Genomic DNA, 53,922 nt, shown 5'->3' on the forward strand with positions numbered 1-53,922 from the left:
GTCGCCGACTCCTTGGTGGCGGTGGACGCGGTTGCAGCCGCGGGCACCTTCTCGGGTTCGGGCTCCGGCTCGACCGCGGTCGGACGCGGTCCCAGGAACCGGCCGCCGAGCTTCACCTCGGTGGGACCGCCGCGCTTGACCGAGTCCAGCAGCAGCTGCGCGACGTCGACGACCTCGACCTTGCCTTCGGACTCGGTGCCGCTGGTCCGTGCGGTCACACCGTCGGTGAGCATGACGCGGCAGAACGGGCAACCCGTCGCCACCTTCTTGACCTTGTCGCCGGTCGTGTCGCCGAGAGTGTCGAGTGCCTCGTCGACCCGGTCGATGTTGATGCGCTTGCCGATCTGCTCTTCCATCCACATGCGGGCACCACCGGCACCACAGCACATGGACCGTTCGCCGTGACGCGGCATCTCGGTGAGGGTCGAGCCGGCCGCGCCCATCAGCTCACGCGGAGCGTCGTAGACCTTGTTGTGACGGCCCAGGTAGCACGGGTCGTGATAGGTGACATCCTCGCTGATCGGAGCGACCGGGACGAGGCGCTTCTCGCGCACGAGGCGGTTCAGCAGCTGCGTGTGATGGACGACCTCGTACTTCGCGCCCAGCTGCGGGTACTCGTTGCCCAGTGCGTTGAAGCAGTGCGCACAGGTCACGACGACCTTCTTGCGCTGCTCCGGCGCGGTCGCGAAGACCTCGCCCAGCATCTCGATGTTTTGCTGCGCGAGCATCTGGAAGAGGAACTCGTTGCCCGCGCGGCGAGCGGAGTCGCCGGTACACGTCTCGCCCTCGCCGAGGACCATGAAGTTGACCGCGGCCATGTCGAGGAGTTCGGCGACGGCCTTCGTGGTCTTCTTCGCGCGATCCTCGTAAGCGCCGGCACAGCCGACCCAGAACAGGTACTCGAAGCCCTCGAACGACTCGACGTCCTTGCCGAAGACCGGGATCTCGATGTCCATCTCGTCGATCCAGGCGGTGCGCGCGGAGGCGTTCTGGCCCCACGGATTGCCCTTGTTCTCGAGGTTCTTGAACATGCCGGCCAGCTCGGTCGGGAAGTCCGACTCGATCAGGACCTGGTAGCGACGCATGTCGAGGATGTGGTCGACGTGCTCGATGTCGACGGGGCACTGCTCGACGCAGGCGCCACAGGTCGTGCAGCTCCACAGGGTCTCGGTGTCGATGACCGCACCCAGCGCCTCGGGATCGAACTCACCGTCCACCGCTTCGATGGCCTGTCCGCCGCCGAGGTCGCCCTTCGACTCGCCCACGAGCTTGCGTGCTGCCTCGGCCCGCGCCGCCTCCGGGATGGCGTTCAGCTTGTCCTCGAGGACGTTGCCGTCCGCGTCGACCAGGCCGACCTCGTCGCCGCCCATGTCCTTGCGGCCGCCGGCCAGCAGGTAAGGCGCCTTGGCGTTGCCGTGATCGCGCAGCGACATGATCAGCAGCTTCGGGCTCAGCGGCTTGCCGGTGTTCCACGCGGGACACTGCGACTGGCATCGACCACACTCGGTACAGGTGGTGAAGTCCAGCCAGCCCTTCCACGAGAAGTCCTCGATCTTGCCCGCTCCGAACGCGTCGACGTCGGGATCGGCGGTCTCCATGTCGAGGACCTTGCCCTGGCTCATCATCGGCTTAGCGGCACCGAGGGCGACGCCGCCGTCGGCCTCACGCTTGAAGTAGATGTTGAAGAAGGCCGAGAAGCGGTGCCAGGCAACGCCCCAGCTGATGTTCATGCCGACCATGGCCAGCCACACCATGCCGCTCATCAGCTTGATGACGGCGAAGATCGACACCAGCGTCGGCGAGGCCGGCAGGATCTTCGCGACCTGCATGGTGAAGAAGTCGGAGTAGGCGTTCGCGTGACCGTAGGTCGCGATCTTCGATGCCTTCACCAGGATCATGCCCAGGCCCTCGAGGAGCACGATGATCTCGACGAAGTAGGCCGGTCCGAAGCGCGAACCGCCGAAGCGCGACAGTCGCTCGGGGACCCGCGGGTGGTTGAGCTGACGGATCGCGATCAGCACGAGGATGCCGACCACGGTCGCGATGCCGAGCAGCTCGTCCCACAGGTGCCACGCGAACGTGTCACCGAAGACGGGCCAGTGGAACTCGGGGTTGATGGACTGGCCGTAGGCCTCGAACCACAGCAGGAAGCCGCCGAGGAAGCCGACCATCACGAGCCAGTGCGCCCAGCCGACGGTGCGGAACTTCGCCATCCGCGTGTGGACGATGAACTCCTTGAGCATCGTCATGAAGCGCGGCAGGATGGGCCAGAAGCGGGCGCTGTCCACCTTGTGTCCGAGCTTGATGGTGCGGTAGATCCGCACCACGCCGCCGAGGAACAGGTACCAGCAGAACAAACTGACCACGGCAGCGGTGGTGCCGAGGGCAATGGTCGTGGCTGTCACGGGCTCGTACCGGCCTTTCGTCTAGGTCGTCCGCCGCCGGGTCGCGGGACGCGAGGCTGGGTACCACGGGGCGGTGTACTACAGGTAACCGTAATTCGTTGCGCCACCGGCGCGCTGCCAAGGCTGGCCTAATTACGCTGGTCTACCTCATGAGCGATGATACTCGCGAGTAACTTACTGTCGAGTCAGGGTGGCCGAGGCCACGTCCGTCCCGCGGGTCGTCACGGGGTTCATCGCGTGAGCGCGACCTTCTCGAGCTCTTCGAGTGCCGTGTCGAGGTGCGTGAGCAGGCGCTGCAGGCTCGGGAGCTGGGCGCGCGCGCCGATCAGACCGAAATTGATGTGCTCGGCGGTGCTGGTCACGGTGATGTTGAGAGCGAGCCCCTCCATCGGAATGGAGACGGGATACACACCGTCGAGGCGGGCGCCGTTCCAGTACAGGTGCTTCGACGGCCCGGGCACATTGCTGATGATGATGTTGAACTGCGGTGGGACGTACTGCACGAACCCGGGCACGGTGGCGAAGGCCAGCGGGGCGAAGTTGGCCGCGCCCAGCGCGAGCGCCTGCAACGGACGAAGGCCCCGCACCACCGATTTGCTGTGCCGGGCCGAGTCGACGAGCTTGTCGAGGCGGCGTTCGGGGTCCGGCTCGTCGGTCGCCAGGCTGACCAGGATGGCGGTCACCGCGTTGCCTTCGTCGTCGCCGTCGGTGTGCATCGACACCGGTACCGCGGCGATGAGCGGAGCGTCGGGCAGCGCATCCTGGTCGATGAGGTAGGACCGCAGCGCCCCCGAACACATCGCGACGATCACGTCGTTGAGGGTGATGCCCCGGGCATCGGCAACCGCCCGCAGACGATCGAGCTCCCACTGCTGGGAGGCGAAGCGGCGGGCACTACCGATCGCGACGTCGAGGATCGTGCGCGGAGCGCGCCCCAGCGGGGCGACGAACTCCGGGTCTCGAAGACCGGCCACCGCGACCTTCGCCGCGGCGGGTCCGATGCCGGCGATCTGGCCTGCGACGTTCGCCAGCCCCGACACCCGGCTGCGCAGGCTCGGAGCGGGGCGCGGACGCCGACGTTCGGCCAGCGCCGGGTCCCAGGGGGCGGTCCCCGACCTGTCGTCGGGATCGTCGGACAGTGTGCGTTGGAGCAGCCGCAGCGCGGAGACGCCGTCCACCAGCGAGTGGTGGACCTTGGTGTACAGCGCCACTCGGCCGTCGTCGAGGCCCTCGATGACGTGGACCTCCCACATCGGCCGGAAGCGGTCGAGCAGAGCCCCGTGGTTGAGGGAGACGTAGCGCAGCAGTTCGCGGACGCGCCCCGGGCGGGGAAGGACCGTGCGCCGCACGTGGTAGTCGAAATCGATGTCGTCGTCGAAGGACCACGCCACGTTGCCGAGCAGGGTCACCGGCGATGCCGGACGTTTCCGGAAGAGCGGATGGACGTCGGTGCAGCCGCAGAACGCCTCGACGATCTCTTCGGCGAGTTCGCTGGAGGACTGGCCGTCGCGCGGCACGAAGAGCTGGAGGCCCCCGACGTGCATCGGTTGCTCGCGCGTCTCGGCCAGCAGGAACATCGACGAGGTGACCGGCATGTACGGCATCGCACCATCACTTTCACAACACGGGATTGATGCGCACAGGCTGAGCGCGACCGAGATGTCACAAGTATCACGGGGCGACCGCGGTGCCCGGGCTGGAATGGCCATGTTGGGGACGGGCTCCCTACGTTGTAGGGGTGAGATCAGGTGCTCGTCTCGTCGTGCCGGTGCTGCTGGTGCTCGTCGAGCTGTGGATCACGGTGGCGATCACCTGGATGTACTTCGCGACGGTGGGCAGGATCGACGACGCGCAGGCGCCCGCCGCCCGGCCGACGGTCCTGGTGCTCGGTTCCCTCGTCCACGACGACGGGTCGCCCGGTGACTACGTGCGAGGCCGGCTCGACACCGCGCTGGAGCTGTACCGATCCGGGGGTGTCGGTCGGATCATCAACTCGGGCAACGGTTCCGACGAGGCCGGGAACGAACCCGCGGTGATGCGAAGCTATCTCGAGGAGCGCGGGGTGCCGTCACGGGTGATCGCCGACGACCCGGCCGGCCTCGACACCGCGGCGAGCTGCCGGCGTGCGCGGACGGTGTTCGGCGTCGACGAGGTGGTCGTCGTGACGCAGGGATTCCACCTCCGCCGCGCCGTCGCGCTGTGCCGACATCGGGGCGTCGACGCCCGTGGAGTCGCGGCCGGATGCGATTGTCCCGCCTGGACTCTCGCTCGCAATCATGTTCGGGAGACGGTGTTCGCCGGGCCGCGCGCGTTGCTGACCGCGGTCACCTGACCCTTCGTGGCTCGTCGACCTCGACGCGCTCCTTCGTCGCTTGCTCGGCCCGGCGGCTTGCGCTCCTCGCACCTCAGGGAGCAAGGGGGGTTGCTTCTTTTGGATTGGGGAGCAAGGGGTGTCACCACCAGCGCAGCGACCGCTGCAGATCGGCTTCGACGGCGGGGATCAGGCTACGGACGAAGGTCGCCGACAGGTGGTGGAAGTCGTGCCACACCAGGATGTTCCCGACGACAGCGGGGCAGTACCGGTCGTCGCACATGGCGTCGGTGTAGTCGAGGAAGCTCATGTTGGGGAACCGGCCGGACAGCCCGGCCGCGGGGTCGGCCGGTGCCATGGCCTGGGCCCGGGGTACGCCGCACACCTCGGGTTTGCGGCCGCTTGCGAGGCACTCGGGTGGCTTGAGTTGTCCGGTCGCCCAGGGGTTGTCGCGGACCGCGACGACGCGCTGCCCGCGATCGCGGAACTCGGCGAAGATCTCCTCATAGTCCTTGGGGACGAAGTCGCCGTCGCCGGACTCGACCGGGCGCGTGCTGTTGGTGAACACCACATCGGGCTTGTCGACGGCGAGTCGCTCCATGACGCGACGCGACCAGTCGTTGCATTGGTAGTACTTCTGGCCGAACCACGTGAAGACGTGCTCGGTCGTCAGGGCGCACCCGACCTTCAGATAGGTGGTCACGCGGAAGTTGTGGCGTTTGCCGATGGCGTCGAGTGCGGTGATCCACTGTTCGGCGTGCGAGCCGCCGACGAGCGCGATCGTCCGGCCGGCATTGACGTCGCCGTAGTACCCGACCTTGATCGACGGGTCCTTCCACCCGCTGATGATCGAGTCGTAGGAGGTGATGGGCCAGTCCATGTCGACCACGTTCGGGCTCGGCTGCGCGGTCACGTTCGGCACCGGCGCGCCGTCGAGGAACGCGCGCGCACCGGGGTACAGCCGCGGGTCGAGATTCTGGGTGTCGAGGGTGGCGTTGGCGGCGTCGCGCTGCCAGGTCACCGCGGCGACACCGGCCGCGACGCTGACGATCACCAGCACTGCCACGAGCGCGCGTCGGTAGCCGCGGGTGTTCTCGAACGGAACCCGCGCGGCCGGGCCGCGCTCCTCGTCTCCCGGCGTCTCGGTCACGGTCGCCGCCCGCGTCGGTCTGCGCTTCGCCGACCGCGCACGCAGCGGCGCCTCGACGTACTTGGTCGTGAGCCAGGCCAGCAGCACCGACACGGCCAGGATGGCGGTGCCCTCGAACCACGAGACGTCGTCCTGGTAGCGCCACGCGAGATAGAAGATGAGCAACGGCCAGTGCCACAGGTACAGCGCGTACGCGATCGAACCGAGCCAGACGAGGCGGGGATGTGCGAGGCCGCGGCTCACCCCGGAACGGATGGTGGTCTGGCCGGCGGCCGTTGCCCGATCGATCGGTGCTGTCTGCGACGATCCGACCCAGATGAGGACCAGCGTCGCACCGACCGGGACGAGCGCCCATGCCGCCGGATACTCCTGGACGCCGGCGATCCACCAACCGCACGTGATGATCAGACCGAGGGCGACGATCCCCAGGAGGTCACGTACCCGCTGCGACAGCGCGATCCGCGGCATCCACACCGCGAGCAGTCCGCCGACGAGCGGTTCCCACAGTCGGGCGACGGTGTCGTAGTACGTGAACGGCTGGTTGATGCCGTGGCGGTAGTTGGCCCACGCGAACGATCCCAGCGCGACGACGCCGAGCGCGATGCCGACGGTCCCGCGGACCACCTTGGGGTCGGCGAAGAACGCGGACCGTCGGCCCAGGGCGCGCAACACCCCACCCAGCGCCAATGCGCACACGAGGGTGAGGACGAAGAACTGGCCCTGCATCGACATCGACCAGAGATGCTGCATCGGGCTGTTCGCGGAGTCGGCTGCCGCGTAGTCCTGCGACTCGAACGCGAGATGCCAGTTCTGGTAATACAGGGCGCTCGCCTGCAGTTCGGCGCCCAGCGGCCCCCATCGCGTCGTCGGCATGATCAGTGCGATCAGCGCGGCGGTGACCGCGAGCACCAGCAGCAGCGCGGGCAGCAGCCGGCGGAGGAGCCGGGAGAACCGCGGCCACGGGTTGATCGCCGCGCCCCAGGAACTCGTCGCGGGCTGGGTGGCCAGTACGTGCTTGAGCAGGGAGGCGACGAAGAAGTAGCCCGACAGGGTCAGGAAGACGTCGACGCCGCCGGACACCCGGCCGAACCAGACATGGAAGATCGCCACCAGCGCGATCGCGATGCCGCGCAGCCCGTCGAGGTCCAGCCGGTAGCCGGACGTGTTGCCGGTCGCGGCATCCTCGTTCGGGGTTGCGACGGGTGTCGCGTCGGTCAGGGGCGTACGCACAGAGGGCGATGGTACTTGCCCGCACCTGAGGACTGCCCGGCACGAGCTGGGTGTCGTCGGACCTCACAGGAGACTCGTGGGTTCACCTCGCATGCGCGGAGTCGGGTGTCACCGCCGGCCGGCCGCCGTAACATCCCCCGCATGCTGCTCTTGTCGATGGGCGTCTCGGTGGATGGCTTCATCTCCGATCGCGACGGCAACTTCAACTGGTCGGTCCCCTCCGACGATCTGTTCGCGTTCCACACCGAGCGGGTCGGTGCACTCGGTGCCTTCGTGTGCGGCCGTCGGCTGTACGAGACGATGCTGGTCTGGGAGACGGATCCGCGGATGCGTGAGAACGAGGCGGATGCCGCGTTCGCCGACCTCTGGTCCGCACTGCCCAAAGTGGTCTTCAGTCGCACCCTCACGACGGTCGAGGGCAACGCCCGGCTGGCCCAGGGATCGCTGGCCGACGAGCTCACCGCGGTGCTGGACTCGACCGACGCCGACGTGGAGATCGGTGGCGCCGACCTGGCCCAGCAGGCCATCGAACTCGGATTCGTCGACGAATTCCGTATCTTCCGGTACCCGGTCATTGTCGGCGGCGGTACACCGTTGCTGCCGCCGGTCACCGACACGGTTCGGCTCGAGCTCGCCGAGACCCGGACCTACGGCGGCCAGGTGATCTACGAGCGGTACCTCCGCGTTCGCGACGACACCTAGGTGCATCCAGCCGGGCCTCGACCCGCGCACCGATTCGTTCTCGGTGCGTCTAACCCTTCAGTCACACCGATCGCCCCGGCACCCTGTCGAGCAGCCATTGCATGCCGACAACCAGGGGAGATTGCACATGACAGCACGACGATCGGTCGCGATCATCGGGGCCGGGCTGGCCGGGACCAGCGCGGCGCTCGGGTTCGTCGACGCCGGATTCGACGTCACGCTCTACAGCGACCGGGACCGCGAGTCCCTACGCGACAAGGTGCCGCCGACCGGAGTCGGCGTCCTGTTCGGAAAGCCTCGCGAATGGGACGCGGAGATCATCGACGACCTGTACGAGGTCGGCAACACCACCGGCATCAGCGCTCGCCTGTACTCGGGTAGCGGCGACGAGCGCGCCGCGGTCCTCGAGTTCAACCCGGACTACGGTTACGTCGCCCAGGCCGTCGACCTCCGCCTGCGGGCCGACGACCGTCTGGCCCGATTCCTGGACCGTGGTGGCCGATTCGAGGTGGGGCAGGTCGGTCTCGACCGTCTGGACGCGATCGCCGCCGACGCCGACATCACCCTCGTGGCCACCGGCAAGGGCGGACTGTCGACGCTCTTCCCCGTCGACGAGTCACGCACGCATTACCGGGAACCCCAGCGCCGTCTGCTGCAGGTCACCCTGACCGGTGTCGACCACGGTCCCGAGTCCTTCGCCTACCGCAGCAGCGCGGGCGGCGACCACTCGCTGTTCAACCTCGACGCGCAGAACGGTGAGATCTTCGTCGGACCGTTCCTGCACAAGGACGCCGGGCCGACGTGGTCGTTCATCGTCTTCGCCAAACCCGACGGAGCGTGGGCCGCCCGTATCGACGACGTCCACGACGCCGTGTCTGCCCGCCAGACGATCTCGGGCATCTTCGCCGAGTACTTCCCGGAGGACGCGCCCGTCGTCGACCGGCTCGAGGTCATCGAGTCCGATCCGGTGTCGTGGCTCAAGGGTGCGGTCACCCCGACCGTGCGGCAGGCTGTCGCCTCCACCGCGGGCGGGCATCCGGTCGCGGCCATCGGCGACACCGCCATCGCCGTCGACCCGGTCGCGGGGCAGGGGGCCGCGAACACCCTGTTCCAGGTCGCCGAACTCGTCAAGGCTGCACGGGACCACGAGGGCGAGTTCACCGCCGAGTGGCTGTCGGCGGAGTTCGAGAAGCACTGGGAACGCCGCGGACGGGCCGCTGTCGAGGTCACCCGGCTGTATCTGGGCGACCCCGACTACGCGACCCACCTGGAGTTGTCGTTTCCGGCTGCCGCCGTCAGTCCCCCCATCGCGTCGGCCCTGTTCGGTCTGCTCTCCGAGCCGAATCCGCTGCTCGGTCTGCGGACCCGCGAGGACGTGGAGGGCTTCATCGCCGCGGTGGCCGGAGAGCCGCACGACGAGGTCCTCGCCCGCTTCGCGCCGGCCGGACAGTTCACCGGCGCCGCCCCGGCGGCCGTGAGCGCCTGACCCGCCGCCCGCACTCTGTACCTCGCCGCACCTCGCCGCCCGGACCGGACGGCGAGGTGCGGTCGTTCGTGCACGCGAATCGGACGCCCCGTCCGAAAGCGGCACCCGTGATGTGATACGAACAACATCGTCGTTCGAGTCGGCGCCGGAGGGGGCAGATGTGAAGTCGGGGTGGACGTTGGCCGATGCGCCTCCGCAGACCGGACGGCTCGCCGTCGTGACCGGCGCGAATTCCGGGATCGGACGCGAGATCGCCCTCGGTCTGGCGACGCTGGGCGCCCGTGTCGTGCTGGCGTGCCGCAATCCACAGAACGCGGCCGAGGCTCACGACTACATCGCGGGAAAGGTCCCCGGCGCCGAGCTGGAGACCGTCGACCTCGACCTCGCGAGTCTGGATTCCGTCCGTACGGCCGCCGGCGAGATCTCCCGACGTCACACCCGGATCGACGTGCTGGTCAACAACGCCGGGGTCATGCGGGCGCGTCGTGAACTGACGCCCGATGGCTTCGAGATGGACTTCGGCACAAACTATCTGGGCCACTACGCACTGACCGGACTGCTGACCGGCCGTTTGCTGGCCGCGGATGCGGCGCGGGTGGTCACCGTCGGCAGTCATGTCCATCGCGCCGGCACCATCGATTTCGGCGACCTGACGATGGAACGCACGTTCAGCACCGCCGGTGCCTATTCGCGCTCGAAGCTCGCCCAGATGATGTTCGCACTCGAACTGGACCGTCGGATGAGAAGCGCTGAGGTGTCGGCGATCTCGCTGGCCTGCCATCCCGGCGGTACCCGGACCGGGGTGATGCGGGAACAGAGCAAGTTCCTCCAGTGGGCCTATCACGCCCCGTCGCTGCGATGGCTCACCGACCGGTTCATCATGGACCCGCCCGACGGTGCCCTGCCGGTCCTCCGTGCGGCTGCCGACCCGAAGGCGCAGGGCGGCGAGTACTACGGTCCGGTGGGCAGTCTCGGACTCGTCGGTCGACCCGTTCTGGTGGAACCGGCGGTAAAGGCCAAGGACCTCGCTGTCGCCGCCCGGCTGTGGGACATCGGGGCCGAACTCACCGGCGTGACCATCGATCTCGGGCCGTCTCCTGCTCCCTGATCCGGAAGAAGCGTCACCCATCGCTCCCTGAGGTGCGAGGAGCGCAAGCGACGAGCCACGAAGGGCCCCGCCGACCCTCGTCAGATCGCGAACCGCCCCGCGAACGACCGCAGCGGTAGGTCCGCGCTCGTCACGATGCCCGGAGCCGCCGCGACGACCGACTTGATCGAGTTGAGGGCGGGCAGCCCCGTGACGGTCATGCCGATGGACGCGAAGTTCTCGGGCTTGGAGAGGTCGAAACCCTTGCGCGGGAAGATCATGTGCTTGGAGTAGATGTTCGGGTCGCCGGTGACCTGGGTGATGTAGCAGCCCTGGATGTTCCACGAGGGATCGGTGTGCGGGGTCATCTGCCATTCGAGGTGGGATTCGACGCGCGCCACTCCGTCGACCATGCCCTGGTACCTGATGTAGCTTCCGCCGAGCGAACCCTGCGGTAGCTGGTACCAGCCGAGGTCGACGTCTTTGGTGCAGGCACCCAGCTCGTAGGAGAACGTCACCTCGTCGAGTTCGAGATCGAAGGCATCGGCCATCAGATAGACGGAGTCCGCGAACACCGCGGTGTACTTGTAGAGCGAGTCGGGGATGCTCGGGTCGTCGACGGGCAGGCCGTATCCCACCGCCTTCCACGTATCGACGGAGTGGTGGCAGGAGACGTCGACGGACTCGATGACGGTGATGTTCTCGATGTCGGCCACGTCGGCGGTGTGCACGATGCCGAGGATCTGTGCCAGACCGGGATTCATGCCGGTGCCGTAGAAGGTGGCGCCGCCTCGCTCGCAGGCCTCGGCGATGACCTCGCTGACCTTGCGTCCCGAATGGTGTGGGTGGTTGGTGTCGCGATGGAATCCGGTGATCCAGTCCGCGGTGGTCACGATATTGATTCCGGCCTCGAGGACTTTGACGTAGAGGTCCTCGTCGGGGAACACGCCGTGGAATGTCAGCACATCCGGACGCGCGGCGATGATCTCATCGACCGTGCCGGTGGCCGTCACCCCCACTGGTTCGAGGCCGACGATCTCGCCGGCGTCACGGCCGATCTTGTCGGGTGTATAGCAGTGCAGCCCAACGAGTTCGAGATCGGGATGCGCCTGGATACGGCCGATCATCTCGGTGCCCAGATTACCGGTGGCAACCTGGAAGACCCGGAGGCGTTCAGTGCTGGTCATGGCAGTTCCTTTCGAGGCGTGAAAGATTCAGGACTGCGCGGCGGCACGCAGTGCGTCGAGCTCGGAGCGGTGGATGCGGACGAAGTCGTCGCCCGCGGACGGTTGCACCGCGCCGCTCGGTGACGCCGGATCGGCGCCGTCGGGGCCACCGTCGGGGTAGAACTGGCGAGCCCACTTCCGGAGTGCGGTGAAACCCTCGAACTCCCTCCGGGACAACGCGGGTGGGTCGGAATAGCGCTGGTGGGCCCAGATGTCGATGTCGGCGGCGAACTGCTCGATGACGAGATCGGCCAGGACGGTGCCGTAGCGGCTGATCTCGCCGGTCTCCTCGCCCGGCTTGCGGCCGATCCACACGGTGAACCGCACGTCGGAGGTGTGCTCGTCGACCGGGGTGACCGCGGGCATCGTGCGATTGTCGACCATGCCCCAGCTCTTGGTCACCGAACAACCGAGCCCGGCGTTGATCGATTCGACCCCGCTCGTGGCGCTGTCGAGTGTCGCGCCCTCCTCGAAGGCGATCGTGAAGTCGACGTAGGACACCGGGCCGTCGAAATCGTGTCGGGTGAACTCCGGCATGAACGGCGTCTTGTGGACGAACTTGAAGTGGGCGAAGTCGACGCCGTTCTCCATGATGTACTGCGGATGGATCTCGAGGCCCGGCCGGAAGAGGGTGGCGGCCGGGACCGGCGGGTAGTAGTCGGCGGCGGTGCGGTCGTCGCCGAAGTCGCCGAAGATGTCGGGCACGTCGAAATGCGGTGGGCGACCGTCGGTGTCGTGCCAGATCCAGACGGCTTCGTTGCGTTCGACGACGGGGTAGCTGCGGATGCGGCGCCCCCGGTTGGGGTGCTTCTCATATGGGATGCAGACGTTGCGCCCCTCGCGATTCCACTCCCAACCGTGGAACGGGCACACGAGGTTCTCGCCCTCGACGTGTCCGCCGTGGCCGAGATGTGCACCGAGGTGTTCGCAGTACGCGTCGAACACCGAGACCTGTCCCGATCGCGACCGCCAGGCGACCATCTCGCGGCCGAAGTACTTCATCGTGTGCACCGACCCCACCGGGATCTCCGAGCACCAGGCGACCTGAAACCAGCCAGTGGGTGTCATCGACAGGGGCGTTCTCGCCATGCGGCAACGGTAGGTCCCGCGAACCGAGAATGCAAGAGGGTTCTGTGAAAACCGTCGCGGCTGGTCAGCTGGCGGTTTCCACCAGCTCCGGACTCGGCGACGTCGCATCCATGACCCGGTGGATCTCGGCCGTGAAGTCCTCGGCGGCCTCGATGTTCGATGCGTGGCCGGTGTCGAGGACGACGAGGCGATCGAGCTGGCCGCGGACCGAGAGCGCATGCGCGATGCGCTGGGTCATCGCGTGCGGCAAGAGGAGATCGTGTCGACCGCCGATCACGGTCGTCGGCACCGAGATCGCCTCGGCGCCGGTGGGTCCCATGGCCAGCTGGAGAAGCGCCACCGCGGCCTTGGCGCGGGAACTCGGCGTGCACGAGCGGGTCATCGCGAGTACGAAAGCGGCATGGTCCACCGTCGCCGACCGTCCGTTGAGGACGCGATGTCGGATCACGCTCCGCGTGAACCGATCTCCGGGGAACGGGATCGGCACCGACAGCGCCATCTGCAGGAGCCACAGCGGCGCCTTGATCGGACCGTTGACGAGGGGCAGCACACGGCTCTCCGTGGCGATTCCGCCCCATGTGGTGTTGGCGAGAATCATTGCCGCGGCGCGTGACTCGGCCTGGTCGTGATGCCGGTGGGCCCACGCCTGAAGGGTGATGCCGCCCATGCTGTGGCCCACGAAGACGGCCTTGTCGGCATCCGGGACCGTCTGGGACACAACCGTGGACAGATCGTCTGCCAGCACATCCGAATCGAATGTCCGCCGGCCCCAGGTGCTCTCACCGTGTCCGCGCTGATCGTAGGCGATCACGTGATAACGCCCGGCGAGCGCGTTGATCTGCGGATTCCAGTACTCGATGCAGCACGACCAGCCGTGGACGAGTACCACCACCGGCGCGCCGACCGGTCCGTGGTGGGCGACGCGCAGGCGCGCGCCGTCATCGGTGACCGCCCAGGAGGTCCGGTCGGGTTCCCGGCTGTTGAAGAGAGCGTCCACGTACACGCGGTTGCGGAGGCGGCGACGCGCCTCGGCAGGTAGAAAACCGGCCAGCGCGTGTCGGGCGGCTCCGATGCCCCCGGCTGCGTTCATGTCGTCCTCCTCGGACCGCAGGTGACACGTGTCACAGCGGATTCCCAATGATACAAACTCGTGTCCGGTGTTCCTAGGGTTTCCGGCTTTCGGTTTGTGTCATATGTCGGGTTGGCCCGAACCGGCCGGGTGCCCGCTCGAATCATGGTCGTCCGCACTTCGTCGCCGGCGGGTCATCGGACGGGTAGCCCATGAGCGGTCGACGGAAACATCTCGCCGGTCAACGCAGTGCCGGCAGGCGAGACTACGATCGGCGATCATGGTTCCCGCCGAATCCAGCACGCGTGCCCGTCGGGTGAACCGGCGTGGCCAGGCGACACGCGACGCCATGCTCGACGCCGCGCTCGCTTCGCTGGCCTCCGGCGACCCCGCGTCGGTGTCGGGCAACCGGATCGCGAAGGACATCGGCGCGACCTGGGGAGCCATCAAGTATCAGTTCGACGACATCGACGGCCTGTGGGCTGCCGTCCTGCACCGGACCGCCGAGCACCGCGGCGATCTGCCGGTGAGCGTGAAGCCCGAAGCACCATTGGCGCAGCGGGTCGCGGCGATCGTCGACCTGATGTACGACGGGCTGACCGCGCCCGAGTCGCGGGCGATCGAGACCTTACGGGCCGCCCTGCCACGGGATCCGGACGAGCTGCGTCGACTGTTCCCCAAGACCGCCGCCGAGTTCGCCTCGTGGGGGCCGTCGTGGATCGACTCGTGTCAGCGCGCCTTCGCCGACCTCGACATCGATCCGGAGCGTGTGCGCGAGGTGGCGGCGTTCCTTCCCGGGGCCATGCGAGGCCTGGTGTCGGAGAAGCAACTAGGCAGCTTTCAGGACCAGCAGCTGGCGCGCCGCGGACTGGCGAGGGCCATCGTGGCGCTGCTCGCGGGCTGAGCAGCCGGCGGGACCTTCGCGGCTCGCGAACTCGCTCCTCAGTATGTGCGGCCTGGCGGCCGTCGTTGACTACGAAGAACTCCGCTCCCTGAGGAGCGAGCTTGCGCGCCCTCCGCAGGCTCCGGGCGCTCCTCAGGGAGCAGGGGTGGATCGCTTCTTCGGATCAGGGAGCAGGAACTCGGTCCGGCTCAGACGCGCCGGGCCACGTACCGGGCGCCCTCGAGGGTCATGCCGTTGACCGAGTAGAGCACGTGCAGGGCGTTGGGGCCGCCGACCGGAGCACCGTCGCAGATGGTGTCACCGGGGATGCAGTAGCGAACAGTGCGGCTGCGGTACGGCGCGGCGACCTTCACCGGGGGAGCGCCGATGTCGTCGATGAAGCGGTCCGACGGGGCGCCGTAGAGCACGATCGCGGCGACGTTGCGCGCCATGTTCGCCGGCAGCGGCGGCGGCACGAAACGGTCGTAGGTGGCGTACCGCGCGGGCAGATCCAATCCGGCGTGGACGGAGTATCCCGCGACCACGGCGCCTTGTGAGTAACCGCCGAGGACGACCTTGGTGCCCGGGCACTTCGTAGCCAGGTACTTGATGCGGTTCTGAGTGGTGCGGACGCCGTCGGCGACCGTCCGGGCGAACTTCAGCCGATTGTTGAACTGATCGCTCGCCGGGTAGGGGACGCCGTAGCTGCTGACGGACCGGCCCGGCAGCTGCGAACGGACGGCCTCGACGAACGAGATGCCGGTCAGGCCGAGCGGGGGAGACGACTCGGCGGTGCCGCGTGCGAACACCACCTCGACGTCGGAGCACGAGGGTGCGGCCTGCGCGGTCGGTGCGCCGACGGCCACCGCTCCCGTGATCGCAGCGATGACACAGAGGACGGAGACACTCAACCGTTTGATCACCAGGCCCATGGTAGAGATCACGATCGCTCGAGATAAGGGCTTGATGATCCCAAAGATCGAGGCAATCGAGAGCCATCCGGTAGGCGGTCCGATACGAACGACCGGGTTGAGGCTGATACAGAAGTACGATCACGTGAATCGTCGGGCACGCCGGCGGTACGTAGCGAGGATGAGTGCCAGTGGACACAGACGTTCATTTCAAGATCGCCGAACTGGCGCGGCAGATGCATGCGGTGCCGGAGAACACCGAAGACACCACCGGTGAGGTTCTGGACTCCATCACCGCAGGGGCCGTCGAATATGTTCCCGGAGCCCAGTACGCCGGTGTCCTGCTCGTCGACCAGAAGAAGAACTTCGACACCCTGGCGCCGACCGACCCGCTGATGAACGAGGCCGACCGGCTCCAGAAGGAGACCGGAGAGGGGCCGTGCCTGCAGGCCGCATGGAACCACCACACCGTGCTCGTGAACGACATCCGCGCCGACAAGCGGTTCCCGGCCTTCTCGGCACGGGTCGTCGACGAGACGCCGCTGCGTTCCAGCCTGTCGTTCCAGCTCTTCACCGACAAGGGAACGATCGGTGCGCTGAACGTCTTCTCGGCCGACACCGACGCGTTCGGCGACGAGTCCGTGGAGGTCGGTTTGCTGTTCGCCACCCATGCCGCGCTCGCCCTGCGAGCGGCTCGCCAGCAGGAACACTTCCGCAGCGCATTGGCCAGTCGGGACGTCATCGGCCAGGCCAAGGGCATGATCATGTACCGGTTCCGTATCGACGCGGTCGCCGCCTTCGCACTGCTCCGGAAACTGTCGCAGGACACCAACACCCCGCTCGCGAAGGTCGCCGAACAACTCATCGAGCGCGAACTCGCCGAGTCCGCGGAGGAGAGTGCGTCCTGACCCGGCGCGCCCCCACCGTCGACTGGGCGTTGAACAACAGCACCAGCACCCGGTCGCGACTAGGTTGGGGCTCATGCGCAGCCGGCACGTGAGTGTGGTCATCGATTCAGCACCCGAGAGCGTCTACGACTTTGCCGCCGAGCCCGACAATCTGCCTCGATGGGCTGCGGGTCTGGCCAAGTCGGAAGTGACCCGGCGCGGCGACGAGTTGCTCGTCGAATCGCCGATGGGCACCGTCACCGTCCGATTCGTTCCCCGGAACTCGTTCGGCGTCGTCGATCACGAGGTGCGGCTCCCCGGCGGCGACACCGTGTTCAATCCGCTGCGGGTCCTGGCGCATCCGGACGGCACCGAGGTCGTCTTCACGATCCGGCAGCTGGCCATGTCCGACGACGAGTTCGACCGGGACACCCAGATGGTGGAGAAGGATCTCGCGCAGCTCAAGTCATTGATGGAATCGGTCGGTCCGGCATAGTCTCCCGCCGGCGGAGCGGTCCGGCGTCACTTTCGCTGCACGGCGAAGTCCGCAGAATACGCGCGCCGAAGTGCTTCCCACTCGGCCGAGCTGACGCCGAGCGCGTCTGCCACGTAGGCGGCGACCGCATCGGCCACCAGGGCGACCCTCGCCGGGTCTTCATCGGTGGTCTCGCGTACCGCCTCGCCTGCGATGCCGCCGAGGGTGTGCTCCCCGTCCGGAATCCACAGCAGGTCCGTCGCCCCCGGGCTGAGGTGGAACGCATCGGTGAGCCATTCCGGACCACGAGTCGACAGCGGCGAGTCGTCCTTGCCGCCGGCGACGACCAGTGTCGGGGTCGTCATCGTCGAGAAGTCGGGGCGCATGAACGGCAGGTGTTCACGCGCATACTCGCTCAGGCTGTCGCCGGTCCCGGCCGTCGCGATCAGCGCGCCCGCTCGCACAGCTCGATGTGCGAGATCCGCGCCGACGACCCCGTCGGGCCCGATCACACGCGCGCCGAGGAGCGTGCCCACGGTGTGGCCTCCCCAGGAGTGGCCGACCGCGGCCAGTCGATCGATGTCGACCCGGGCACGGAGGTCCCCACCGGCCGCGACCAGAATCTCGTCGAGGTGGTCGATCACGGCGTGGGCGTCGTCGATCCGCGCGCGCCAGAGGGTCGCGAAGCGCGGGTCGTCGAACCCGATCCCGTGGCGCCGGGAATCGAGGTGTGTCGGTTGTACGACGACGAAACCCGAAGCGGCCCAACGATCGACAAGCGGTGCATAACCGTCCATCGACCAGGCGTTGCCGTGGGAGAACACGATGACCGGGAGGCGATCACCGGTGCTTGGGGCGGTGACCTTCACTGTCAGGGGGAACGGCCGGTCCGAGGTGGGGACGACGATGGGCTTGACGGCGACGATCTGGCGGGCGGGGAGTTCGGCGGACACGAGACTTCCTTCGGATAGCGGGACGGTAAGCGCGATAATCTGAGCGGAACGATGTTCCGCCAAACTAGCGGAACAATGTTCCGCGAGCAAGGGGTGGAAGGTGTCCGAGGTCAAAAACGCACGTCAGGTGCAATCAGAGCGCAGTCGCACGGCTCTTCTCGATGCGGCGGCTGCGGTGTTCGTCGAGTCGGGTGTGCAGGCCCCGGTGCGTGACATCGCCACGCGCGCCGGTGTGGGCGTCGGCACCGTCTACCGGCACTTCCCGACGCGCGCCGAACTGGTCACCGCCGTGTACCGGCACCAGGTCGACGAGTGCGCGGCGCTGGCGGAACAGCTACTGGCCGAACGCGTCCCGCCTCGGGCGGCCCTGTGTCGGTGGACGTCGGCGTTCACCGACTTCCTCGTCACCAAGCATGGCTTGAGTGACGCACTCAGCTCCGACGATCCGGGCCTGGTCGACCTGCACGCGCTCATCTTCGACACCCTCGTGCCGGCGTTCGCCTCATTGCTCGAGCCCGCGCAGGCGGCGGGGCAGGTCAACGAGGACATCTGTGCGTTGACGTTTCTGCGGGCGATCGGGAACCTGTGCATCGTCGGCCCCGGGTACACCGACTCCGACGCGCGGGCGATGGTCGATCTGCTGCTGGTCGGGTCCGGCGCAGCGTCGGCCGGCCTCGACGACGCGGGGCGATGAGAACGGGCACGCGTCGAAGTCAGTCCTGAGGAGAAGCGACTCTGACGGAACACGACTTCGAGGAGAAGCCCATGACGCACCGCCGACTGTTCTTCATCCACGGCGCGGGCGGGTACGTCGACGACGGACCGCTCGCCGAGGCGCTGTCCGCGGCACTCGGCGCGACGCTGGACATGCCGGAGTTCTCCGACGACGACATGTCGATCGAGGCGTGGGCGCGCCCGATTCGGGAGGGGCTGGCGGGGCTGGACACCGCCGACGCCGTCGTCGCGCACTCGTTCGGAGCGACGGTGCTGGTGCACATCCTCGCCGAGGCCGATTCTCCGGTCCCCGAACACGTTGTGCTGCTTGCGATGCCGAACTGGGGACCGGACGGTTGGGATGTTTCCCAGTACGTGCCCGCCGACGCCGACGCCCCGCTCCCTGAGGTGCGAGGAGCGGGGCGACGAGCCTCGAAGGGCGTCGCCCTCCACCATTGCGCCGACGACGCAGTGGTGCCCGTCGAGCACCTGGATCTGAACGCGCAGGTCCTGGCGTCGGCGACGGTGCATCGTCACCCGGTGGGTGGCCACCAGTTCGATGGGCTCGCCGATCTCATCGCCGCCGATGTCCTGGCCGCCGACGTTCATGCCGCCGACGTTCATGCCGCCGGATTTCATACCACCGATGTGCTTGCGCGCGGGCGGGGTGGCCCCGACCCTGAGTAGGAACACGACCCGAGATCCGGAGGGCCCACATGGACGAGCGCCGATGAGCGACCACAGTTCGGCCGACTCCGAGTCCCGTGGGGTACCGGCCGCGTCACCGGCGGGACGCTGGCTGATCGTCGCGGCGGTTCTCGGCTCGGGCGTCGCGTTCATCGACGGCACGGTCGTCAACGTCGCCCTACCTGCCATTGCAAGCGACCTCGACACCGGTTTGCGCGGCCAGCAGTGGGTGCTCGACGGGTATCTGCTCACGCTGAGCGCGCTGCTGTTGATCGGCGGCGTCGCCGGTGATCGCTACGGCCGTCGTCTCGTCTTCGCCGGTGGTCTGGCCGTGTTCGCCGTCGCGACCGTCGCGTGCGGGCTGGCACCGACCGTCGAACTCCTCGTCGTCGCGCGGATCGCGCAGGGGGTGGCCGCGGCCGCGGTGGTCCCGGGCAGTCTGGCGTTGATCAACGCCGAGATCCAACCGTCGGATCGCGGTGCCGCGGTGGGGCTGTGGGCCGGGATGTCCGGCGCCACCACCGCGCTCGGGCCGTTCCTCGGCGGCTGGCTCGTCGACGCGGCGTCGTGGCGATGGACGTTCCTGCTCAGCGTGCCGCTCGCCCTGGGCGCTCTGTGGATCGCGATCCGGCACGTGCCCGAATCGAAGGGCGCGCCGTCGAATGCTCATCTGGACGTGGCGGGTGCTCTCGCTCTGACCGTCGGACTCGCGGGGGTGATCTACGCGCTGATCGAGGGGCCGTCGAGCGGATGGACCGGCGTGACCGTCGCCGCCGGGGTGGTCGGCGTGATGTCGCTGGTGGGATTCGTCGGGATCGAATCCCGGGTCGAGGCGCCCCTTCTGCCGCTGGGGTTGTTCCGATCGTCGCAGTTCACCGGAGCCAACCTGACGACACTGCTGGTGTACGCGGCTCTCGGTGGTGCGCTGTTCCTGCTGGCCCTGCAGCTGCAGCAGAGTCTGGGCTACTCGGCGTTCGAGGCCGGCGCGGCGATGTTCCCGAGCACGTTCATCATGCTGTTCGGGTCGCCGCTGGTCGGCAAGCTGGCGCAGCGGACCGGTCCCCGGCTGCCGATGACGGTCGGCCCGCTGATCGCGGCCGGCGGGTTCGCGTTGATGTCGCGGGTGGAACCGGGGGCGGGCTACCTCGGGTCGGTGTTGCCCGGGGTGCTGCTGTTCGGCGTGGGTATGACGGTCACCGTCGCGCCACTCACCTCGGCTGCGCTCGCCGCGGTCGACGACGCACTCGCCGGCACCGCGTCGGGCGTGAACAATGCGGTCGCGCGGCTCGCCGGGCTGCTGGCCGTGGCGGTGCTGCCGGCGGTGGCGGGGATCGATGCGGGACCGGGTGATCCGCTCGGCGACGGCTTCCGGGTGGCGATGTACATCTGCGCCGCGTGCTGTGCGGTCGGTGGAATGGTGGCGGCGTGGACCATCAGGTCGAGCACCGACGTGCAGCCGCAGGTGCGGGCGGGCGTGGACGCCGCGTGCCAGGACGCGGCGACCCGGGCAGGTTAGGCCCGACGTTCACCGGTGCCGGCCGCGATGGCCCAGAGCACGAGGATCGGCTGGAAGAACAGTCGTGTCAGTCGCTTCTGGTCGGTGTCGAGCCCGAAGGCGTCGATGTGCTCGACGTACTGATTGATGTTTCCGGGGAAGATGACGACGAAGAACGCGGCCACGATCCACGACACCAGCTTGCGGTGCCGCGGCAGTGCGATGAGCGCGGCTCCCAGGGCGATCTCGACGCCACCGGAAGCCAGCACCACGAAGTCCTTGCTGAACGGCACCCAGTCGGGGACCTGCGCCTGGAACTCCTCACGCTGCACGGTCAGATGACCCACACCGGCGATCGCCAGGATGGCGCCGAGCGCGATGCGGGCGATGGCCCGGCCCAGCGGCTGGCGGGTGGTGGTCGGTGTGAAGATCGACATGCAGGCTCCTCGGGTGGGCGTCGCTTCGGTTGTACCGCACTTCGTGGCGGGCGGGGTTTCGGACGGTCGACGCCGCAGAGTTCGCGTCCGCGTGAGTCTTGGCGTGGATTTCTGGCACAGAAGTACTTACTTGTGATTGAGTGTTGTGACTCCGGCCACTTGGACGGGACCGCTCGTTGCACGCAGAGGACAGCCCATGACACTCGACACCGCACCGTCACACCGACTTTCCCCGTCGTGGCTGCAGACGGTGTCCGACGCGCTGCGAGGTGCGGCCGGTGTCGTGATCACCACGGCGGCGTTCCTCGTCGCCGTCATGGTCCTGGTGCTCGCCCAGATCGTCGTCGTCGCCACCCGCGCGGCCGGCGACCTCACCTGAGTTCGCGCGGCCTCTGTCGAAAACCGCCCCACAAATCGGCCCCTTAGCGAGCGTCGGACGCCTATTTGTCGGCCTATGCCCTCTCCAGGGCGGATTGCTGGGGCGGATTTCGGACTCGGTGAACGGTTGCGCTTCCGAACAGGAGACTCGCCGACGTCAGGCTTCCGGGGCTTCGTGATCTCCCTCGTGGTCGCCGATCCGACGGTCGCCGACTCGTTTCTGCTGCCGGCGATCGAGGCCGGCGCCACCGTGCTCAAACCTGCCAAGAAGTCCTTCTGGGGGTACGGCGGCGTGGTTCAGGCGCCCGACGGCGCGATCTGGAAGGTCGCCAGTTCGTCGAAGAAGCCGACGGGCGCGCCGGAGCGGAAAGTCGACGACCTGGTCCTGCTGCTCGGGGTCGACGACGTCGCGGCGACCAAGGAGTTCTACATGACCCACGGATTCACCGTCGCCAAGAGCTTCGGCCGAAAGTATGTGGAGTTCGAGAGCGCTCCGAATTCGATCAACGCCGACTCGATCAAGCTCGCGCTGTACGGGCGCAGGGTCGCGGCCAAAGATGCGGGTGTCCAACCGGACGGTTCGGGTTCCCATCGTCTGGTGATCGGCGGTGATGCCGGGGAGCTGACCGATCCGGACGGCTTCGCATGGGCGACCGCACCCCGTTCGCTCCTGGCATAAATCAGTCGGGAACAACTTTCCTGCCACCTGGGTTGAGTCGGTCAGACTTAACTCTGGAGGTTTCATGTCACAGACATATTCACTGCCGGTTCTCTTCGTTCCCGACGTCGTCGTGCTGCCCGGCATGGTCGTGCCCATCCCGCTCGACGATGCCGCGCAGGCCACCGTCGACGCCGCCCGGGCGAGTGAGACCGGGAAACTGCTGGTCGCGCCACGTCTGGACGACCGGTATCCCACTTATGGCGTCATCGCGTCGATCGTGCAGGTCGGACGCATCCCGGGTGGCGGCCTCGCCGCCGTCGTCAAGGGTGAGCAGCGTGCGCAGATCGGTACCGGAACACCTGGCCACGGAGCAGCGCTCTGGGTCGAGGTGACCGAGGCCGAGTCCGCCGACATCACCGACGAAGACCGCGAACTGGCGGCCGAGTACAAGAAGCTCGTCTTGGCGATGCTGCAGCGCCGGGAGGCGTGGCAGCTCATCGATGCCGTCAACAAGATGTCCGATCCGTCGGACCTCGCCGACACGTCGGGGTACGCGTCGTGGCTGTCCGACGAACAGAAGCGTGAGCTGCTCGAGACCCCGGTGACCGCGGCGCGGTTGCGCCTGCTCATCGAGTGGACCGGCGACCACCTCGCCGAGTCCGAGGTGACCGAGAAGATCGCCGAGGACGTCCGCGCGGGTATGGACAAGCAGCAGAAGGAATTCCTGCTGCGACAGCAACTCGCCGCCATCCGCAAGGAGCTCGGTGAGGACGAACCCGAGGGCGCGGACGACTACCGCGGCCGCGTCGAACAGGCGGACCTGCCGGAGAAGGTGCGTGAAGCAGCGCTCCGCGAGGTGGGCAAGCTCGAACGCGCCAGCGACCAGTCGCCGGAGACCGGATGGATTCGCACCTGGCTCGACACAGTCCTCGAGCTGCCGTGGAACACACGTACCGAGGACTCCACCGACGTGAAGGGCGCGCGCGAGATCCTCGACGCCGATCACCACGGTCTCGATGACGTGAAGGACCGCATCGTCGAATACCTGGCGGTGCGTGCCCGCCGCGCCGAACGCGGCCTCCAGGTCGTCGGTGGACGCGGGTCGGGCGCCGTGATGGTGCTCGCCGGCCCTCCCGGCGTCGGCAAGACCTCACTCGGCGAGAGCGTCGCCCGGGCGCTCGGACGCAAGTTCGTACGCGTCGCCCTCGGCGGCGTGCGCGACGAGTCGGAGATCCGCGGTCACCGTCGTACCTACGTCGGCGCGCTTCCCGGCCGGATCGTGCGGGCCATCGGCGAGGCGGGGTCGATGAATCCCGTTGTGTTGCTGGACGAGATCGACAAGGTGGGGTCGGACTACCGGGGCGACCCGGCGGCGGCTCTGCTGGAGGTCCTCGACCCCGCGCAGAACCACACCTTCCGCGATCACTACCTCGATCTCGATCTCGACCTGTCCGACGTGTTGTTCCTCGCGACGGCCAACGTCATCGAGAACATCCCGTCGGCGCTGCTCGACCGGATGGAGCTGGTCACGCTCGACGGCTACACCGAGGACGACAAGGTCGCCATCGCCCGCGACTACCTGCTACCCCGGCAGGCCGAGCGTGCGGCGCTGACCGCCGACGAGGTGACCGTCACCGATGCGGCGTTGCGGGAGATCGCGGCCAACTACACCCGCGAACCCGGTGTGCGACAGTTCGAACGGCTGCTCGCGAAGGCGTTGCGCAAGGCTGCGACCAACCTCGCGGTCGAATCGGGGGAAGGAGACAAGGCGACGGCTCCGGTCACCATCGACGAGCCGGACCTGCGCGACTACCTCGGTCGGCCGCGGTTCACGCCGGAGGCGGCGGAACGGACGGCGGTCCCCGGTGTCGCAACGGGTCTCGCGGTCACGGGAATGGGCGGCGATGTCCTCTTCATCGAGGTCAACGCCACCGAGGGCGAGCCGGGTCTGAAGCTGACCGGGCAGCTCGGCGACGTGATGAAGGAGTCGGCACAGATCGCCCTGTCGTACGTGCGGGCGCATGCCGAGCAACTCGGCGTCGACCCGAAGGCGCTCGACAAGACCATCCACGTGCACGTTCCGGCCGGAGCGGTGCCCAAGGACGGTCCGAGCGCCGGCGTCACCATGGTCACCGCGCTGGTGTCGATGGCGACGGGTCGTCAGGTGCGCAGCGATGTCGGGATGACCGGCGAGGTCACACTCAACGGGCGCGTCCTGCCGATCGGTGGGGTCAAGCAGAAACTGCTTGCCGCACAACGCAACGGACTGAAGACCGTCTTCATCCCGCAGCGCAATGAGCCCGACCTCGACGACGTGCCGGCCGAGGTGCTCGACGCCCTCGACGTGCGGCCGATGACCGACGTCGCCGAGATCGTCGCGCAGGCACTGGAAGTCGCAGCCGACGCGCAGGTGACCGCGGCCTGACCCTGCTCTGTGACCCAACACCCCGGTAGACACGTGGAAACCACGTTCTGCCGGGGTGTTGGCGATTGTCAGAATGGCGGCGGGTCGTCGTCGTGGGTGGAAGGCTGATTGTCCAGCGCCTCGGCGCGGGCATGACGTGCTTCTCGTTGTTTCTTGTTGTGGGCGCGTTCTTCTCGCCGCTTCGCGTGTTTCGCGGCGGTTCGTTCGGTGATCGTGCGTGGTTGTCGGTGTGGCCGCTCGGGCACGATGATCCGCGGATTCGGTGGGGCTTTCGCGGCTTGCTCGAACCGGATACGACGCAGGTTGGGGAAGAGGTCCTCGAGGGTTTCGGCCTCGCCGGGGATGACGAACCCCTCCGGAGTCACGAATTCGGTGACCAGACGACCCTCATCGTTGCGGTACTGCACATCCGTCCACTCACCATGCGTTTTGTGCAGATGACCGGCACGGCACTTGGCGTTGAGGTTCTCACTGCAGGTCGCACCCCCGCGGGCAGGGTGTGCGTGGTCGTACTCGGCGACATGATCGACATCGGCGGTGAATGCCGAACGCGTGCAACCCGGTTCAGTGCAGTAACCGTCACGCACCCGCACGAACTCCGCACACGCACTCGTCGGCCGATACGGGTCACCCGGTTGGGCACCCGGAAAGACCACCACAGCCTCCGGCGGTGACTGACCACCGGCGACGATTCGCGACGGTGGTGTGCGTACCGGGGTGACCGGTCGGATGGTGGCGTCGGGCCGGGCGGCGAGGTCGCGTACGTGTACGTCGGAGATGACTCCGTGCCCGTCGACCCACCCGGGGCCCGACCCGCCGGCGAGGGTGACGGCGTCGGTCACGACGTGGATGACGATCTCGGTGCCTGGCCCCGCATCGGCAGGATCGAAAGGTGTGGCGGTGCAGTCGGACTGACCGCAGGCGCACGTGAACGCCGTGTTGGTGAGCAACGCGCACATGGCATCGGACTTACGTTGCCCGAGGGTGCGCCCGTCGCGGTCGCACACCGATGCGGCGAGCGCACGCACCGAGGCGTCGCACGCCCGGATGTTCTCCGCCGCCATGACCGCGGTGATCTCACCGGTCCCGTCGCCGTGGTTCTCGGTCCACACGCCACGCTTGTCGAGCGCTTCGCGGCGCCGCTGGCGGACCGCGTCGGCGTCGTGGCCGAAGATCAGACGGTCGATCATGTCACGCAGACCCGAGGTCGACCACGACCCGACCCGAGTGCGCAGCAGGTCGGCGATCGATTCATCGAGAACCTCGATGATCCGACGACTGTCGGGGTCCTCGGGATCGAGAAGATGGTCATCGGACACCAGGTGAGTACGACCGATGATCTCGCGGATCTGATGCGGCGCGATGATGCCGTCGCGCAACGTCTCCAACACCCGCGGCAACCGACTCCGCAGACACAGCGCCTCATCGACCACAACCCCCGCCCGGAAGCGGCTGATACCGGCCTCCCGGGAGACCCGGGCGACGATGTCACCGAACCCGTCGGAGACATAACTGTTGCCGACCGGGATCAACAACCGGTCGCACAGCACCAGGATCGTCTGATAGCGGCACCACGCCAGATACGACTCCCCGGCGCGGATCGAACCCAGCCGCCGCATATGAGTAGCGGTGTCAGCATCGCCCGGGCAGGCAGGATCGACCCCGGCGAGAAACCCGCCCGGCAGATCGGCCCATGCCCCCACAGCAACTCCCCCCGAAGCCGTTGCAGCCCGGCCTCGTCGGCCGGTCCAACTGATACTCCGAAGGTAGACCCGACCACCGACAAGAATCGCGCGCCGATCCGTTACGTGAGCCCGGCGGTGCGGGCAACCTTCTCCGACAAGAGATACAACGCATACGCGAAATACGCCACGATCGCTGCGGGCAGGATCCACAAGGCGGCCACGGCCGCAACGAGACTCGCCGCCCACTGCCGTCCCCACAGCGGTGCGGCGATGAAGATCAACAGCAGCGAGAGCACGAGCGAGATCGCCGGCGACGACGTCGGCCACGTCCAGTCCAACAGCAGGGCCCCACTCGAACCGACGGCCGTGCAGATGCCGATGACACTCAGCACCAGCCACACAACCACACTGAGGCGTCGCCATCCACCGGCGACCCAGCGGGTGCGGAGCGCCACTGCCGACCACATGATCCACCGCTTGAGCCACGGGACCCCGGATGCCCGCATCATCTCGCGGAAGAAGCGATCGGACAGGGTGTCGCTGCCGAGTGCTCCGGAATTGGCGGTCCCCGTGATGAGTTCGTCGTGAATCAGCGCTGCCAGCGAATGCAGGCCGTAGGGGTTCTCGAACCAACGCAGGAACCGGGGGATCGAGGCGAGGTCGGTCGGGTTGTCGTCACTGGGCACAAATGTACGGGCGGCGTCGACGGCGCCCCGCGCGGCGGCTTCCGTCAGTCCTCGTTCGACCAGTTGCGTCACCAGGTACGCCTCGACCGCGGGATCGGAGAACCGAAAGGCGTTGCGCACGACGAACTGCCGTTCGTCGGTCTGCGCGATCTCGACATCGCCCATCCCGGTCGGATCGTCGACGACGAAACCCGACGTCGGCGCGACCCGCCATGGCACCCATCGCGCATCGCTCGGTGTGGTTGCGTTCATCACCACCTCCGCGTCGAAGGGATGCATCGACCGTACTCCGCTGCGTCCGGAAGGAACTCAGAACGGGGGCTCAGCCCGCGAGCAACACCTCCACCAACTCCCGGCCGGTCTCGATGGGAGCGGTGGAGCGGGCCATCTTCGATCCCGAGAGCGCACCGTCATAGACCACCTGGATCTGCCGTGCGGTCGCGTCGGGGTCCCGAAAGTCCAGTGCGCGCAGGTTGTCGGCCACGGTGTCGAGTAGCCATGCACGATGCGCCGTGATCGGGGGTAGGTCGGTGTCGGGGAACTCGGTGGCGGCGTTGGCGTACTGGCAGCCGCGGAAGTTGCGGGCCTGGGCTCCGGCGATGGCGAGGTCGAAGAAGGTCAGGATGCGCTCGCGGGGATCGGACAGGGTCTTCGTCGCCTCGAACCACCGGTTTTGATCAGCCTGATCCAAACGTTCGAGGTAGGCCACGACCAACGCGTCCTTCGATCCGTAGGCGGTGTACAAACTCGCCTTGGCGACACCGGACTCGCGCAGGATGAGGTCGATACCGACAGACCGGATTCCCTGTGCCGCAAACAATTCGGTGGCTGTGGTCAGGAGTCGGTCGGCCGGCGTGCCGGGCCCGGAGGTGGCGGGCAAGCGACCGGTACTCGCCTGTGCGGGGTTGCTCACAGTCCTCAGGGTAGACCACCAAGTGACATAGACAGACCGGTCTGTCTATGTCAAGGTCGGTGCGTCCCAAGCGGGCACATCAACGCAGAAAGGCTGACCCATGGCGCTCTTCCTCTACGAACTCGAACCTGCCGACAGCGATGCGGGCAAGGTCGAGGAACTCATCAAGGGACTCGACGCGCATCTGCGGACGGCCGGCGGCGAACTGATCGAGGCCCAGGTGTCCGAGGGTGCGGCGCGGCTGTTCGTGATCGCCGAGTTCCACGGGCGCAGCGCCGCCGGATTCGGCGAGGTCGATGCGTTCAGGGAACTGGTCGCCGCGGGGCCTGACGAGGTCCGGCTCGTCGGCGCCGACCTGGACGAGCTGAAGAAGGCGCGCCCGACCGCCGGCTACCTCGTCGAGTGGGACATCCCCGAAGCCATCGACATGGACACCTATCTCGCTCGCAAGAAGGCGAACTCTCCGAAGTACGCCGACGTTCCCGAGGTCAGCTTCCTGCGCACCTACGTCCGCGAGGACACCGACAAGTGCCTGTGCTTCTACGATGCCCCGGACGAGGCGGCCGTCCGTCACGCGCGCGAGGTCGTCTCGACCCCGGTGGACCGTCTCCACCGCCTGCAGGGCTGATCGACATGGCGCCGACGCTGACCGACGTGCTCGGCGAGGTCGTCACGTCTGTGGCCGATCGCGCCCGCGACCTCGATGCCGGGCACACCGACACGAGGGTCGACATCGCCGCGGCGGGTACGGCCGGACTCCTCGGTAGGGGAGTGGTCGACGGTTCGGTGGCTTCGATGATCGAGGTCATCGAAGATGTCTCCTCGGTGAGCTTGTCGGCCGGGTTCTCACTGTGGGCCCAACGGATGGCCATCGAATACGTGTCGCGAGCGCCGGAACCCCTGCGGGGCAAGCATCTTGACTCGTTGCTCACCGGCCGGCGGATCGGTGTCACGGCCATGGCGGCCGGCCTGAAGCAGGTCGCCGGGCTCGGCGAGGTACCCATCACCGGGCGCCGGAGCCGTGCCGGACTGGTCGTGACCGGCCCGATCCGCTGGGCCTCGAATGTCTACGACGAATCCCTGATCGTGTTGCCGGTGCGCACCGAGGACTCGACTCTCGTGGCCGTCGTCGATGCGGATGCGCCGGGCGTCGACATACGTTCCGCACCAGATCTCATCGGGCTGGGGTCCACGGCGTCGACGTCCCTCGCGCTCGACGACGTGGTGATCGACGAGGAGAACGTGATCTCGGCGGACCTGGCCGGTTTCGTCCGGGCGATACGGCCGGTGTTCCTGCTCCTCCAGTGCGCATTCTGCAGCGGAGCGATCCGTGCCGCACTCGACGGTGCCGGTGAGTCGCTGGCCGGCGTCAACGAGGTGTTCCGTCCCGAGTTCGACCAGCGGACAGAAGAGTTCGAGTCGATACGGGCACGCCTCGCGGCGTTCGCCGCCGAGCCGGCAACACCGTCGCCGGCCGATCTGATCCGGTTGCGTCTCGACGCCGCCCAGACCGCGGTCGCGGCCTCCCGGCTCGAGGCGACCGTCCGCGGCGGTGCGGGCTATGCGACCGGCAGCGACACCAACCGGCGTTTCCGGGAGACAGCTTTCATCCCCATCCAATCACCCTCGGAAGGACAACTGCGGTGGGAACTCGCGCAGTTCGAATAACTGGTGGCCGTAAAGCCTTTCGCGGCACGACGGTGCTGTCGGGAATCGACCTCACCGTCGACGACGGGGAATTCGTGGCCGTCCTCGGGCGCAGTGGCAGCGGAAAGACCACGCTGCTGCGTGTGCTCGCGGGTCTCGAAACCCTCGACGCCGGCGCCCTTGACTGGCAGGACGAGTCCGGCGGGGAGCGGCCGCACACGGGTGTGGTGTTCCAACGGGCACTTCTGATGCCGTGGCTGACCGTCGCGGAGAACATCCGGTTCGGAAGGCGATTCGCCGCGCACCGTGCGTCATTCGAGAACGACCACGCGCTCGGGCTGCTACACCGCTTCGGGCTCGACGGTCTCGCCGACCGGTACCCGGACCAGCTCTCAGGCGGTCAGGCGCAGCGGGTGGCGATCATCCGGGCGGCCGCGATCCGACCCCGTCTCCTCCTGCTCGACGAACCGTTCAGTGCACTCGATCCGGCCGTGCGCGGAGAGTTGCGGAACTGGCTGGCCGAGCTCGCCGCCGAACTGGGGATCACCGTGGTTCTCGTGACCCATGACGTCGACGAGGCGCTCGAACTCGCCGATCGGGTCGTCTTGTTGTCCGAAGCGGGCCGGATCGGCGGCGAGTGGCAGATCGACTCGGGCATCGGCCGTACCGATCCCGGGCGGCGCGCGGAGATCCTGACGCACTTCGGTCAACAGGTGGGGCAGCAGGTGTGAACGCGCCCATCTCGCGCCGACTCCTCCTCGCCGGGGCCGGCGGTCTCACCGTGGCGGGCGGCATCGGCGGCGTCGTCGGCTTGGGCCGGGCCGCCACGGCAGCGTCGCCGAGTGCGTCCGACGCGCTGCGCGTCGGGTACCTGCCGATCACCGATGCGGCACCGCTCCTCGTCGCACACGCCGCCGGGCTCTACGACCCGGCGGCGGTGAGTTCGACGAAGCCGGTGCTGTTCCGGAGTTGGTCATCGCTGGCCGAGGCCTTCGTGACCCGTAAGGTCGACGTCGTCCATCTGCTTATGCCGATGGCGGTCGCCCTCCGGTATGCGATGAAGAGTCCCGTGCAGGTGCTGGGCTGGAATCACACCAACGGTTCCGCACTGACCGTTGCGCCCGACGTGGTCGACCTCGAGCAGCTCGCCGGTGCCCAGGTGGCGATACCGGCCTGGTGGTCGATCCACAACATCATCCTGCAGCGGATGTTGCGGAGCCACGGATTGCGCCCGGTCATCCGCACCGGGGCGTCGCGGGGCGACAAGACCGTCGAACTGGTCGTGATGAGCCCCTCGGACATGGTGCCCGCACTGGCCAACGGCTCGATCGGCGGTTATGTCGTCGCCGATCCGTTTAATGCGATGGCCCAGGTGCGCGGGATCGGCCGTATCCACACCTTCCTCGGCGACGTATGGCGTCAGCACGCCTGCTGCGCACTCCTGGTCCATCAGTCGGCGATCGACGAACGTCCTGCCGCGGTGCAATCGCTCGCCGATTCCGTGGTCGCGGCCCAGCATCACATCGACCTGGACCGTCCCCGAGCCGCCGCGGAACTCGCCGGTGGGTACCTCCCGCAACCGAAGCCGGCCATCGCCAAGGCTCTGACCTACGACCCGGCCGACTTCGCCGTGGCCAACGCCGACTGGCAGCCGCAGCGACTCGGCTTCCAGCCGTTCCCGTTCGCGAGTTTCACCGAGCGGCTCGTCAACGAGATGGACAACACCCTCGTCGACGGCGACCGCCGCTTCCTCGGACGCCTCGATCCGACAACCGTGCACGCCGACCTCGTCGACGACCGATTCATCCGTAATGCCATCGGATTCCGCGGTGGCGCAGCCGCTCTCGGGCTACCCTCCGATCTCACGAGAACCGAACAGGTGACGTCATGACGCTGCTGACCAAGGAGAAGGCCTCGACGGCCCCGCGCCGGCGATCCGGTTCCGTCATCGCCCCGCCGCTGATCGCGATCGCGGTGCTGATCGCGATCTGGTGGACGACGACGACGGTCGTCCCCGCAGAGGACTCCCTCGCCCGCCAGTTCGCACCGCAGCGGGTGTTCCCGGCGATGCTGGAACTCCTCGACCGCGGTGTGCTGTTGCCCGACATCGGATTGAGCCTGTGGCGGTTGCTGATCGGTCTGCTGATCGCCATCGTCCTCGGCTTCCCGCTGGGACTGCTGATCGGTCTGAGCCTCACCGCGGAGCGCGCCGCGAATCCCATCGTCGCCTTCCTGCGGATGATCTCGCCGCTGTCGTGGGCCCCGGTCGCGGTGATGGTGTTCGGCATCGGCAACGAACCGGTCATCTTCCTGATCGCGATCGCGGCGATCTGGCCGATCGTCATCAACACGGCCGCCGGGGTGAAGTCGATCGACCCCGGTTTCGTCGAGGTCGCGCGATCGTTCCACGCCACGCGTACCGAGGTCCTCACGGCCGTGGTGATCCCGGCGATCGGCGGCAACGTGCAGACCGGCATCCGCGTCGCGCTCGGCATAGCGTGGGTCGTTCTCGTGCCCGCCGAGATGCTCGGTGTGCGTTCAGGGCTCGGCTACCAGATCCTCAACGCCCGCGATCAGCTGGCCTACGACCAGGTCGCCGCCCTGATCGTGGTCATCGGCATCCTCGGCTTCCTGCTCGATGCGGGAGCCCGGCTGCTGCTCACCCGACGACGGTGAGCGCCATGCGCTAGGTACCGGTGGACACGGCGTCGGTGTAGAACGCCATCCGTTCGCGGAGAGCGTCGGGGTCGATGCCGAACTCCTCGGGTGTGTACCGGTGTCTGCCCTTGCCGTGTCGCGGTTGCGCGGCATCGTGTTCGGCGAGCAGCGAGGCGACGTCGGGTGGATCGATGTCGGCTGCGGCGTAGACCCGGCCGATCGTTCTCTCGGGTTGGGCCACGAGGTCCCGGTAGTCGAGGTCCAGGATGGTGGCGGATGCGGCCGCGGGCGACGACCGGAAGTCGAGCGCTCGCCGGAACCACAGTTCGGACTGCTCGATCTGGAATCGGCCGACGTCGTGACCGTCCACGTCGTCGCTGTAGGTCGACCGGTAGGTCGCGAACAGGCTCGCGCCGGACGCCACGGTCTCCACGATGTCGCGGTGCAGGTGCACGATGCAGACACCAGGATACGTCGAGACGAGGTGCGCGAGTTCGGGAGTGTGTGCCGGGGCCTTGAGCAGCCAGCGTCGGTCCGACCCGTCGTCGAGGAGCTGCAACATACGGCGGTGCGCTGTGTACTCATCGGCGAAGTCCTGGGTGGCGAGCCATCTCGCGTAAGAGCCGAGGCGCATCGTCGAGCCGAATCCCCAGTTGCGCATGGTTGTTCCCATACCGAGTACACATTCCTCCGGGAGGAGCGGACCGGAATCGTGCACCGCCGCCATCGCCGGGTTCAGCAGGTGCAGCGGGTTGGGTTCGGCGGCCTGGGCTTCGATGAGTCGCTCGCGTTCGGCGGAAGCGAGACCCGCGGCGCGCCAGGGTGCATAGAGTTCGAGCGGCCGAGGGGCGCGGAGGCGCGGATCGCGGGCCAGGAGGCGGAACAGGAACGTCGTCCCGGTCCGCCACCCGCCGATGATCACGATCGGCGGGGTGAGGGCGCGGTCGGCGATCGTGGGGTCGGCCCCCAGCGTGGCGGCGAGGATCGACCGCGCGCGCAGCTTGCCGGTCACGGCATCCCGCGCGTTGCGGACGCCGATCGCGTTCAACCGCCCATCGTCGGCTGCGGAGTCCAGGAACCGCTCGAGACCCGGACGCCACTGAGCGGGATCGCCCAGCCCGGCGGTTCCGTGCTTTGCGGTCGCCCGTTCGACGATCCGGCCGGCTTCCCCCGCACCGAGTCGATACGACTCGGGATTCGCGACGCGGTCGGCTTCGGCAGTCGCGTAGACACCCGTCGCGGCCTCGGTTCTGGGTGGCGGTGTCCACTCGGTCATTCGATGCCTCGAAGGTCATCGAGCCGTGCCACCCGCGCCGACGGCAGGGCGGGGGTGACCGCCGGGTGCAGAAAGCGCATCACGACGACCCCGAAATATCGTCCCTCCGTGTCGATCCAGTCCACCTCGCCGCCCGGATCCTCGGCGGCGACGACGAATCGGTACCGGCCGTCGACAACGCGTGCGGTCGTACCGGTGTAGGACACCGGTCGGTACCGGTGATCCAGCGAGTTCAGAAATCGGCTGTACGCCAGAATGTTCCAGTAGCGGCAGTCGACTTCGTCCCCCTCGATGACCAGAGCCTCACCCGATCCGAGTTCCCAGCCGCCCCGAACGTAGTGGATGCCGGGCTCGGTGAACACCGCACCGCCTGTCATCTCCGCCCAGTGGCGCAACGTGTTCGGCTGTGCTCGATCCTCCGTCGTGGAGACCTCGAAGATCGTGGGCAACATGGACGTCGTCGCGGCGAGGGTGCCGAGTTGCGCACAAAACCGTCCGGGATCGATCGACGGCGGCACCCCGGGCTCGGCAAGGGGCTCGATCCGGCACGATCCCGGCCCGTCGTGCGCGACGTCGTCGTAGAAAAACCTCACCCAGATGACCGCGGAGCCGTCCGGGAGAGCCAGGCGGTCACCTGTTCCCGCACCCGTTCCGCCGAGGGTGACCGCGAAGTCGCCGGCGTCGTCGAAGCCGATCGAGTCGCTGTCGATCCGCGCCGTCGCCTCGGAGTTGATGCCGCCGGTGCGTCGGTAGACGGTGACCGAAACGTAGGTCGCGTCGCCCCGCGACCCGTGGATACGGTAGCTCCGGTCACCTCGTACCTCGGTCACCCAGTATCCGAAGTCCGGGTTGTCCATGAGGAACTTGTGGCGCCAACCGTTGAACGGCACGAGTTCGGGTCGTTCGCGATCGACGTCGAAGCGCGACAGCTGATTCGACAGGCCGCGGAGAAGGGCTCGGTACCCGTCGGCCTGTTCGGTCGGCTCGAGGCCGGCGGTATCGGCGGCGAGCTTGTCTCCGGCCGCACGCATCGCCTCGACGAGCGAGTTCCAGGCTGTCACTTCCGGCCGCGGATTCTCGCTCACGATCGACGCACCCGGTCGTCCTGGCGGTAGTGCGGTCCCACGTCGTCGACGAGGATCCCGGGTTCGGCCGCGACGACCGCGGGGATCGCGTCCAGCACCGCACGGACCGAGGCAGTGGTGATCGGATTGGTGTGCCCGGCAGCGATCCCGAACTCCAGCTGGCTGCGCATCTCGGCCGGGTCGCCGCTGATGATCAGCGTGTAGGCGATGGGACTCGTGAAGTTGCCGAACGGGAGGTCGTCACCGCGGTAGACGATCTCGGGCGCCAGATACCAGCACTCCTCGTTCGTGAAGAAGTGGTGCTCGCCGAGATAACCCCGATGGGTCAGATGCAGGGCCGCGGCGGTGCCCGCCCTGATCGTGGCCTTCCCCACCTGGGTGTCGCGCTCGGCGGGCAGGCCCCGCAACGAGGTCTCGACGCGGACGTCGGAGCTGTCGGCGCCGTAGAGAGTGTGCGCGACATTGCCGGTGAGGTCGCCGTAGTAGAGGTCGCCGCCGCGGGCGACCGGCGACTCGGGTCCGAGGCTCTCGGGGTCGGCTCCGAAACCGAGTGCTTCCAGACCTCCCCACATCGCGCCGGCGCGGGAGAAGTCGACGGCCTCCACCGAACGTATGTGGCTGACCGACGACATCGCCTTGGCCATCGTCATCGCCAGGCGTTCGACGATGAAGGTCGGATGCACACCGGTCCCGTGCAGGGTCGCCCCACCGGTCAGGCATGCCTCCAGCATCCGTTGCGGTGAACGCCGGAAAGCGCTGGCCCAGTTCGGCATCGACACATTGTGATACGCGGCCGTCGCCACCACATTCGTGCCCGACTCCAGCAGGTCGGCGACGTCGTCGTCGAGGCCTTTGAAAACCGCTGCGGGAGCCGGGGACACGACGACACAGTCGACATCGAGCGCCTTGATCTCGTCGCGATCGGTGGTGGCCCGGATGCCGATCGGGTCGATACGCACCAGTTCCCCCACATCCCGGCCGTTCTTCCCCGGGCTGCGGACGAGTGCGCCGACGACCTCGAAGCCGGGATCGGCGACGGCGGCGCGGATGACCGCGCCGCCTACCTCACCGGCCCCCCAGACCGCGATCCGTACGGGTCGGCCGAGCCCGGCGGGGTCGGGGATCGTCGGGCGTGGCGTCATCGGCGGTCCTCGGGTCAGGGGGGCGCACCCTCAGGGGGTCGCGCACTGGAAGTGGAATCGAAGTGGAATCGTCTGGTTCCTGTTGAAATGTGCCGTGCCCGACCCCGGGTGTCAAGGTCCGATCGACCGGCGACGGCCTCCGACCTGCGGCGCCCGGCTTGAGCGGACTCTGCTCAACTTTTTTCGATAGTCCGGGAACAATCCGCCAACGGTGCCCGTTACACACTTCGAGAAACCTGAGCGATACGGACTCAAGAAGGTTTGACTCGGACCCACTTTTTCAGTAGGACATGAGTCGGACGCACTGAAGTCCGGTCCCGCGGAGTTTCGCCACGACATCCCCGCGGTCGCGAGACCTCGGGACAAGGACTCGGGTGCACACCCGCAAACTAGGAGGAACCCAAACATGTCTCGTGCTGTTGGAATCGACCTCGGTACCACCAACTCGGTGGTGGCCGTGCTCGAAGGCGGCGAGGCCGCCGTCATCGCCAACGCCGAAGGCGCGCGGACCACACCGTCCGTGGTCGCGTTCGCGCGTAACGGCGAGGTGCTGGTCGGTCAGCCCGCGAAGAACCAGGCGGTCACCAACGTCGACCGCACCATCCGCTCCGTCAAGCGCCACATGGGCGAAGGCGACTGGACCGTCGAGATCGACGACAAGAAGTACACCCCGCAGGAGATCAGCGCGCGCACGCTCATGAAGCTCAAGCGCGACGCCGAGTCGTACCTGGGTGAGGACGTGACCGACGCGGTCATCACCGTCCCGGCCTACTTCAACGACGCGCAGCGTCAGGCCACCAAGGAAGCCGGCCAGATTGCCGGCCTCAACGTGCTCCGCATCGTCAACGAGCCCACCGCGGCTGCTCTGGCGTACGGACTCGACAAGGGCGAGAAGGAACAGACCATCCTGGTCTTCGACCTCGGTGGCGGTACCTTCGACGTCTCGCTGCTCGAGATCGGCGACGGCGTGGTCGAGGTTCGTGCGACCTCCGGCGACAACCACCTCGGTGGTGACGACTGGGATCAGCGCGTCGTCGACTGGCTCGTCGAGAAGTTCAAGAGCCAGAACGGCATCGACCTGACCAAGGACAAGATGGCCCTCCAGCGCCTCCGCGAGGCTGCCGAGAAGGCCAAGATCGAGCTCTCGAGTTCGCAGAGCACCTCGATCAACCTGCCCTACATCACCGTCGACGCGGACAAGAACCCGCTGTTCCTCGACGAGCAGCTCTCGCGCAGCGAGTTCCAGAAGATCACCTCTGATCTGCTGGAGCGCACCCGCGCACCGTTCCAGGCCGTCATCAAGGATGCGGGCATCTCCGTCGGCGACATCGACCACGTCGTGCTCGTCGGTGGTTCGACCCGTATGCCGGCCGTCACCGACCTGGTGAAGGAACTGACCGGTGGACGTGAGCCCAACAAGGGCGTCAACCCGGACGAGGTCGTCGCCGTCGGCGCCGCACTCCAGGCCGGTGTGCTCCGCGGTGAGGTCAAGGACGTGCTGCTGCTCGACGTCACCCCGCTCTCCCTCGGTATCGAGACCAAGGGCGGCGTGATGCACAAGCTGATCGAGCGCAACACCACCATCCCGACCAAGCGGTCGGAGACCTACACCACGGCCGAGGACAACCAGCCGTCGGTGCAGATCCAGGTCTATCAGGGTGAGCGCGAGATCGCCTCCCACAACAAGCTGCTCGGTAGCTTCGAGCTCGGCGGCATCGCCCCCGCGCCGCAGGGTGTCCCGCAGATCGAGGTGACCTTCGACATCGACGCCAACGGCATCGTGCATGTCACCGCGAAGGACAAGGGCACCGGCAAGGAGAACTCGATCCGCATCCAGGACGGTTCCGGCCTGAGCAAGGACGAGATCGACCGCATGATCAAGGACGCGGAGGCTCACGCCGACGAGGACCGCAAGCGTCGCGAGGAGGCCGAGACCCGCAACCAGGCGGAGTCGCTGGTCCACCAGACCGAGAAGTTCCTCAAGGAGAACGAGGACAAGGTCCCGGCGGAGCTGAAGGAGAAGGTCGAGGCGGCCGTCACCGGAGCGCAGGAAGCGCTGAAGGGCAACGACTCCGCGGCCATCAAGTCCGCGATCGAGAAGCTGTCGGAGGAGTCGCAGGCCCTCGGGCAGGCGATCTACGCCAACGCCGCCGCCGAGTCGCCCAACGGTGAGTCCGCCGCGGCCGACAGCGATCCCGATGTCGTCGACGCCGAGGTCGTCGACGATGCCGACTCGAAGGAGAACAAGTGACCGCAGGAGCCCATTCGGCGAATGGGTCCGGCGAGGAGCCGGTGACGGTGACCGATCGTCGTCGCATCGACCCGGAGACGGGTGAGGTGCGCGACGAGCCGGCCGCCGGGCCCGGCCCGGCCGATGCCGGACCGATCGTCGACGAGTCCCAGGCTGATGAGCAGCAGGCCGACGGCGCAGCCGGCGAACCGGACGCCCGCGTCGCCGAACTGACCGCCGACCTGCAGCGTGAACGCGCCCAGTTCGCCAACTTCCGGCGGCGTGCCGCCGAGGAGAAGCAGGGCTCGGTCGCCTACGGCAAGCAGATCCTGATCGACAAGCTGCTCCCGATCATCGACGACCTCGACCGTGCCCGCGAGCACGGCGATCTCGACAGTGGTCCGCTGCGTGCGGTCGCCGACAAGCTGAGCGGTGTGCTGTCCGCCGAAGGCCTCGTCGCCTTCGGCGCGGCAGGAGACGAGTTCGATCCCGAACTCCACGAAGCCGTTCAGCACGACGGCACCGGGGCGCATCCGGTGATCGGATCGGTGTACCGATGCGGTTACCGGCTGGGCGAGAAGGTGATCCGCACCGCGATGGTGACAGTCACCGATCCCGCCCCCGCGGCCGACCAGCCCGGTGCACAATAGAACGACTGTCGACCCTGAGGTGCGAGGAGCGCGAACCGCGAACCTCGCACCTCAGGTTCTTCCCAAGACATTCATCCAGACAACAGAACTCAAGGAGGTGACGTCTGGTGGCACCACAACGTGAGTGGTTAGAACACGACTTCTACAAGGACCTGGGCGTTGCTTCTGACGCTTCGGCTGAAGAGATCAAGAAGGCCTATCGCAAGCTCGCGCGCGAGCTGCATCCGGATGCGAATCCGGGTGACACCGCGGCCGAAGAGCGCTTCAAGCGGGTGTCCGAAGCCCACAGCGTGCTCGGCGATGCCGAGAAGCGCAAAGAATACGACGAGACGCGTGCCATGTTCGCCGGCGGACGATTCCGTGGCGGCGGCAATGGATTCCCCGGCGGATTCCCCGGCGGCGGAACCACCTACACCACCGGCGGCGGCAACGACTTCGACCTCGGCGACCTGTTCGGCGGGGCGCAGACCGGCGGCGGGGGCGGCGGCGGTTTCGGCGACATCTTCGACGGCCTGTTCAACCGCGGCGGCGGAACGCAACGTACCTCGACGGCGAGCCGTCCGCGTCGCGGCAAGGACCTCGAGACCGAGACCACGCTCTCGTTCTCCGATGCCGCGCTCGGCACGACCGTCCCCCTGCGGGTGACCAGCCCGTCGCCCTGCACCACCTGCCACGGTTCGGGCGCCAAGCCCGGTACCAGCCCGCGGGTGTGCGCACACTGCAACGGTTCCGGGTTCGTGAGCCGCAACCAGGGTGCATTCGGATTCAGTGAGCCCTGTCAGGACTGCCAGGGCACCGGGTCGCGGATCGACGATCCGTGCACCGACTGCGAGGGCAGCGGCGTGAAGGTCCGCGCGCGCACCATCAACGTACGGATTCCGGCGGGAGTCGAGGACGGGCAACGCATCCGGCTCGCCGGACAGGGCGAGGCCGGCCGACGTGGAGCACCTTCGGGTGACCTCTATGTCGTCGTGCACGTGACCCCGCACAAGTACTTCACCCGCAGCGGCAACGACCTCCGGGTGCAGCTACCCGTGCGGATCTCCGAACTCGTTCTCGGAGCCACCGTCTCGGTCCCCACGCTGGAGGGTTCGGTCGGGGTCAAGATCCCGCCGAACACCACCGACGGCCGCACCTTGCGCGTGCGCGGTCGCGGGGTACCCAAACGGTCCGGCGGTGCGGGCGACCTACTCGTCACCGTGAAGGTCGCGGTCCCGAACAAACTCGACGAGGCCGCGGTAGAGGCGATGCGCGCCTACGATCAGGCCGAGCGGGCAAGCGGTTTCGACCCGCGGGCGGACTGGGGGCGATGAGTGATGGCCGGCCAGAAGAACTTCGACGCCGACGGCGCGACCTTTCTGATCTCGGTGGCCGCCGAGCTCGCCGGTATGCACGCCCAGACCCTGCGGACCTATGACCGATTGGGCCTGGTCACCCCACAGCGGACGAGTGGCGGCGGTCGTCGCTACTCGTCCCGTGACGTCGAACTCCTGCGGGAGATCCAGCGCCTCTCCCAGGAGGAGGGCGTCAATCTCGCCGGGATCAAGCGCATCATCGACCTGAGCAATCAGGTCGAGGCGCTCCAGCACCGCGTCCGCGAGCTCACCGACGAGGTGCAGGCCTCGCGGGCGCGGCGTGGCGGCGAACTCGTCCCGGTGCCGCGCACCAACGCGCTCGTCGTCTGGCAGCCGCGACGCAAGCGCACCACCGACTGACAGCCCACCCTCGCCGGGCCCGACACGTGATCGGGCCCGGCGTCGTGCTGCCCGGACGTGGTTTCGACGCGAGCCCGCGAACGTGCGTAACGTTGACCGCATGGCTTCTGAACCCGTCACCACCGTCGACTCCGGTCCGCACAAGGTCTCCCGACGGGTGGTCTGCAACGCCCCGGCCGCCGAAGTGTTCGCGCTCGTGTCGAACCCCCACCGGCATCCCGAACTCGATGGCTCCGGAACGGTGCGCGACACCCCCGTCAGCGGGCCCGAGACGCTGACCCGCGGGGCGCGATTCAGCGTCGGGATGAAGCAGTACGGCGTCCCGTACAAGATCACCTCGACCGTCACCGACTTCGAACCCGACCGGGTCGTCGAATGGCAGCACCCGATGGGACACCGCTGGCGGTGGGAGCTCGAGTCGACCTCACCGACCACCACTGCCGTCACCGAGACCTTCGACTACTCGACGATCCGGGTGCCCAAGATCATGGAACTGATCGGCTACGACAAGAAGAACGGCAAGGGGATCGAGGGCACACTCCGGGCGCTCGCCGCCCGGTTCGCCTGAACCGCCCGCCGATGGACCCCTCCGCCGGTTCGTCGCAAGAGTCCGATGCCCCGGGCGAACCTGTCGTCGTCCTCGGTGTCGTCGCCGCGCCGGGCCAGGCGATCGGTCTCGCGCGCAAACTCGTCGACGCCGGCCTGGCCGAGCATGTCCAGACCACGTTCCCCGGCGCCCGATGGCAGGTCGAACTCGTCGAGGCCGGCCTCGTACAGCCGCCGGCAGGCGACGCCGAGATCGTCGATGCCACGAGAGATCTTCTGCTCGAACGTGAATGGGACCTCGTGGTCTGCCTGACAGATCTTCCGCTGCATGTCGGCAAACGCCCGGTCGTGGCCCACGCCAACGCCGTGCACGGGGTTGCGGTCCTCTCGGTGCCCGCGCTCGGTGCGACCGGCGTACGGCAGCGGACCCGCGGGATCGTCGCCGGACTCGTCGGGCAACTCCTCGGCGCGGACGCCGACGACCTGCGCGAACACCAGACGTCGCGGGCGCGATCGGCGCTGCGCCATCGTGTCCGTCAGCTGGGGACCGACGTCGACGACGAGGGCACCGCCTTCACCGCGCGCGTCCTGACGGGGAATCTGCGTCTGCTGAGCGGCATGGTGCGGGCCAACCGCCCGTGGCGGCTCGCCCTCGGCCTGAGCCGCGCGCTCACCGGTGCGATCGCGGCCGGGGTCTTTGCGCTGGTGACCGCCGACATCTGGTTGCTCGCAGACACATTCGGCGGAATTCGCCTGACCGGGGTTGCCCTCGGCTCGATCATCGCGATCACCGCGACACTGATCGTGGGTGCCGACCTCTGGGAACGGGGCAGTTCCCGTCAGACCCGGGAACAGGTCGCGCTGTTCAACATCGTCACCGTGATCACGGTGGTCCTCGGTGTCGGCGCCTTCTACGCGGCGCTGTTCGTCCTGTCCGCGCTCGGCGCGTTGTGCCTGGTGGTACCGCAGGTCTTCGGTGCGACGCTCGGTCACCCGGCCGGCTTCACCGACTACCTGGAGGTCGCCTGGCTGACGTGTTCGCTCGCGACCGTCGGCGGTGCGCTCGGCGCGGGCCTGGAAACCGACGAGGCGGTCCGCGACGCCGCCTACACCCAGCATCCCGCGGAGCCGATCTGAGTCGTACGCCGGATACGGCCGGGTGCCCCCCGCCACACGCCAGCCGCTAGGCTTGCGGGTCAGAACGCCACAGCAGGTCGGCGACGGGAGGTGAGCCATGTCCGAGGTACCGGGGAACGGTCCGATGCCCGGTTTCGTGGTCCTGGGTATCTCCGTCGTCGACGACCAGATCAGCTCGGTGGTTCGCGACGCCGATGGGCACATCCTGGCGAGCAATCTCGTCGATCTTCCCGATGCGTCGGCAGCAGGTGCCGAGGCCGCCATCGTCGAACTGGTCGATTCCGTCCCGGTGGAGGTCGATCGGATCGGTGTCTCGGCGTCGCGCGCGGACGTCCGCGATCATCTGGCGCGGGCCTTCGCGACCGATGCGGGCAACGGACCGTCCTGGGCCGGCAAGGTCGTCGTCACCGGTTACGCCGCTGCTCTCGCCGAGATCGCGTGCACACATTCGACGCGCGGTGGTGTGGTGGCCGTCGTCGACCTCGACCGCAATGCTGCACCCGCGGCCGGCACGACCCTCGCCACCGTCGACACCTCATCCGGCGCGGTCCTCGGCACGGCGGATTTCAGCCCGGGTGAGGTCGCCTCGGTCACCGACCCCGAGGCGGCGTCACGGCTCGCGACGGCGGTCACCGGGCTGCCGCGCGGGCGAGACGTCACGTCGGTGATCGTGGTCGGTCCGGGCGCACAACTCCCCGGGATCGCGCCGGCGTTCGAGTACGCGGCGCAGCGTCCGGTCACGGTCGCAGACAATCCATCCCTGGCCTCGGCGCTCGGCGCTGCCGATGCCGCGGTGGTCGCGCTGGCGGCTCCCGCGGTCGCGCCTCGGACGTCGACCGGGCGTCGATGGTGGTTCGTCGGCGCCGCGATCGGGGCCGCTGTGTTCCTGGGTGCCGTCGGGATCACGCTGATCCTGACCGCCGAGTCGACCATCGCCGAACCCGCCCCCGTCACGGTGACCCAGACGCCCGCGGCGGTCACCTCGACCGAGCAGGCGACGGTCACCGAGACCGAAACCGAGACCGATGTCCGCACCACGACGGTCACACGCACTCCGCGGCCCGTCACCCGGACCGAGACAGTGACCGAGTCGGCTCCCGAGACGTACACCGTGACCGAGACCGAGACGGTCTACTCGGCTCCGGCCGGTGGCGAGCCGAGCCTCGAAGTCCCCTGAACGGCAACCGGTTAGGGCGACGCAGGAGCTAGAACACGGGGTCGTGCTGGATTCGGCTGGCCCGGACACCAGCGATGATCAGGGTGCGTCGGGTGTTCTCGATCATCTGCGGTGATCCCGCGATCAGTACCTGCCGGTCGTGCCAGTCGCCTGTCCGGACCACCACCTCGGCGAGCGTGCCGATCTCGTGGTCGATGCCGAGCTCGGCGGGAGTCGCCACCGCGTTGATCCACCAGGGATCGGTCTGCTCCTGCGAGACCGCGGTGACGCGGAGCCATGGATTGGTCGACGCGATACGGCGCAGCACCGTCAGGTCGTACAGTTCGCCCGGGTGGCGCATCCCGTAGAAGATGTGGGTCTCCGGCGAATCCGCACGTGCGGACATCTCGATCAGCAGCGCCCGGAGGGGTGCGAGTCCGGTGCCGCCCGCGACCATCAGGACCTTGCTGTCGCGGTCGACGTGGAGAGTGCCGTGCCCCTGGGCAAGGGTCCACACGTCGCCGACGCTGGTCTCGCTCACGATCGCGGTGCTGACCGTTCCCCGGGGGATCGCGCGGACGTGGAACTCCAGTTCGCCGGCCGGGTTGGGCGGAATGGCAGGGGAGAGGTTGCGCCACTGTTTGGGCCACTGCGGGATGTGCACCTCGAGGTACTGCCCCGCGTTGAACGTCAGCGGGGAATGGGCGAGGAGCCGTACGACCGCCAGGTCTCGGGTGATCCGGTACTTCTCGACGACCTCGGCGGTCCAGCGCGCGGGGTGGGTCGCGCTCTCCGCCGCGCCCCGCATCACGCCGGTCACCAGCATCATCGCCTGCGAGATGGTCTGTTCGGTCTCGGCATCCCAGTAACCGGCCATGAGGTCGGCGAACTCGCCCATCAGCGCCGCGTACATCACGTGGTAGTGCTCGGGTTCGACCCCGAACTTCCGGTGATCGCGCCCGAGCTGCGCGAGGAACTCCACGAGTTCGGCGTGGCCGGACTCGGCCGGGATCGCTTCGAGGACATGGTCGATGACCCGATGGAAGGCGACGCGCTGGGCGGCCATCGACACCCCGAACAGGTCGCGCAGGTCGGGGTCGATGGCGAACATCCGGGTGTACACGTTGGTGACGAACCGGTCGGGTTGCCGATTGACAGCCGTCCGCAGTTGATGCAGCGCATGGCGCGAATGTGTCGCCATATCGAAAAGATCACACCTCCGTCGCGGCTCGTTTCCCCACCCGGTTCAAGAGACCCACACTAGTCCTTCGATGCGTGCGAATTCAGGATCCGGCATCGTATGTCGAGCGGTGATGAGGTGTGGCAAGGTACGGGGATGACGTCCCTCGAAGGGGTCCTCACGGGCATCGTTGATGCCCATGTGCAGCACTGGAACCCGCGGCGCACCCCGTGGGCGGCCACGCGCGCGTCGAGGTTGTACGGGTTCGTCCCCACATTGGGCGACCGGGTGTTCCCCCTCGTGGTCTCACGCGCCGACCGTGAGTACATCCTCACCCCGCGCACCGTCGCCCGGGCCTACGAGCCCCGGCAGTACGCCACCGACGCGGCGCTGGTCCCGACCGTGGCGGGGGTGCCGATCGACACCGTGGTCCACGTCGAGTCGCACTGGCGCCGCGAGGCCGCCGACGCGACGGAGACCCCGGTCGACAGCACCGCGGTGGAGGAGACGCGGTACCTGGAGAGTCTGCCGTTCGGCCAGGCGGGCAGCCCGCGTCTCGGTGCCGTCATCTCGCATGGCGATCCGCGGACCCGTACCTTCGCGGACATGCTCGACGAGCAGTTCGCGGCATCGCCTCGGTTCCGCGGTATCCGGATCGTCGCGTCGAGGCATCCCGATCCGCGCGTCCGCGACGGCGGTGACACCGACAACCTGCTGTCCTCGTCGGCGTTCCTGGAGGGTTTCGCCGAACTCGCGAACCGAGACCTCGTCTTCGAGGCCTCGGTCTACTCACACCAGCTGTATGACGTCATCCTGTTGGCCCGGGAGTATCCGGACACGACGATCATCCTCGACCACTTCGGCATTCCGGCCGGCGTGTTCGGTCCCGTGGGTGTGCGCACCGGCGCGACAGCCGCTGCGCGCGCGGACATCTGGCGATTGTGGCGGGAACGGATGACGACTCTGGCGACCTACCGGAACGTCGTGGTGAAGCTGTCGGGTCTGGCGATGCCGATTCTCGGCTACGGTCACGAACGATGGGGCAACATCGGCGGTCAGGCCACCCTGGCCGAGATGATCGGTCCCTTCGTCGAGCACGTCGTGACCCATTTCGGATCCGACCGCATCATGTTCGGGTCCAACTACCCGATCGACCGACCCAACGCCGCCGTCGACGTCCTCGTCGGAGCGCTGGTCGACTGCGTTTCCGAGTGGGGTTCGGAGGCCCTGCGGAAAGTGTTCCGCGACACCGCGGTTCGCGTGTACGCGATCGACGGTCCGAATTCCTGACCGCTCATCGGGTCCGGGTCCACCACGTCGAGCGCCGCGTCGGCTCCGGGACGGGAACGTCGCGCATCAGTCGGGTCAGGATCTCGACGAGGGCCGTACACGAGGGGTACCTGTCCTCGGGTGCCTTCGCCAGCGCCTTGGCGAAGATCGAATTCATCGCCGACGGCAACCAGGGGCGGCGTCGGGTGAGCTTGGGCGGCTCGTCGTTGAGGTGTGCGTAGGTGATCGCGAAGGCGGTGTTGCGCGGATACGGCGGTGTGCCGGTGATGAGTTCGACGAGCGTACAGGCGAACGCGTAGAAATCTGTTGCCGGCGTGAGCTTCTGCGCCTGCAGGAGTTCCGGTGAGGCATAACCGATCGAACCCTGGACGCGACCGTTGCGGGCGAGTGGTCGCGTGTCGTCGAGGAACTGGGCGATCCCGAAGTCCGACAGGTAGGCGTCGACGGGTGCGACACCTACCGATCGCGGGCCGGGGGTGCGTGACAGGAGGATGTTCGCGGGTTTGACGTCGCGGTGCAGGATGTCCTGCGCATGCGCGTGGTCGAGTGCATCGGCGATCTGCGCCGCGACACGCAGGATGGTGTCCATGTCCGGTTCGTCGCCGCGGTCCGGGACGAGTGCTGTCGCCGCCGGTCCGCCGATGTACTGCATGGTCAGCCACATCGACGGCAGGTGCCGTGGTCCGAGTGATCCGCGCGGCGAGGGGATCTCGCCGTGCGAGAGCATGCGCACGATGTGTGGATGGTCCAGCAGCGAGGCGATCCCGAATTCCCGTTCGAAGCGCTCGCGGACCCGCGCGTGATCGGCGGCGTTCGGGTGCAGGATCTTCAGCGCGACCGGTTCATCGCACCGATCGCGCTCGATGCGATGAACCCGGAACACGTCGGCGCTCGCCCCGCCACCGAGAAAGTCGTCGATGGTGAAGCCGGCGACACTCTCACCAACCTCGAACACCCTGCCAGGGTAGTTGTGCCAGTCTTCTGCGGACGGGAACTCCGGTGTCAGCGAGCCGGTATCAGCGAGCCGGTGTCAGCCGGAAGATCGGGAAGCGTCGTCCCTGCGCGGTCTCGGTGTATTTCAGAAACTGTTCGGACGCCGCGATGAATTTCTGCCACGCGGATTCCCACTCATCGTCGCCGACTTCGGCCACCGCGGTGTCGAGCCGTTCGACGCCGTTCTCCGACGGTGCCTCCACGGCGACCGAGCCGGGGTGGGCACGGAGATTGTGCACCCACGCGGGGGCCTTCGGCGAGCCTGCGAACGACCCGATGACCAGCCAGCTGTCGCCGTCGGGCAGCGCGAACAGGGGACTGATCCGCGCCTCGCCGGATTTGGCGCCCAGTGTGTGCAGGAGCACGAGATTCTTGCCGAAGCCGGCGGTCTCGACATGCCCGTTGTTGGATCGGAACTCATTGATGACGGTTGCGTTGAAGTCGTTCACGACGGCCATTGTTCCGGTACCGGTCGTTTCCGGCCATGTATCAAACTGAAACCGTGGTCGTCGGGTCTGCGAATACTCTGAATGGATGAGTGCCGACCCGAGTTCGCTGGCCGCTTCCCTCCCCGACGGCATGGTGGTCACCGACGCCGACATCCTGGCGGGGTATCGACAGGACCGGGCGGCCGACCCGACTGCGGGCACTCCGTTGGCGCTGGTCCGGCCGATCACCACCGAGCAGGTGCAGAGCACCGTCCGCTGGTGCGCCGCGAACGGCGTCCCGATCATCACGCGAGGTGCGGGCACCAGCCTGTCCGGGGGATCGACGGCGGTCGACGGCGCGATCATGCTCTCCACCGAGAAGATGCGCGACATCGAGGTCGATCCGGCGACGCGGACCGCTGTCGTCCGACCGGGACTGTTCAACGCGGAGGTGAAGGCCGCTGCCTCGGCTCACGGACTCTGGTATCCGCCGGACCCGTCGTCGTTCGAGATCTGCTCGATCGGCGGGAACGTCGCCACCAATGCCGGCGGACTGTGCTGCGTGAAGTACGGCGTCACCACGGATTACGTCCTCGGACTCGAGGTGGTGCTCGCCGACGGCCGTGCGGTCCGGGTCGGGGGCAAGCAACTCAAGGACTCCGCAGGCCTGCCGCTGACCAAACTGTTCGTCGGGAGCGAGGGGCTCCTCGGGATCATCACCGAGGTCACCCTGCGCCTCCTGCCGCCGCAGGGGCCGGCGAGCACCGTTGTCGGGGTGTTCGGTTCTGTGCACGAGGCCAGCCGTGCCGTTCTTGCGGTGACTGCCGAGATCCGGCCCGCGATGCTCGAGTTCATGGATTCGGTGGCCATCAACGCCGTCGAGGACCTGTTGCGGATGGGCCTCGACCGCGAGGCCGGGGCGCTCCTCGTCGCCCAGTCCGACGCTCCGGGCGCGGCTGGTGCGGCCGAGGTCGAGTTCATCCGGAAGGCGTTCGAGAGCAACGGAGCAGGCGAGGTCTTCGCGACCGACGACCCCACGGAGGGGGAAGCGTTCACCGCGGCCCGTCGTGCGGCCATCCCCGCGGTGGAGAAGCTGGGCTCACTGTTGCTCGAGGACGTCGGTGTGCCCCTGCCGTCCCTCCCCGACCTGATCGACGGCGTCGCCGGGATCGCGGCCGACAATCAGGTGATGATCTCGGTGATCGCCCACGCCGGTGACGGCAACACGCACCCGCTGATCGTCTTCGACCCTGCCGATCCCGCCGAGACGGACCGTGCCCAGGTGGCGTTCGGCCAGATCATGGACCTCGCGATCGAACTGGGCGGCACCATCACCGGCGAGCACGGGGTGGGACGTCTGAAGAAGGGCTGGCTGCCCGACCAGGTGGGGCCCGACGTCATGGAACTGACGGCACGGATCAAGCAGGCTCTCGACCCCGACGGTCTGCTGAATCCGGGCGTGCTGCTCTAGGTGTGTCTCCGGCGGGTCCGGCGATCACATAGGTCCCGCGACCCGCGGCCTTGGCGTCGAACAGCGCGGAGTCGGCGACGGCGAACTCCCGCTGGATGAGCGATGTGGCGTCGGCTTCGGACAACGTGCCGCCGGGTACCGTACCGACCGCGATACCGAGGCTGATGGTGGCGATCCGCTTGCCACCGGTCTCGATGGGCTGCGCCCGGATCTGTTCGGCGAGCGCACGCACACCGGTCTCGTCGTGGCGCACCGCGATCGCGAACTCGTCACCGCCGAGGCGCCCGACCACGGCGTGCTCGTCCACCGCGCCCTGCAGGATCTCCGCGACCCGCTGCAGTACGGTGTCGCCAACCGCGTGACCGTGCTCGTCGTTGATGTTCTTGAACCGGTCGACGTCTGCGGTGAGCAGGGCGAAACGTGTGCTCGGACCCCGTCGCAACATCGTGGTCGACGCGTAGACGAAGCCCCGCCGATTCAACAGGCCGGTGAGGGCGTCGGTGTTGGCCATGACGAGTTGATGTTTCAGCGATCGCTGGAAATCCGACGTGTAACTGCGGTGCAGTGTCGTCGTGCCATTGGTCACGACGAGCAGCGCCAGAGTTGTGAACAGAACATTCGGGAGAGGGTTGCCCTCAGACCATGCGACGGCTCCGAGGACACAGACGACAATGCTCGAATAGAGCATGTGCGCATAGGCGACCTGGGTCTGGACGAAATGGGCCACATATGAGCCGACGACGGCAAAGATCGCTGCGCAGAACTGGGCCAGGATCACGTCGGTGATGGCGACGATGGCGATGGTCAGAACGGCGTCGGCATAAATGACGAAGGCGGTGTTGAAACCTTTGATGGTGGCCTGTTTGGTCCACCAGATCACACCCAGGTGAACCCGGCTGACGGAGAACGCCATGGGGATGGTGGTGGCCACGGCGATTCCGAGGGCGATCGAGCGGGGGACTGAACCCTGGGTACCGCTCGGCGTGAACAGTGCGATGGTCCCGAGCAGGCCACAGATCACGACGAGTGCGGCGATGGTGTAGCGAACGTGCCGTTCGCGCATTCGCACCTGGTTGAGTACGTGGTCGGCGTCGTCGTAGAGGTGGAGGTGACCTGCGATGTCGGCGGACATCGGCCCGTGGCGAAGTGCTCGGAAACGTGTCGGCCGCGCCCCGTCCCCTTCGCGATCCAGGTGCTCGATGACCACGTCCTCTTTCTCAGTCGTGGTGCGCGGACGCGCGCCTGCGTGTCGGGACGAAAATCGCCGAACACACGTTACGGAGTTTAGAGGACGATTAAAGATCGTTTCATCTCGAATTCCGCGATATGACCCGACGGAGCCAAAGATGTAAGAATCGGCAGAATCGCCGTCGATCTGATGCGCGCTGAGACGGTCGTGCCAATCGGGCCCGATCAGCCGCTTCCTGCTGGGGTCCTCCCGTCCCCTCCGCGGGAGGGACCCCAGCAGGTAGTCCGAATGCGATGCGGCCGGCGCGAACGTGGCCTCGCAGAAACCAGCATATGGGCTCGATGGTCAACCTACAATCACATCAATCGGGATAACTGACAGGAGATGGTTGATGAATGGTCCTGGGGACCCTGGACTACGAGATATCGACCTCCGACGTCTCCGAATGTTCGTGGTGGTGATGGAAGCCCCGAGCCTTCGTGTCGCCGCGGATGACCTCTTCATCAGCCAGCAAGCGCTTTCCTCGGCCATCCGCGAGCTCGAGCGACACCTCGGTGTCGAGCTCTTCTCGCGATCGCGCCGGAGCCTCACGCCGACTCCTGCGGGGGAAGCGCTCTACCGCGGTGCGGTGCCGCTACTGGCCGGCGGCGAGCAGCTCGCGACGCAGGTCAGACGGGTCGACGCCGGTTCGCCTGCGCCGTTCGTCATCGGCCACGCCCCGGACCTGGCCTCCTCGGAGGTCTTCCGCATCATCGAACCGGTGGTGCTCGCCGATCCGTCGGTGCCGATCACGGTACGACCGGTCTTCGCCGAACTCATCCGCGACGAGCTGCTGTCCGGAGCCATCGACATGGCCCTCGGTCGTGGCGTGGCGGCGCCCCCGGACATGGCCACCACCATCGCGACACAGCACGAGTTGCGTCTGGCGGTTCGAGCCGATCATCCGCTCGCCGCGCACGACCGGGTCGACATGGCCGACCTCGCGGGCTACGACATCGTCGTCTGGGGCCCCGAGCACGAGTACGAGTACACCGACATCCTGGTCGGCATGTGCCGGCGCGCCGGATTCGAACCGCGGATCATCCTGTCGACCCTGCTGGGAACGCCCCCGCACACCGCAGTGATCGCACACCCCGAGGCGTGCGCGTTCGTCACCAACGAACCCGGCTGGATCTACGTCAATCGCATCCGGATCGTCGAGTTCACCGATCCGCCGTTCGCGCCCGTCCGCGCGATGTGGCTGCCCAACACCTCGTCGACCCTGCGACGCCAGATCCTCGCCGCGGCCGAGAACTCGCTCTGAGTCAGACGGATGACGTTCTCGCGGAGCCGTTTCGCTCCCTGAGGAGGGTGCAACGACCGCAGGCGACCCACCTATCTCCGCTCTCTAATCCGAAAGGACCGCATAACCCCTGCTCCCTGAGGTGCGAGGAGCGCAAGCGACGAGCCTCGAAGGGTTGGCAACAGACGCTGCGAAACCCTTCGTGACGCTCGCAAGCTCGCTCCTCAGGGGGCGGGGTGAGACGCTCTGCAAGCTCGCTCCTCAGGGGGCGGGGTGAGACGCTCTGCAAGCTCGCTCCTCGGGGGGCGGGGTGCGCTTTGCCGCACCTCAACCGGGATTGGCGACTCAGTGCCGCTCGAGGATCGCGCCCAGATCGGCACCGGCCGGTAGGGCGCCGTATTCGAGGCTGCGGTCGGGACCCAGGCGCGCGGCGATGAACGCGTCGGCGACTGCGGCGGGACTGTGCCGGACGAGGAGCGACGCCTGGAGGGCGAGGGCCATGGCCTCGACGGTGGACCGTGCCCGCCGCTGAGCATCGGCCGGGTCCAGCCGGGAGAGCTCGCCGAGCTGATCGCGCAACCGGTCGAGGTGGGTGTCCAGGGCGCGATCGGTGCCGCGCGCGAGAGAGACCTCGGCGTCGAAGGCGGCGACCGATTCGGGTTCGCGGGTCATCGCGCGCAGGACGTCGAGCGCGATGACGTTGCCCGATCCTTCCCACACCGCCATCACCGGCTGCTCGCGGTAGCGCATGGCGAGCGGGAAGTCCTCGGTGTACCCGTTGCCGCCCAGGCATTCCAGGGACTCGTAGGCGTGATGCGGTCCGCGCTTGCAGATCCAGTACTTGGCGACAGCGGTTGCGAGCCGGCGGAAGGCCCGCTCCTGTGGGTCGGCATCTTCGTCGTGTGCGCGTGCGAGGCGGATCGCCGTGGTGGTGGCGGCCTCCGATTCCAGTGCGAGGTCCGCCAGGACGGCCGTCATCGCGGGCTGGTCGGCCAGTGTCGCGCCGAATGCGCTGCGGTGCCGGGCATGCCAGGTCGCCTCGGCCACGGCCTGGCGCATGCCCGCCGCCGAACCCAGGACGCAGTCGAGTCGGGTCTGCGCGACCATCTCGATGATGGTGCGCACGCCGCGGCCGGGCTCGCCCACCATGATCGCCACGGTCCCGTCCAGTTCGATCTCACTCGACGCATTGGACTTGTTGCCCAGCTTGTCCTTCAGGCGCTGGATGCGGAAGACGTTGCGGGTGCCGTCGGGCAGGACGCGCGGGAGCAGGAAGCACGAGAGTCCCTCGCCGCCGGCACCCCGCGCCTGAGCGAGGACGAGGAAGGCGTCGGACATCGGGGCCGAGCAGAACCACTTGTGTCCGGTCAGCAGATACTCCGCACCCGGGCCGCCGGTGCCCGCGGGAACGGCCACCGTCGTGTTGGCGCGCACGTCGGAACCGCCCTGCTTCTCGGTCATGGACATGCCGAAGATCGCCGACTCCTTGGTGGCACCCAGTTCAGGTGAGTAGTTGCGCGACAATGCTTTCGGTACCCACTGGGCCGCCACGTCGGGCTGCAGCTCCAGCGACGGGACGACCGCATGCGTCATCGACACGGGGCACGCGTGGCCGGGCTCGATCTGTCCGAAGAGCATGAACGCGGCAGCGCGCACCACGTGCGACCCCGGCTGCGGATCAGCCCAGCACCGAGTGTGCGAGCCGTGGGCGATCGACGCCGAGATGATGCGGTGATAGGCGGGGTGGTACTCGACCTCGTCGATGCGGTTGCCCCATCGGTCGAAGGTTCGCAGCGTCGGCGTGACGGTGTTCGCGAGATGTGCGTCGTGCTTGAAGGATTCGCTGCCGACAAGGGTGCCGATGTCGCGTAGCTCGGCATCTCCCCAGCCGGCGTCGTGGCGCGCGACGGCCTCCCGCAGCACTGTGTCGAGCTCGTACTCGTTCACGTCGACCCGGGGCGCCGACTGGTTGAACACCTCGTGGGTGAGATGCGGCTGCGGGCGAACCGAACTCGCTGACCGTGTCATCGTGCCTCCTGCGGCATGTGGATCGGACTGTCCAGGACCTTGTCGGGGATCTGGAGATTGGTGAAGACCACGGCGACGGCGTCTTCGAGTCGGTAGCCGAAATCGGCACCGGTCGCGGCCTTTTGGACCGCCAGTCCGAAGATCGCCGACCAGAACGCCCTGGCCTCGACGTCGATCCCGGCGCGGAGTTGCCAGCCGGTCCGGACGAGTGTGGACAGCAGGGCTTGCTCGCCGCGCTCGTGCAGCTGTGTGAGTGTCTCGGTGATGAGCGGACGCAGGTCGTTGCGCCTCGAGACGAGAAGCATTGCAGTGGTGAACAACTCGACATCCCGGGCGCACGGGCCGAGTAGTGTCCCGACGAGCGTGTTGGTGTACTCGCGAACCGTTGCCGCCGCGGCGGCCGCGTCCTCGGCACGACGTCCGGCGCGCAGCACACCGGCGCATGCGACCTCGACGAACAGTTGCTCCTTCGAGCCGAAGTAGTACGTCACCTGGTTCGGGTAGGCATCGGCGCGCTGACAGATCTGCGCCACGGACGCCGACTCGCCGGTCTCGGCGAACACCTCGGCGGCGGCGCGGAGCAGTGACTTGCGGGTGGCCTTCCCGGCCTCTCGCGTCGCGCGTCCGGTGGTCGGCATCGCACTTCCCGTCGTCGTTCAGTGTTTGTATGACAAACAATAAACGGGTCAATGGGGCGGGGCAAGGGTGTACGAAAGGCCAAGAGAACACTCGTGGGCGTCCGACATCTCATGCCCACTGAGGTGCGAGCGACGAACGGCCTCGCAACGTGTCTCACCAGGCCCTTCGAGGCTCGTCGCTTGCGCTCCTCGCACCTCAGGGACCAGGGGTTATGCGGTTCTTTCGGATTAGGGAG

At 67.6% G+C, this 53,922-nt stretch carries 48 protein-coding genes and 1 pseudogene; 28 read left to right on the forward strand and 21 right to left on the reverse strand.

Features of this window, described 5'->3' with window-relative positions; all coding sequences use genetic code 11:
- The coding region (locus ACFW3F_RS18675; protein ID WP_388059980.1) for a (Fe-S)-binding protein at positions 1-2,405 on the reverse strand (2,405 nt) is incomplete at its 3' end.
- A gap of 230 nt (positions 2,406-2,635) precedes the next feature.
- A complete protein-coding gene (locus ACFW3F_RS18680) occupies positions 2,636-4,009 on the reverse strand; it encodes a wax ester/triacylglycerol synthase family O-acyltransferase (RefSeq protein WP_388059982.1) in 1,374 nt (457 codons plus the stop codon).
- 212 nt (positions 4,010-4,221) lie between these two features.
- Here ACFW3F_RS18680 and ACFW3F_RS18685 point away from each other — a divergent pair, with 212 nt between their 5' ends.
- A complete protein-coding gene (locus ACFW3F_RS18685; RefSeq protein WP_388060066.1) occupies positions 4,222-4,737 on the forward strand; it encodes a vancomycin high temperature exclusion protein in 516 nt (171 codons plus the stop codon).
- A 121-nt stretch (positions 4,738-4,858) separates the two neighbouring features.
- On the opposite strand, the gene ACFW3F_RS18690 is transcribed toward ACFW3F_RS18685, so the two are convergent.
- Positions 4,859-7,096 (reverse strand): acyltransferase family protein, encoded by a 2,238-nt coding sequence (locus ACFW3F_RS18690; protein WP_388059984.1) that lies wholly within the window; start codon positions 7,094-7,096, stop codon positions 4,859-4,861.
- Positions 7,097-7,237: 141 nt separating this feature from the next.
- Between ACFW3F_RS18690 and ACFW3F_RS18695 the strand changes: the two genes are divergently transcribed.
- The 3 genes from ACFW3F_RS18695 (at position 7,238) to ACFW3F_RS18705 (ending at position 10,392) form a co-directional block, all read left to right on the forward strand.
- A complete protein-coding gene (locus tag ACFW3F_RS18695) occupies positions 7,238-7,798 on the forward strand; it encodes a dihydrofolate reductase family protein (protein ID WP_388059985.1) in 561 nt (186 codons plus the stop codon).
- A 127-nt stretch (positions 7,799-7,925) separates the two neighbouring features.
- Positions 7,926-9,284, forward strand: coding sequence for a styrene monooxygenase/indole monooxygenase family protein (locus ACFW3F_RS18700; RefSeq protein WP_388059987.1), 1,359 nt, complete (start codon positions 7,926-7,928; stop codon positions 9,282-9,284).
- A gap of 160 nt (positions 9,285-9,444) precedes the next feature.
- Complete coding sequence (locus ACFW3F_RS18705) at positions 9,445-10,392, forward strand: oxidoreductase (RefSeq protein ID WP_388059989.1); 948 nt, start codon at positions 9,445-9,447, stop codon at positions 10,390-10,392.
- Positions 10,393-10,472: 80 nt separating this feature from the next.
- On the opposite strand, the gene ACFW3F_RS18710 is transcribed toward ACFW3F_RS18705, so the two are convergent.
- The 3 genes from ACFW3F_RS18710 to ACFW3F_RS18720 form a co-directional block, all read right to left on the reverse strand.
- Positions 10,473-11,558: a dihydrodipicolinate reductase gene (locus ACFW3F_RS18710; RefSeq protein WP_388059991.1), complete on the reverse strand. Its 1,086-nt coding sequence runs from the start codon at positions 11,556-11,558 to the stop codon at positions 10,473-10,475.
- A gap of 27 nt (positions 11,559-11,585) precedes the next feature.
- Complete coding sequence (locus tag ACFW3F_RS18715) at positions 11,586-12,686, reverse strand: Rieske 2Fe-2S domain-containing protein (protein WP_388059993.1); 1,101 nt, start codon at positions 12,684-12,686, stop codon at positions 11,586-11,588.
- Positions 12,687-12,750: 64 nt separating this feature from the next.
- A complete protein-coding gene (locus ACFW3F_RS18720; RefSeq protein ID WP_388059995.1) occupies positions 12,751-13,776 on the reverse strand; it encodes an alpha/beta fold hydrolase in 1,026 nt (341 codons plus the stop codon).
- A gap of 259 nt (positions 13,777-14,035) precedes the next feature.
- On the opposite strand from ACFW3F_RS18720, the gene ACFW3F_RS18725 reads away from it, so the two are divergent.
- Complete coding sequence (locus ACFW3F_RS18725; RefSeq protein ID WP_388059997.1) at positions 14,036-14,659, forward strand: TetR/AcrR family transcriptional regulator; 624 nt, start codon at positions 14,036-14,038, stop codon at positions 14,657-14,659.
- Between the two features lie 188 nt (positions 14,660-14,847).
- Here the strand turns inward: ACFW3F_RS18725 and ACFW3F_RS18730 are convergent, their stop codons facing one another.
- A complete protein-coding gene (locus ACFW3F_RS18730; protein ID WP_388060068.1) occupies positions 14,848-15,570 on the reverse strand; it encodes a cutinase family protein in 723 nt (240 codons plus the stop codon).
- Between the two features lie 170 nt (positions 15,571-15,740).
- Between ACFW3F_RS18730 and ACFW3F_RS18735 the strand changes: the two genes are divergently transcribed.
- Both ACFW3F_RS18735 and ACFW3F_RS18740 read left to right on the forward strand, forming a co-directional pair.
- Positions 15,741-16,457, forward strand: a complete 717-nt coding sequence (locus ACFW3F_RS18735) for a GAF and ANTAR domain-containing protein (RefSeq protein WP_388059999.1) — start codon at positions 15,741-15,743, stop codon at positions 16,455-16,457.
- Between the two features lie 73 nt (positions 16,458-16,530).
- Positions 16,531-16,932 (forward strand): SRPBCC family protein, encoded by a 402-nt coding sequence (locus tag ACFW3F_RS18740; RefSeq protein ID WP_388060001.1) that lies wholly within the window; start codon positions 16,531-16,533, stop codon positions 16,930-16,932.
- Between the two features lie 26 nt (positions 16,933-16,958).
- Here the strand turns inward: ACFW3F_RS18740 and ACFW3F_RS18745 are convergent, their stop codons facing one another.
- On the reverse strand, positions 16,959-17,864 hold the full coding sequence (locus tag ACFW3F_RS18745; RefSeq protein WP_388060003.1) for an alpha/beta hydrolase family protein: 906 nt from the start codon (positions 17,862-17,864) through the stop codon (positions 16,959-16,961).
- Between the two features lie 100 nt (positions 17,865-17,964).
- On the opposite strand from ACFW3F_RS18745, the gene ACFW3F_RS18750 reads away from it, so the two are divergent.
- The 3 genes from ACFW3F_RS18750 to ACFW3F_RS18760 all read left to right on the forward strand — a co-directional run bounded on the left by ACFW3F_RS18750 (position 17,965) and on the right by ACFW3F_RS18760 (position 20,781).
- Positions 17,965-18,558: a TetR/AcrR family transcriptional regulator gene (locus ACFW3F_RS18750; RefSeq protein ID WP_388060004.1), complete on the forward strand. Its 594-nt coding sequence runs from the start codon at positions 17,965-17,967 to the stop codon at positions 18,556-18,558.
- A 71-nt stretch (positions 18,559-18,629) separates the two neighbouring features.
- The gene (locus ACFW3F_RS18755; RefSeq protein ID WP_388060006.1) at positions 18,630-19,265 is read left to right on the forward strand and encodes an alpha/beta fold hydrolase; all 636 of its coding nucleotides are present in this window, start codon (positions 18,630-18,632) and stop codon (positions 19,263-19,265) included.
- 43 nt (positions 19,266-19,308) lie between these two features.
- Positions 19,309-20,781, forward strand: coding sequence for an MFS transporter (locus ACFW3F_RS18760; RefSeq protein ID WP_388060008.1), 1,473 nt, complete (start codon positions 19,309-19,311; stop codon positions 20,779-20,781).
- Here ACFW3F_RS18760 and ACFW3F_RS18765 read toward each other — a convergent pair.
- The gene (locus ACFW3F_RS18765) at positions 20,778-21,197 is read right to left on the reverse strand and encodes a hypothetical protein (RefSeq protein ID WP_388060010.1); all 420 of its coding nucleotides are present in this window, start codon (positions 21,195-21,197) and stop codon (positions 20,778-20,780) included. The two genes, ACFW3F_RS18760 and ACFW3F_RS18765, sit on opposite strands and share 4 nt — an antisense overlap.
- Before the next feature lie 196 nt (positions 21,198-21,393).
- Here ACFW3F_RS18765 and ACFW3F_RS18770 point away from each other — a divergent pair, with 196 nt between their 5' ends.
- The 3 genes from ACFW3F_RS18770 to lon all read left to right on the forward strand — a co-directional run bounded on the left by ACFW3F_RS18770 (position 21,394) and on the right by lon (position 24,661).
- A complete protein-coding gene (locus tag ACFW3F_RS18770) occupies positions 21,394-21,576 on the forward strand; it encodes a hypothetical protein (protein WP_388060012.1) in 183 nt (60 codons plus the stop codon).
- Positions 21,577-21,651: 75 nt separating this feature from the next.
- Positions 21,652-22,254: a glyoxalase gene (locus ACFW3F_RS18775; protein WP_388060014.1), complete on the forward strand. Its 603-nt coding sequence runs from the start codon at positions 21,652-21,654 to the stop codon at positions 22,252-22,254.
- A 64-nt stretch (positions 22,255-22,318) separates the two neighbouring features.
- Positions 22,319-24,661 (forward strand): endopeptidase La, encoded by a 2,343-nt coding sequence (gene lon, locus ACFW3F_RS18780; protein WP_388060016.1) that lies wholly within the window; start codon positions 22,319-22,321, stop codon positions 24,659-24,661.
- A 68-nt stretch (positions 24,662-24,729) separates the two neighbouring features.
- Here lon and ACFW3F_RS18785 read toward each other — a convergent pair whose 3' ends face one another.
- The 3 genes from ACFW3F_RS18785 to ACFW3F_RS18795 all read right to left on the reverse strand — a co-directional run bounded on the left by ACFW3F_RS18785 (position 24,730) and on the right by ACFW3F_RS18795 (position 27,954).
- Positions 24,730-26,364, reverse strand: coding sequence for a DUF222 domain-containing protein (locus ACFW3F_RS18785; protein ID WP_388060018.1), 1,635 nt, complete (start codon positions 26,362-26,364; stop codon positions 24,730-24,732).
- 101 nt (positions 26,365-26,465) lie between these two features.
- Positions 26,466-27,284: a DUF1353 domain-containing protein gene (locus ACFW3F_RS18790; protein WP_388060020.1), complete on the reverse strand. Its 819-nt coding sequence runs from the start codon at positions 27,282-27,284 to the stop codon at positions 26,466-26,468.
- A gap of 70 nt (positions 27,285-27,354) precedes the next feature.
- Positions 27,355-27,954 carry a TetR/AcrR family transcriptional regulator gene (locus ACFW3F_RS18795; protein ID WP_388060070.1) on the reverse strand — a complete coding sequence of 200 codons (600 nt, stop codon included), beginning with the start codon at positions 27,952-27,954 and terminating at the stop codon, positions 27,355-27,357.
- Positions 27,955-28,045: 91 nt separating this feature from the next.
- Here ACFW3F_RS18795 and ACFW3F_RS18800 point away from each other — a divergent pair, with 91 nt between their 5' ends.
- From ACFW3F_RS18800 to ACFW3F_RS18820, 5 genes are read left to right on the forward strand one after another with little or no spacing between them, the layout of a single operon-like run.
- Positions 28,046-28,573, forward strand: coding sequence for a DUF4242 domain-containing protein (locus ACFW3F_RS18800; RefSeq protein WP_388060022.1), 528 nt, complete (start codon positions 28,046-28,048; stop codon positions 28,571-28,573).
- Positions 28,574-28,578: 5 nt separating this feature from the next.
- Positions 28,579-29,613 carry an acyl-CoA dehydrogenase gene (locus ACFW3F_RS18805; RefSeq protein ID WP_388060024.1) on the forward strand — a complete coding sequence of 345 codons (1,035 nt, stop codon included), beginning with the start codon at positions 28,579-28,581 and terminating at the stop codon, positions 29,611-29,613.
- Complete coding sequence (locus ACFW3F_RS18810; protein ID WP_388060026.1) at positions 29,589-30,323, forward strand: ABC transporter ATP-binding protein; 735 nt, start codon at positions 29,589-29,591, stop codon at positions 30,321-30,323. The genes ACFW3F_RS18805 and ACFW3F_RS18810 overlap by 25 nt, the downstream gene beginning before the upstream one ends.
- Positions 30,320-31,483, forward strand: a complete 1,164-nt coding sequence (locus ACFW3F_RS18815) for an ABC transporter substrate-binding protein (RefSeq protein WP_388060028.1) — start codon at positions 30,320-30,322, stop codon at positions 31,481-31,483. The genes ACFW3F_RS18810 and ACFW3F_RS18815 overlap by 4 nt, the downstream gene beginning before the upstream one ends.
- Complete coding sequence (locus ACFW3F_RS18820) at positions 31,480-32,268, forward strand: ABC transporter permease (protein WP_388060030.1); 789 nt, start codon at positions 31,480-31,482, stop codon at positions 32,266-32,268. The genes ACFW3F_RS18815 and ACFW3F_RS18820 overlap by 4 nt, the downstream gene beginning before the upstream one ends.
- Positions 32,269-32,278: 10 nt before the next feature.
- On the opposite strand, the gene ACFW3F_RS18825 is transcribed toward ACFW3F_RS18820, so the two are convergent.
- From ACFW3F_RS18825 to ACFW3F_RS18835, 3 genes are read right to left on the reverse strand one after another with little or no spacing between them, the layout of a single operon-like run.
- Positions 32,279-33,526, reverse strand: a complete 1,248-nt coding sequence (locus tag ACFW3F_RS18825; protein WP_388060032.1) for a sulfotransferase — start codon at positions 33,524-33,526, stop codon at positions 32,279-32,281.
- Positions 33,523-34,611 carry a hypothetical protein gene (locus ACFW3F_RS18830; protein ID WP_388060034.1) on the reverse strand — a complete coding sequence of 363 codons (1,089 nt, stop codon included), beginning with the start codon at positions 34,609-34,611 and terminating at the stop codon, positions 33,523-33,525. Before ACFW3F_RS18830 ends, ACFW3F_RS18825 begins: the two co-directional genes overlap by 4 nt.
- A complete protein-coding gene (locus ACFW3F_RS18835) occupies positions 34,608-35,753 on the reverse strand; it encodes a hypothetical protein (protein WP_388060036.1) in 1,146 nt (381 codons plus the stop codon). The genes ACFW3F_RS18830 and ACFW3F_RS18835 overlap by 4 nt, the downstream gene beginning before the upstream one ends.
- Positions 35,754-36,159: 406 nt before the next feature.
- Here ACFW3F_RS18835 and dnaK point away from each other — a divergent pair, with 406 nt between their 5' ends.
- From dnaK to ACFW3F_RS18870, 7 genes are all read left to right on the forward strand, one after another.
- Positions 36,160-38,004 (forward strand): molecular chaperone DnaK, encoded by a 1,845-nt coding sequence (dnaK, locus tag ACFW3F_RS18840; RefSeq protein ID WP_388060037.1) that lies wholly within the window; start codon positions 36,160-36,162, stop codon positions 38,002-38,004.
- Entirely contained in the window at positions 38,001-38,633 is a 633-nt protein-coding gene (gene grpE / locus ACFW3F_RS18845) for a nucleotide exchange factor GrpE (RefSeq protein WP_388060039.1), read from the forward strand. Before dnaK ends, grpE begins: the two co-directional genes overlap by 4 nt.
- 107 nt (positions 38,634-38,740) lie before the next feature.
- Positions 38,741-39,946, forward strand: a complete 1,206-nt coding sequence (gene dnaJ / locus ACFW3F_RS18850; protein WP_388060041.1) for a molecular chaperone DnaJ — start codon at positions 38,741-38,743, stop codon at positions 39,944-39,946.
- A 3-nt stretch (positions 39,947-39,949) separates the two neighbouring features.
- The gene (locus ACFW3F_RS18855) at positions 39,950-40,348 is read left to right on the forward strand and encodes a heat shock protein transcriptional repressor HspR (protein WP_004022370.1); all 399 of its coding nucleotides are present in this window, start codon (positions 39,950-39,952) and stop codon (positions 40,346-40,348) included.
- A 100-nt stretch (positions 40,349-40,448) separates the two neighbouring features.
- On the forward strand, positions 40,449-40,916 hold the full coding sequence (locus tag ACFW3F_RS18860) for an SRPBCC family protein (protein ID WP_388060044.1): 468 nt from the start codon (positions 40,449-40,451) through the stop codon (positions 40,914-40,916).
- 11 nt (positions 40,917-40,927) lie between these two features.
- Positions 40,928-42,031 (forward strand): hypothetical protein, encoded by a 1,104-nt coding sequence (locus ACFW3F_RS18865; RefSeq protein WP_388060046.1) that lies wholly within the window; start codon positions 40,928-40,930, stop codon positions 42,029-42,031.
- Between the two features lie 97 nt (positions 42,032-42,128).
- A complete protein-coding gene (locus ACFW3F_RS18870; RefSeq protein WP_388060048.1) occupies positions 42,129-43,208 on the forward strand; it encodes a hypothetical protein in 1,080 nt (359 codons plus the stop codon).
- Positions 43,209-43,236: 28 nt separating this feature from the next.
- Here ACFW3F_RS18870 and ACFW3F_RS18875 read toward each other — a convergent pair.
- A pseudogene (locus tag ACFW3F_RS18875) lies at positions 43,237-44,397 on the reverse strand (FAD-binding oxidoreductase); the annotation flags it as partial.
- A 126-nt stretch (positions 44,398-44,523) separates the two neighbouring features.
- Between ACFW3F_RS18875 and ACFW3F_RS18880 the strand changes: the two are divergent.
- A complete protein-coding gene (locus ACFW3F_RS18880) occupies positions 44,524-45,657 on the forward strand; it encodes an amidohydrolase family protein (protein ID WP_388060050.1) in 1,134 nt (377 codons plus the stop codon).
- Positions 45,658-45,661: 4 nt separating this feature from the next.
- Here the strand turns inward: ACFW3F_RS18880 and ACFW3F_RS18885 are convergent, their stop codons facing one another.
- Positions 45,662-46,612, reverse strand: a complete 951-nt coding sequence (locus ACFW3F_RS18885) for a serine/threonine-protein kinase (RefSeq protein WP_388060052.1) — start codon at positions 46,610-46,612, stop codon at positions 45,662-45,664.
- Between the two features lie 61 nt (positions 46,613-46,673).
- Positions 46,674-47,099: a nitroreductase/quinone reductase family protein gene (locus ACFW3F_RS18890; RefSeq protein WP_388060054.1), complete on the reverse strand. Its 426-nt coding sequence runs from the start codon at positions 47,097-47,099 to the stop codon at positions 46,674-46,676.
- 85 nt (positions 47,100-47,184) lie between these two features.
- On the opposite strand from ACFW3F_RS18890, the gene ACFW3F_RS18895 reads away from it, so the two are divergent.
- Positions 47,185-48,549, forward strand: a complete 1,365-nt coding sequence (locus tag ACFW3F_RS18895) for an FAD-binding oxidoreductase (RefSeq protein ID WP_388060056.1) — start codon at positions 47,185-47,187, stop codon at positions 48,547-48,549.
- On the opposite strand, the gene ACFW3F_RS18900 is transcribed toward ACFW3F_RS18895, so the two are convergent.
- Positions 48,497-49,681 carry a diguanylate cyclase gene (locus ACFW3F_RS18900; RefSeq protein WP_388060058.1) on the reverse strand — a complete coding sequence of 395 codons (1,185 nt, stop codon included), beginning with the start codon at positions 49,679-49,681 and terminating at the stop codon, positions 48,497-48,499. The genes ACFW3F_RS18895 and ACFW3F_RS18900 overlap by 53 nt on opposite strands.
- A 448-nt stretch (positions 49,682-50,129) precedes the next feature.
- On the opposite strand from ACFW3F_RS18900, the gene ACFW3F_RS18905 reads away from it, so the two are divergent.
- Complete coding sequence (locus tag ACFW3F_RS18905) at positions 50,130-51,041, forward strand: LysR family transcriptional regulator (protein ID WP_388060060.1); 912 nt, start codon at positions 50,130-50,132, stop codon at positions 51,039-51,041.
- A 324-nt stretch (positions 51,042-51,365) separates the two neighbouring features.
- Here ACFW3F_RS18905 and ACFW3F_RS18910 read toward each other — a convergent pair whose 3' ends face one another.
- Positions 51,366-53,048: an acyl-CoA dehydrogenase family protein gene (locus tag ACFW3F_RS18910; RefSeq protein WP_388060062.1), complete on the reverse strand. Its 1,683-nt coding sequence runs from the start codon at positions 53,046-53,048 to the stop codon at positions 51,366-51,368.
- Positions 53,045-53,686 (reverse strand): TetR/AcrR family transcriptional regulator C-terminal domain-containing protein, encoded by a 642-nt coding sequence (locus ACFW3F_RS18915; RefSeq protein WP_388060064.1) that lies wholly within the window; start codon positions 53,684-53,686, stop codon positions 53,045-53,047. Before ACFW3F_RS18915 ends, ACFW3F_RS18910 begins: the two co-directional genes overlap by 4 nt.
- Positions 53,687-53,922: the final 236 nt, after the last annotated feature.

Origin of the sequence: Gordonia sp. NPDC058843 (assembly GCF_042743165.1) — a bacterium.
Classification (GTDB): Bacteria; Actinomycetota; Actinomycetes; order Mycobacteriales; family Mycobacteriaceae; genus Gordonia.

What these genes read in the sequence shown, in the direction of transcription:
- ACFW3F_RS18880 (WP_388060050.1), top strand. Translation starts at nt 44,524, where the DNA reads ATGACGTCCCTCGAAGGGGTCCTCACGGGCATCGTTGATGCCCATGTG.
- ACFW3F_RS18860 (WP_388060044.1), top strand. Translation starts at nt 40,449, where the DNA reads ATGGCTTCTGAACCCGTCACCACCGTCGACTCCGGTCCGCACAAGGTC.
- ACFW3F_RS18800 (WP_388060022.1), top strand. Translation starts at nt 28,046, where the DNA reads ATGGCGCTCTTCCTCTACGAACTCGAACCTGCCGACAGCGATGCGGGC.
- ACFW3F_RS18870 (WP_388060048.1), top strand. Translation starts at nt 42,129, where the DNA reads ATGTCCGAGGTACCGGGGAACGGTCCGATGCCCGGTTTCGTGGTCCTG.
- ACFW3F_RS18685 (WP_388060066.1), top strand. Translation starts at nt 4,222, where the DNA reads ATGTACTTCGCGACGGTGGGCAGGATCGACGACGCGCAGGCGCCCGCC.
- ACFW3F_RS18710 (WP_388059991.1), bottom strand. Translation starts at nt 11,558, where the DNA reads ATGACCAGCACTGAACGCCTCCGGGTCTTCCAGGTTGCCACCGGTAAT.
- ACFW3F_RS18715 (WP_388059993.1), bottom strand. Translation starts at nt 12,686, where the DNA reads ATGGCGAGAACGCCCCTGTCGATGACACCCACTGGCTGGTTTCAGGTC.
- ACFW3F_RS18915 (WP_388060064.1), bottom strand. Translation starts at nt 53,686, where the DNA reads ATGCCGACCACCGGACGCGCGACGCGAGAGGCCGGGAAGGCCACCCGC.
- ACFW3F_RS18820 (WP_388060030.1), top strand. Translation starts at nt 31,480, where the DNA reads ATGACGCTGCTGACCAAGGAGAAGGCCTCGACGGCCCCGCGCCGGCGA.
- ACFW3F_RS18855 (WP_004022370.1), top strand. Translation starts at nt 39,950, where the DNA reads ATGGCCGGCCAGAAGAACTTCGACGCCGACGGCGCGACCTTTCTGATC.
- ACFW3F_RS18805 (WP_388060024.1), top strand. Translation starts at nt 28,579, where the DNA reads ATGGCGCCGACGCTGACCGACGTGCTCGGCGAGGTCGTCACGTCTGTG.
- ACFW3F_RS18910 (WP_388060062.1), bottom strand. Translation starts at nt 53,048, where the DNA reads ATGACACGGTCAGCGAGTTCGGTTCGCCCGCAGCCGCATCTCACCCAC.
- ACFW3F_RS18730 (WP_388060068.1), bottom strand. Translation starts at nt 15,570, where the DNA reads ATGGGCCTGGTGATCAAACGGTTGAGTGTCTCCGTCCTCTGTGTCATC.
- ACFW3F_RS18895 (WP_388060056.1), top strand. Translation starts at nt 47,185, where the DNA reads ATGAGTGCCGACCCGAGTTCGCTGGCCGCTTCCCTCCCCGACGGCATG.
- ACFW3F_RS18680 (WP_388059982.1), bottom strand. Translation starts at nt 4,009, where the DNA reads ATGCCGTACATGCCGGTCACCTCGTCGATGTTCCTGCTGGCCGAGACG.
- ACFW3F_RS18740 (WP_388060001.1), top strand. Translation starts at nt 16,531, where the DNA reads ATGCGCAGCCGGCACGTGAGTGTGGTCATCGATTCAGCACCCGAGAGC.
- ACFW3F_RS18790 (WP_388060020.1), bottom strand. Translation starts at nt 27,284, where the DNA reads ATGAACGCAACCACACCGAGCGATGCGCGATGGGTGCCATGGCGGGTC.
- ACFW3F_RS18725 (WP_388059997.1), top strand. Translation starts at nt 14,036, where the DNA reads ATGGTTCCCGCCGAATCCAGCACGCGTGCCCGTCGGGTGAACCGGCGT.
- ACFW3F_RS18720 (WP_388059995.1), bottom strand. Translation starts at nt 13,776, where the DNA reads ATGAACGCAGCCGGGGGCATCGGAGCCGCCCGACACGCGCTGGCCGGT.
- ACFW3F_RS18825 (WP_388060032.1), bottom strand. Translation starts at nt 33,526, where the DNA reads ATGACCGAGTGGACACCGCCACCCAGAACCGAGGCCGCGACGGGTGTC.
- lon (WP_388060016.1), top strand. Translation starts at nt 22,319, where the DNA reads ATGTCACAGACATATTCACTGCCGGTTCTCTTCGTTCCCGACGTCGTC.
- ACFW3F_RS18755 (WP_388060006.1), top strand. Translation starts at nt 18,630, where the DNA reads ATGACGCACCGCCGACTGTTCTTCATCCACGGCGCGGGCGGGTACGTC.
- dnaK (WP_388060037.1), top strand. Translation starts at nt 36,160, where the DNA reads ATGTCTCGTGCTGTTGGAATCGACCTCGGTACCACCAACTCGGTGGTG.
- ACFW3F_RS18775 (WP_388060014.1), top strand. Translation starts at nt 21,652, where the DNA reads ATGCCCTCTCCAGGGCGGATTGCTGGGGCGGATTTCGGACTCGGTGAA.
- ACFW3F_RS18695 (WP_388059985.1), top strand. Translation starts at nt 7,238, where the DNA reads ATGCTGCTCTTGTCGATGGGCGTCTCGGTGGATGGCTTCATCTCCGAT.
- ACFW3F_RS18865 (WP_388060046.1), top strand. Translation starts at nt 40,928, where the DNA reads ATGGACCCCTCCGCCGGTTCGTCGCAAGAGTCCGATGCCCCGGGCGAA.
- ACFW3F_RS18835 (WP_388060036.1), bottom strand. Translation starts at nt 35,753, where the DNA reads ATGACGCCACGCCCGACGATCCCCGACCCCGCCGGGCTCGGCCGACCC.
- ACFW3F_RS18760 (WP_388060008.1), top strand. Translation starts at nt 19,309, where the DNA reads ATGAGCGACCACAGTTCGGCCGACTCCGAGTCCCGTGGGGTACCGGCC.
- ACFW3F_RS18700 (WP_388059987.1), top strand. Translation starts at nt 7,926, where the DNA reads ATGACAGCACGACGATCGGTCGCGATCATCGGGGCCGGGCTGGCCGGG.
- ACFW3F_RS18905 (WP_388060060.1), top strand. Translation starts at nt 50,130, where the DNA reads ATGAATGGTCCTGGGGACCCTGGACTACGAGATATCGACCTCCGACGT.
- ACFW3F_RS18765 (WP_388060010.1), bottom strand. Translation starts at nt 21,197, where the DNA reads ATGTCGATCTTCACACCGACCACCACCCGCCAGCCGCTGGGCCGGGCC.
- ACFW3F_RS18900 (WP_388060058.1), bottom strand. Translation starts at nt 49,681, where the DNA reads ATGTCCGCCGACATCGCAGGTCACCTCCACCTCTACGACGACGCCGAC.
- ACFW3F_RS18770 (WP_388060012.1), top strand. Translation starts at nt 21,394, where the DNA reads ATGACACTCGACACCGCACCGTCACACCGACTTTCCCCGTCGTGGCTG.